A 56,810-nucleotide genomic window follows, 5' to 3' on the forward strand; every position below is an offset into this window, starting at 1 on the left:
TCAAATCCCTTACAGCATCGGTTTGGGACTGGGGATGATTGTGTTTTTTAACCACATTTTTAAAAAGCGCCTTAATGAAGAGCCTAGCCCGCTGGAGGTTGAAATGTTTAACTATCAGCTTGATCTCGATCAATATGTGGCCATGCATGAAAATGAAGAAACAATAAAGGACCTGCATGATCGTTAGTGTATTGTTCATCATTTTTGTCGGGCTCGGCGGGGGCATCACGGTCGGGGCTGGTTTCGTGGCTTTTTTAACCGTGATGGGAATCATTCCGCGTCTGATGCAGCTCACCAAAACGATGAGATTTGTTCAAGCTTATGAAGCGGCTGTTATTCTCGGTGCGGTTTGCGGGGGATGGGAAACACTGCATATGCACCATCTCTTTTTATCAAAATGGCTTGCCGTACCGGTCGGGCTGTTGGCCGGAGTATTTGTCGGGATGCTTGCAGCCGCGCTGACAGAAGTGTTAAATGTCCTGCCGATCTTGGCTAAACGAATCGGCCTCAGAAGTAAAATCATTATTTTATTAATGGCCATTGTCATTGGAAAAATCGCGGGATCTTTATTTCATTGGCTGTATTTTATTCATCATTCATAAGGAGGTTTTAATATGACAAACATAAAAGAAAACTACAAATCAAAAGTAAAAACATATCAGCCAAAGCCGCCTTACGTATGGAACTGTGTAAAAGCCTTTCTTGTAGGCGGTTTGATCTGCATGATCGGACAAGGTCTGCAGAATTTTTATATCCATTTTTTTGATTTTAACGAAAAAACAGCAGGAAACCCTACGGCGGCAACGCTGATCCTATTGTCAGCGTTGCTCACCGGATTCGGCATTTATGACAGAATCGGTCAGTTTGCAGGCGCAGGATCAGCTGTACCTGTCACCGGCTTTGCCAACAGTATGGCAAGCGCGGCTCTTGAGTATAAAAGCGAAGGTTTAGTATTGGGAGTAGCGACAAACATGTTTAAACTGGCGGGAAACGTCATCGTATTCGGTGTTGTGGCTGCTTACATCGTCGGAATGATTCGGTTTGCTTTTGAGAAACTGATGTCATAGGAGGAGAAAGAAATGAAATTAACAGGAAAGCAAACCTGGGTGTTTGAGCATCCCTTATTTGTCAATGCAGCGGGAACAGCAGTAGGGCCTAAGGAAAAAGACGGTCCGCTCGGGTCTTTATATGATAAAACCTATGACGACATGCACTGTAATCAAAAAAGCTGGGAAATGGCTGAAAGGCAGCTAATGGAGGATGCCATCAATACCGTGCTGCAAAAAAACAATTTGAAAAAAGATGATATTGATCTTTTGCTTGCAGGCGATCTGTTGAATCAAAATGTCACAGCCAACTATGTGGCAAGGCATCTGAAAATCCCGTTTCTTTGCATGTTTGGCGCATGCTCAACATCAATGGAAACAGTTGCTGTTGCATCTGCCTTAGTCGACGGCGGATTTGCAAATCGGGCGATTGCTGCTACAAGCAGTCACAATGCCACGGCCGAAAGACAGTTCCGCTATCCGACGGAATACGGCGGGCAAAAACCGGATACTGCGACATCTACTGTAACTGGGAGCGGTGCGGTTGTTATCAGTCAGACACCGAGTGATATTCAAATTACAAGTGCAACTATAGGGAAGGTGGCTGACTTAGGAATTACCGACCCGTTTGATATGGGATCAGCCATGGCTCCTGCTGCTGCTGATACCATTAAACAGCACTTTCAAGACATGAACCGCACAGCAGACGACTACGATCTGATCCTGACGGGAGACCTTTCCGGCGTCGGATCTCCTATTGTCAAAGATATCTTGAAAGAAGAGGGATATCCGGTCGGCACAAAACATGATGATTGCGGGCTTCTGATTTACACACCAGATCAGCAAGTGTTTGCCGGAGGAAGCGGCTGCGCTTGTTCCGCGGTTGTAACCTACTCACATATTTTCAAGCAGCTGAAAGAAGGAAAATTAAACCGTGTGTTTGTAGTAGCAACCGGGGCGCTGTTAAGCCCGACTATGATCCAGCAAAAACAAACCATTCCGACCATCGCACACGGGGTTGTATTTGAACGTGCAGGAGGTGCATCTTAAGTGGACTATCTTTTGGCTTTTGTTTGCGGAGGCGCCATTTGTATTGTCGGGCAGCTGCTGCTGGACATATTTAAATTGACGCCTGCCCACGTCATGACATCCTTTGTCGTCATCGGTGCGATTTTAGATGGTTTTGGCATTTACGATAAATTTATTGAGTTTGCTGGCGGAGGCGCCACGGTTCCGATTGTCAGCTTTGGCCACAGCCTTCTGCACGGTGCCATGCATCAAGCGCATATACACGGATTTATCGGAATCGGTATGGGGATATTCGAGCTGACATCTGCCGGTATCTCAGCCGCCATTCTATTCGCCTTTATCGTCGCTGTTATTTTTAAACCGAAAGGATAATGCCGAGATGACGACAAAACGCAAGGTCATACTGGTAACAGACGGAGATGTGTATGCTGCTAAAACAATTGAATACGCTGCAAGAAGAGTTGGAGGGAGATGTATTTCTCAATCAAAAGGAAATCCCTCCACCCGCAGCGGCGCCGAGCTTGTCAGGCTGATTACATCAGCACCATATGACCCTGTATTTGTCATGTTTGACGACTCCGGCCTTCAAGGAGAGGGACCGGGAGAAACCGCTCTGACCTATGTGGCCACTCATCCGGCAATTGAAGTGCTCGGTGTGATTGCGGTCGCGTCGAAAACCCATCAGGCTGAATGGACCAGGGTTGACGTAAGCATTGACCGCAATGGAGAGATAACAGAATACGGCGTGGATAAAATCGGAGAGAGGGAATTCGATGAACACAGAATGAACGGGGATACGGTCTATTGCCTTGATAAACTTGATCTGCCGCTTATCGTTGGTATCGGGGATATCGGCAAAATGGGCAGGAAAGACGATATATCGAAAGGGTCGCCAATTACCATGAAAGCGGTCGAGTTTATTTTAGAAAGGAGCGGGTATCATGCCGGACAAACAGGAAGAGAAAATCTGGGTTTATCGGAATCCAGACAAAAATGAAGCTTATTTTAAAAATCGCGTCGGAATGGGAATCAGCTACGATGTAGGTGTTCGCAAGCTTACCATTTTAGACAGAGAAGTTCAGCTATACTATTTGAATGGATTATGTGACACTGCCTTTATCATTCACTTAATGAGAGAGCTTGTTGCGATTAACAACCGGACAGGAAAAGAGAACCCTGAAGAGCTGGTCGATATCGTTGAAAACAGACTGCTCAACGCTCAGGTCGAAAAAGTAAAAACGCTGGATGAAACCACCGACCAGGTGCTGTCCGGGTTAGTTGCAGTTATTGTCGAAGATGCAGGATTTGCTTTTATCATTGATGTCAGAAGCTATCCGGGAAGAAATCCGGAAGAACCGGATACGGAAAAGGTGGTCAGAGGGGCCAGAGACGGATTTGTTGAAAATATCGTCGTCAATACCGCGCTTCTCAGAAGACGGATCAGGGACGAACGCCTTCGCGTCAAGATGACAAAGGTCGGCGAGCGTTCAAAAACGGATCTGAGCATTTGTTATATAGAAGACATTGCTGATCCGGATCTGGTTGACATCGTGGAAAAAGAAATTGCCGCCATTGATGTCGACGGATTAACAATGGCAGACAAAACAGTCGAAGAGTTTATTATCAAGCAAAGCTACAACCCGTTTCCGCTCGTCCGTTATACAGAAAGGCCCGATGTGGCGGCCAATCACGTACTTGAAGGCCATGTCGTGATTATGGTTGATACATCGCCGAGTGTGATCATCACGCCGACAACCTTATTCCATCATGTTCAGCATGCTGAAGAATACAGACAGGCTCCTTCTGTGGGAACTTTTTTAAGATGGGTACGATTTTTCGGCATTCTTGCTTCTACTTTATTTCTCCCCATCTGGTTTCTCTTTGTTCTTCAACCGGAACTGCTGCCAGAGAATCTAAAATTTATCGGGTTGAATAAAGATATGCACATCCCGATCATTCTGCAGATTTTCTTAGCTGATTTAGGAATTGAGTTTCTCAGAATGGCGGCTATTCACACACCGACCGCTTTATCTACTGCAATGGGATTAATTGCCGCGGTTCTAATCGGGCAAATTGCCATTGATGTGGGGCTGTTCTCTCCTGAAGTCATACTGTATGTCTCGCTTGCCGCTATTGGAACCTTTACGACGCCAAGCTATGAATTAAGCCTGGCAAATAAAATGGCCCGTCTTACACTTATGATATTAGTAGCACTCTTTCATGTAAAAGGGCTCGTTATAGGATTTACTGTTCTGATTATTGCCATGGCCAGCATAAAATCCCTTCAAACCCCATACCTATGGCCGCTCATTCCGTTTAACGGAAAGGCGCTGTGGCAGGTGCTGATTCGCACGGCGAAACCTGGTGCGAAAGTAAGACCAAGCATTGTTCACCCAAGAAATCGCTTAAGACAGCCTACCAATTCATAATCGCATTGAAACTGACTGAAGAGTATGATAATGTATGTCTTAATTATGAAAGGACAGTCCATAAAACTGTCCTTTTCACCCATAAGCGGAGAAAGAGGGAATGACATTGTTCTTACACGGCACTAGCAGACAAAATCAACATGGGCATTTGGAAATCGGAGGTGTGGACGCTCTCTATTTAGCTGAAACATACGGCACGCCTCTTTACGTATATGATGTGGCTTTAATACGTGAGCGTGCTAAAAGCTTTAAGCAGGCATTTATAACTGCAGGGCTGACAGCGCAGGTCGCTTATGCGAGCAAGGCATTCTCTTCTGTTGCGATGATTCAGCTTGCCGAGGAAGAAGGGCTTTCCTTAGATGTCGTGTCTGGAGGAGAACTTTACACAGCTGTTGCAGCAGGATTTCCGGCGGAGCGCATTCACTTTCACGGAAATAACAAAAGCAGGGAAGAGCTGCGAATGGCGCTTGAACACCGTATCGGCTGCATTGTGGTTGATAATTTCTATGAAATCTCGATACTTGAAGACCTGTGCAAAGAAACTGGGCACTCAATTGATGTTCTCCTGCGGATTACCCCCGGAGTAGAGGCGCATACACATGACTACATTACAACGGGACAGGAAGATTCAAAGTTTGGTTTTGACCTTCATAACGGACAAACTGAACAGGCGATTGAACAGGTTTTACAATCAGAACACATTCAGCTGCTGGGTGTTCATTGCCATATCGGTTCGCAAATTTTTGATACAGCCGGTTTTGTGCTAGCGGCAGAAAAAATCTTCAAAAAACTTGACGAATGGAGAGAAGCTTACTCATTTGTTTCAAAGGTGCTGAACCTTGGAGGCGGTTTTGGCATTCGTTATACGGAAGAAGATGAACCGCTTCATGCCACTGAATATGTAGAAAAAATTATCGAAGCAGTAAAAACAAATGCAGCCCGCTATGGATTTGACATACCGGAAATTTGGATCGAACCGGGCCGCTCGCTTGTAGGAGACGCAGGCACAACACTTTATACAGTCGGCTCCCAAAAAGAAGTGCCGGGTGTCCGGCAGTATGTAGCTGTTGACGGAGGAATGAACGACAATATCCGTCCGGCTCTCTATCAGGCAAAATATGAAGCCGTTACAGCTAACCGTATCGGTGAAGCGCACGATAAAACGGTATCGATTGCCGGCAAGTGCTGTGAAAGCGGAGATATGCTCATTTGGGATATTGACCTGCCGGAAGTAAAAGAAGGAGATCTGCTTGCTGTTTTCTGTACAGGCGCTTATGGCTACAGCATGGCCAATAATTATAATAGAATTCCAAGACCTGCTGTTGTATTTGTAGAAAACGGAGAGGCTCATTTAGTCGTAAAAAGAGAAACGTACGAGGATATTGTAAAACTGGATCTGCCATTTAAAACGAGTGTGAAGCAATGAAAAAAGCGCCGGGAATTCGGCGCTTTTTTTATTTGAATATAGAAACAATCGCGTTCCAGATGGAAACGAAGAAATCAATGACTTTCTGGATAAAGTTCTTGCCTTCATCTGAGTCTAAAAATTTACTAATCTTATCTTTCGCTTTATCAAGCTGGTCACCGACCTGTCCCCAGTCGATATCAACATTTTTCATCTTATTGAACAAGGATACAAGCTGATCCTTTTGGCTGCCTGTCAGTGTGACGTTTAAATCGGAAGCCGCATCATCCACTTTTTTCTCAATATCGGCTTTATTGTCAGGCACACCGTTTTTAGCAAACTCTTCTTTTATTTTTGCAATCAGCGCAGCCGCATTTTCGTCACCGATTTTGTCACCAAGCTCTGAGGTCGTCACAAGCTCTTGGTTGGCGACTTGCTTAACGTCTTCAGAAATCGCTTCGTCAGAAGAAACTTCATATGCTTTAATCAAGCCTGTCAAAGCCGCAGTACCGGACACTTCAAACGGAGCGGTAACATAAACCTTCGCGTCCTTAACGCCGGCTGTCATCAAGGCATTGAGGTACATTTCATCCGTAATGCCGCTGATATTATGTGTCTCAACATTTAATCCGGAGCCTTTTTTGGCAATGGTAATAGACGATGATGAAATCGCTCTTGAGCCAATTTGCGCGCTTGGTATATATTTTCCTAAATATTCGTGTTCTTCCTTATTGGTAACGGTCACGGTTGTGGCATTATCAGGGACATTCATTTCATCAAGCACTTTTTGCTTATCTGATTCTGACAAATTTGCACCAAGTGTCACGATGACATCTCCGACTGCGGCATCCGCGAGACTGACTTTCGGAATCGTCAGCAGCAAAACGGCCGCTGCCAGCATTCCAATCCATATTTTTTTCAAAGCAGTTGACCTCCTTCATTTCACAAGCAGCAGTTAAAGCTGCTTTGCGAGGACCTGAATCATGATGAAAAATACAGTTCCGATAGGTTAGACGGTGATAGAGAGGTTCAGGTTTCATTTTTATTTTGGAGAAAAGCCGGGAGAGTCGTTTTCCCAAAAAAGGTGTGGTATAATAGCCGCGACAAGGAGAGACAAGCCATAATGATGATACATAAATTTCTCCTTTGAAAATTAAAATAAAGAAAGTGGGCATACAATTGAAAACAGGTTACTTTTTATTAGAAGACGGCAACAAAATTGAATTTGAACTTTATCCGGAAGCAGCACCGGGTACAGTTGCAAACTTTGAAAAGCTTGCAAACGAAGGATTTTACGACGGACTTACATTCCACCGAGTAATTCCAGGCTTCGTCAGCCAAGGCGGATGCCCGCACGGTACTGGCACAGGCGGTCCCGGATACACAATCAAATGTGAAACAGAAGGAAACCCGCACACACATGAAGCGGGCGCGCTCTCTATGGCACACGCAGGAAAAGATACTGGCGGCAGCCAATTTTTCATCGTCCATGAGCCGCAGCCTCATTTAAACGGTGTTCACACTGTATTCGGCAAAGTAACAAGCGGTTTAGAATTCGCGAAAAACATGTCTAACGGTGACGTGATGAAAGAAGTTCGCGTAGAAGGCTAATAGGCAGGCAGAAAGCTCCCCGATATGAGGGAGCTTTTCCTTTTCGCTCACAGCCTGATCTGGCTGTGGCAGTTAACAAACAGACGTTTTTAAGGTAGAACGAGGAGGCATAGAGAGATATGAGTTGAATCCTATAGCTATGTTTCAAGTCATAAGTGTTCAACCACAATTGTATTCAATCCGACGGAACCAAAACACTGATTTTGATACGTTCAGCGGGCTTATAGAAAATGCACTGCCTACGCTGTTCCCTTCAATATGATTCATCGTAATGGGAAAATCATCCCTATCTCTTCTCATCTTCATACATATTAGAGACCGTATGAAATAGCTTAAAGTCAAAATACACCCATCGGGGAAAATTTAAACAAATTTTAAAGTTGACATGTTTCATCCCAAACGGCATTTGTAGTAAAATGAAATCATATCAATGTCATTTTTTTGAAAAGGAGCTGCGTTTGATGAACAACAAGGGCTGTATAAAATGCGGAAGCACTGAAGCTGGGCAAAAAGAAATTGCCACAACCGGAACCGGATTGTCAAAGTTGTTTGATGTGCAGCATAACCGTTCTCGTCGTCTACTGTAAGAAATGCGGATATTCGGAGTTTTATAATAAAGAAACTTCAACTGCCGGCAATATATTGGATTTGTTCTTTGGAGGCTGATTGATTCTTCTCCCGATTTCATTAGGAAATGGGAACAAATTGATTCTGGCAGAAGAATAAATAGATTTGAAAATTCGCTTCAATGGTCCTAATGGGATTTCTTATCGATTCGTGATAACATAAATTGAAGACCGTTGTTTATTGGAGGAACTCAGTTGAAATCGGAAACCGTTTCTAAGAAAAAATCAATATTTGAATGGGCCAAAGCGATTATTATCGCAGTTGTTCTGGCATTACTCATCCGCAATTTTATTTTTGCGCCGTATGTCGTTGACGGTGAGTCCATGGAGCCTACCCTTCTTGACCATGAAAGGGTATTTGTCAATATGACAGTTAAGTACATAGGCGAGTTTAAGAGAGGGGATATCATCGTGCTAAACGGGGATGATGTCCACTATGTCAAGCGGCTGATCGGCTTGCCGGGAGACACAGTCGAAATGAAAAACGACCAGCTTTATATCAATGGAAAAAAAGTGGCTGAGCCTTATTTGAAGGCAAATAAAAAGCAAGCAAAAAATAAAGGTATTGACCATCTAACTGATGATTTCGGCCCGATCAAAGTGCCTGATAATAAATATTTTGTTATGGGTGATAACCGCCGAAACTCAATGGACAGCCGAAACGGTCTTGGACTCTTTACGAAAAAACAAATTGCGGGTACGTCAAAGTTTGTTTTCTTCCCATTTAACGACATTCGTAAAACCAACTAGGTATAAGCAGTTTCCTGAAAAGGAGCTGCTTTTTTATTCTTTTTCTCATGCATCCCCTAAAACCAGAACATAAATTCGTATATCTATAGAAAAGAAATTTTTGCAGAAATGCGAAACATATTCCCGTTATGCATCGTTATATTAATAATTTACGAGAATTTACGGTTTTTTATTCATGAAAAAAAGGAATAACTCATATGAATGAATAGATTCATATTGGCTGGAGGTTTTTTAAAATGGGAAGAATAAAAACCAAGATTACCATTCTGTTAGTGCTACTGGTTTTACTTGCAGGGGGGTATATGTACATAAATGATGTTGAACTGAAAGACGTTCCGACAGCGATTGGACAAACCTTGTCCTCCGAAGAAGAAGAGTATACAATCGAGGAATATCAAGTGACAAAAATTGACGGCACCGAATATCATGGAGAAGCAGAAAACGGCACGAAGATCATCTTCAACGGAAAAAAGTTAAATCAAGATTTGTCTGATATAAAAGAAGGCGATAAGATTAAGGCGTACTTCAGCAAATCAAAGCGGATCGACGGTTTAATCAAGGTTGCAAAAGTAAATGATTAAGTGAAAAAACACCTTTCGGAACGATGGGTGTTTTTTTTGATTTCTCAAATTGTAAGTTTATTTCATTGCGTACTTAAGAAAGGATCGCTATAATAGCCATTAAGGACAAATGAATAAAGATTGTATCCTTCGGGGCAGGGTGGAAATCCCGACCGGCGGTAGTAAAGCGACATGCGCTTTAGAGCCCGTGACCCGTGTGCATATGTACGCGGTGGATTCAGTTTAAGCTGAAGCCGACAGTGAAAGTCTGGATGGGAGAAGGATGAAGAACCGCTATGCAAAATGTATCAACATGCATAGTGTTATTTCCTATTGCGTAAAATACCTAAAGCCCCGAATTTTTCTTAAATTCGGGGCTTTTTTGACGGTAAATGAATAAAGAAGGGAGGGGAAAACAGATGGAAGAGTATTATATGAAACTGGCGTTGGATCTTGCGAAGCAGGGTGAAGGACAGACCGAATCGAATCCGCTCGTAGGCGCTGTTGTGGTGAAGGACGGACAGATTGTCGGGATGGGCGCCCATTTAAAATACGGTGAAGCTCACGCGGAAGTCCATGCTATTCATATGGCAGGCGCACATGTGAAAGACGCTGATATTTATGTCACCCTTGAACCATGCAGCCATTACGGAAAAACACCGCCTTGTGCCGAACTGATTATCAAGTCCGGGATAAAGAGAGTATTTGTCGCAATGAGAGATCCTAACCCGCTTGTGGCCGGACGGGGAATCAGCATGTTAGAAGAAGCCGGCATCGAAGTAAAGGAAGGCATTCTGGCAGATCAGGCGGAACAGCTGAATGAAAAATTTCTGCATTTCATGAGGACAGGCCTCCCTTACGTCACATTAAAAGCTGCCGCAAGCCTAGACGGAAAAACAGCGACCAGTACAGGTGACAGCAAATGGATCACATCAGAAGCTGCAAGACAGGATGCTCAGCAATACAGGAAATCACATCAAAGCATTTTGGTCGGAGCAGGCACTGTGAAGGCTGACAATCCAAGCTTAACCTGCAGGCTCCCGAATGTTTCAAAACAGCCGGTCAGGGTGATACTTGATACCGAACTTTCGATTCCCGATGACGCCAATGTGATTTGCGATCAGGCAGCGCCGACTTGGATTTTTACAACAACACGTGCTGATGAGGAGAAGAAAAAACGGTTTTCCGCTTTTGGCGTGAAATTATTTACTCTGGAAACAGATCGTATACCAATTTCCGATGTACTGAAAATCCTTGCGGAAGAAGGCATCATGTCGGTGTATGTGGAAGGCGGATCAGCTGTTCACGGAAGCTTCGTCAAAGCAGGCTGTTTTCAAGAGATCATCTACTATTTTGCCCCTAAATTAATCGGAGGAACGCTTGCTCCCAGCTTAATCTCCGGTGAAGGTTTTCAATCAATGAAAGATGTCCCCTTATTACAATTCACAGATATAACCCAAATTGGCCGTGATATCAGACTGACGGCAAAACCGAAAAACGAGTAGGATGGTGACCATGTTTACAGGAATTATAGAAGAAACAGGCACAATCGAATCCATGAAAAAAGCTGGCCCCTCTATGGCCTTAACAATTAAATGCTCAAAAATATTAGAGGATATTCATTTGGGCGACAGCATTGCAGTAAATGGCATTTGTCTGACTGTTACTGATTTCACGAAAAGTCACTTCACAGTTGATGTCATGCCTGAAACAGTCAAAGCAACGTCGCTGAACGATTTATCAAAAGGCAGCAAAGTGAATCTGGAAAGAGCCATGGCGGCAAACGGGCGTTTTGGAGGCCATTTCGTTTCAGGCCATGTCGACGGAACCGCAGAAATCACGCGTATTGAAGAAAAAAGCAACGCAGTTTACTATGATTTGAAAATGGATTCGTCATTAACAAAAACGTTGGTTTTAAAGGGATCTATTACCGTGGACGGCGTCAGTTTAACCATCTTCGGGCTGACAGATGATACCGTGACGATTTCTTTAATCCCTCACACCATCAGCGAAACGATTTTTTCAGAAAAAACAATCGGCTCTAAAGTGAATATCGAATGCGATATGATCGGAAAATATATGTATCGATTTTTGCATAAAGCCAATGAAAATAAGAACCAACAAACCATAACAAAAGCCTTCTTAAGCGAAAACGGCTTTTAGAGAGGAAGATTTGCATGTTTCATCCGATAGAAGAGGCATTAGACGCTTTAAAAAAAGGCGAAGTCATCATTGTTGTGGATGATGAAGACAGAGAAAACGAAGGAGACTTTGTGGCTCTTGCGGAGCATGCGACTCCTGAAGTGATTAACTTTATGGCGACACACGGAAGAGGGCTGATTTGCACGCCTCTCAGTGAGGAAATCGCTGACAGGCTCGATCTTCATCCTATGGTTGAGCACAATACAGATTCCCACCACACTGCTTTTACAGTAAGCATTGACCACCGTAAGACAAAAACGGGAATCAGCGCACAGGAAAGATCATTTACTGTCAAAGCTTTGCTGGACAGCGGTTCAGTGCCGGCAGATTTTCAGCGTCCAGGGCACATTTTTCCGCTGATTGCGAAAAAGGGAGGTGTCCTGAAAAGAGCGGGCCATACAGAAGCGGCAGTTGATCTTGCTGAAGCCTGCGGTTCTCAGGGAGCTGGCGTCATTTGTGAAATAATGAATGAAGACGGAACGATGGCAAGGGTACCTGAGCTCATTGAAATTGCGAAAAAGCATCAATTAAAACTGATCACCATTAAGGATTTAATTGAGTACCGCTACAACTTGACAACACTTGTAGAGCGGGAAGTCGATATTACCTTGCCTACTGATTTTGGCACATTTAAGGTGTACGGATACACAAATGAGATCGATGGAAAAGAGCATGTCGCATTTGTGATGGGAGATGTGCCGTTTAATGAAGAACCAGTATTGGTTCGGGTTCATTCAGAGTGTCTCACAGGTGATGTGTTTGGGTCTCATCGCTGTGACTGCGGCCCGCAGCTTCACGCCGCGCTAACGCAAATTGCCGCAGAAGGCCGGGGAGTGCTTTTGTATCTCCGCCAAGAAGGCCGGGGCATCGGTCTGATCAATAAGTTAAAAGCTTATAAGCTTCAGGAAGAAGGGTATGACACCGTAGAAGCTAATGAAGCGCTCGGCTTTTTGCCTGATTTGCGCAATTACGGCATTGGTGCTCAAATTTTACGCGATCTCGGCGTGCGGAATATGAAGCTCTTGACCAATAATCCGCGAAAAATTGCCGGACTTGAAGGGTATGGTCTCAGCATTACAGAAAGAGTGCCGCTTCAAATGGAGGCCAAAGAGCACAACAAAAAATATTTGCAAACAAAGATGAACAAACTAGGTCATTTACTTCATTTCTAATAACAAAAATCACAAAAAAGGATGGGAATCATATGAATATCATACAAGGAAATTTAGTTGGTACAGGTCTTAAAATCGGAATCGTAGTAGGAAGATTTAATGATTTTATTACAAGCAAGCTGCTGAGCGGGGCAGAAGATGCTTTGCTCAGACACGGCGTGGATACAAACGATATTGATGTGGCTTGGGTTCCGGGCGCATTTGAAATTCCTTTCGCTGCTAAAAAAATGGCGGAAACAAAAAAATATGACGCCGTTATTACACTCGGCACTGTCATCAGAGGCGCGACGACTCATTACGATTACGTCTGCAACGAAGCTGCAAAAGGCATCGCGCAAGCAGCGAACACAACAGGCGTACCTGTGATCTTTGGAATTGTCACTACGGAAAACATTGAGCAGGCCATTGAACGGGCTGGAACAAAAGCAGGCAATAAGGGCGTAGATTGTGCTGTTTCTGCCATAGAAATGGCAAATTTAAACCGTTCATTTGAATAATTTGCTGAAAACAGTTTAAAAATATGGCGAAAATGATATAATGTGAGAAAACGGATCACCTATACTTATCCGTTTGATAGAACTGGACATTTAGGATATAGAGGGGTTTTTATGTTAATTCGTTATAAAAAATCGTTTGAAAAGATTGCGATGGGACTTCTTTCATTTATGCCAAATGAAAAAGATCTTAAGCAGCTTCAGCAGACAATTAAGGACTACGAAACGGATACAGACCGCCAGCTCTTTCTTTGGAAAGAGGACGAGGATATCGTCGGAGCAATCGGAGTTGAAAAAAAGGATTCCGAGGTTGAAATCCGGCATATCAGTGTGAATCCTTCTCATCGCCATCAAGGAATCGGAAAACAGATGATGGATGCTTTAAAGCATTTATTCAAAACGCAGGTACTGGTTCCGAATGAATTAACGCAGAGCTTTTTCGAACGCTGTCAAGGTCAGCAGGATCAAGACATTTCATACAATAATTAAGCAGAGGCTGTTATCAGCCTCTGCTTTTTTTTCTTCGTTCAATTTCTTTCTCGCGTTCGCGGATGACATCAGTCCGATCCCGCAAACGATGTTTATGAATTAGAAATCTATCAGTGAGTGTGCTGGGCTGTCCCCACGTGTAAGCTTTTCGCTTGCATTCAATGCGGCATGCTTCCTTCAGCCTCTCATCTTTAATTGGCAGCATGATGCTTTTATAGGAAGATCCCAGTTCAATTTGTTCGTAAACCGACTGCATAAGCTCCAGTAAACGGGTATGATCAAGCCCCAAATCTTCCACCGCTTGTCTTTCCGCTTGAAGAATCCGTATGCTGTTTGCCAGCAATCTTTTGGCCCCGGCTGTATTCTGTCTTCTGTGATGATACAAAGCAACAGCAAGCTGGATAAAGCCGACCCAAAGTATGTTTCGTTTGTTCGGAGGATCTTCCTTCCAATATTCTTCTAGTATTTCATGGCATTCAAAATAATCCCGTGTTGCGTGAAATTCAACGAGATAATCGATATAAGCTTTCGGGTACAAGATGCTTCCTCCTTTTAATCCGCCTTTAGTGTAACACAGGACAGATAAAAGGAAAAAACAGCGCATTGGACCTGCTCATTTTTAGTTCTAGCAAATCCAAGCGGCACCTACGATAATCAGCAGAATAAACAAAACGACAATTAAAGCGAAACCGCCGCTGAAGCACTTTTCTCCCATGAACATTCAGCCTCCTTTGTTGTGGTCTACGCGAGCATCCTATGTACACCTGCCCTTTTTTGTGTAGGCGGATATCTTGTTATTTGAATATTCAGCACAAATCTCCTGAAATGCAGGAAATGAAATAGTATTGGACGAGAGCTTTTTGGTGGCTTATACTAAAGGGTAGCCAGTTTATCCGGCAATGAGAGTGATACTTGAAAATGGTGAGATGATGGAAGAATATCAAGTAAAAATTGATACGTTTGAAGGCCCATTGGACCTGCTGCTTCATTTAATCAATCGTCTTGAAATTGACATATATGATATACCTGTGGCGAAGATTACTGAACAATATTTATTATATGTACATACGATGCGTGTGCTTGAGCTTGATATCGCCAGCGAGTATTTGGTGATGGCTGCCACACTGCTCAGTATTAAAAGCAGAATGCTGCTCCCGAAGCAAGAGGAAGAGCTGTTTGAGGATGAATTGCTTGAGGAAGAAGACCCGCGGGAGGAACTGATTGAAAAGCTGATTGAGTATAGAAAATATAAAGACGCGGCGAAGGAATTAAAGGAACGGGAAGAAGAAAGACAAAAATCATTCACGAAACCGCCGAGTGACTTGAGCGAATATGCAAAAGAAGTGAAACAGTCGGAGCAAAAGCTGTCAGTCACAGTCTACGATATGATTGGCGCTTTTCAAAAAGTGCTGAAGCGAAAAAAAATAACAAGGCCGATGGAAACAACAATTACAAGACAGGAAATACCAATCGAAGACAGAATGAATGAAATCGTGCACAGCCTGAAATCAAAAGGGAAAAGAATCAATTTTATGGATCTTTTTTCATATGAGCAAAAAGAACATTTGGTTGTCACCTTCCTGGCGGTTTTAGAACTGATGAAAAATCAGCTGATTTTGATTGAGCAGGAGCAAAATTTTTCAGATATTTACATTATGGGGAGTGAATCCATTCATGGGGTTTGATATCGTGAATTGGAAAGCTATAGTGGAAGCCCTTCTATATGCGGCAGGCGATGAAGGACTGACCAAAAAACAGCTGTTAACAGTGCTTGAAATAGAAGAGCCTGAACTGAACACCATTATGGCGGATGTCGCAGACGATTACCGTCATGATACAAGAGGCATTGAACTAATTGAATATGCAGATACGTACATGCTTTCCACCAAAAAAGACTTTGCGCCGTACTTGAAAAAACTGATCGAAGTACCGTCGAAAGGCCTTTCCCAGGCATCTTTGGAGGTGCTGGCGATTGTTTCATATAAACAGCCGATTACGAGAGCGGAAATTGAAGATATCAGAGGCGTGAAATCAGAAAGAATTTTACACAGCCTTGTCGCCAAGGCGCTGCTGTGTGAAGTCGGACGCGCTGACGGTCCGGGACGGGCCATTTTATACGGCACGACGCCGACTTTTCTTGAGCAATTCGGCTTAAAAACGCTGGACGAGCTTCCGCCGCTGCCTGAAAATGCGGAAGATGACGTTCTTCAAGAAGAAGCGGATTTATTCTTTGAAAACTTTAACCAAACCTTTGAAGACATAAAATAGAGATTTAATGAATCGCGCTTTTTCATCAACATAAGATATAAGGAAGAAGTAGCTATCATGAAAGAAGCAAAATGTGAGAGACAAAGACATGAGGGGAAGATACCAAACGAAATGGGACATTCGATTGTGCGAGTGCAGACTCAAAAAACAGACGAATTCTTATCAATGGTTGTCAATACCGTTAATGATTATTTAAATCAAACCACACTGGCGTCTATGCAGGCTGAATTGCCTGTTGAAGAGGCATACTGCTGTGATGTGCTGAGCACGCTGAGAAGAATGACAGTATTTTGTGAAGGAGGCGCTGAAGCATGCCGCCGTCTCCTTATGCAAGAGCCATTTCAGGAAACCAGAGCGGAAAAAACACTTTACAATGTGTATCATCAATGCATTGAAGAGTTCTTTATGCCAAAGAAAGACACCTGGTGTGAAAACAGCCGGGCGTCATATACCGGAGTCAGCGCAATTGAGTTCTACCATGCTGTTCCGCAGTCTCTGGAGCAATTATTATTGCCGCTGAGCGCAGCGTTTCTGAAGATGAGGGAAGAACTGGCTCATTACGAAGCGTCCGGATCTAGCATGGCATCAATCAGATAACACTTACTCTCCCTTTATGGGAGAGTTTTTTTATGTTTGCAGGCCAAGACACAATTGTTATTCATAACTGATGGACATGCGCATAAACTTGTACAAACCACCACAAGGACGTGAACAAACATGCGCATTTTTAAAAAAGCTGTATTAATAGTCATCATTTCTTTTCTATTTGCAAATGTAAATGTGAACACAGCACATGCAGCTATAAATGTCAGTGCGAAGAGCGCCATTGTCATTGACGGCACATCAGGAAGAGTGTTATTTGCCAAGGACGAGCATGAAAAAAGGCGGATTGCCAGTATTACAAAGATCATGACCGCTGTTCTCGCCATTGAATCCGGAAAAATGGAAGAAACCGTGACTGTTTCTGCAAATGCGGTCAGAACAGAGGGCTCGGCCATTTATTTAACCGAAGGGCAAAAAGTAAAATTGAAGGATCTTGTGTATGGCCTGATGCTGAGATCCGGGAACGATGCTGCTGTTGCGATTGCTGAGTATGTCGGGGGAAGCCTCGATGGATTTGTCTATATGATGAACCAAAAAGCAGAACAAATCGGTATGGAGAATACCCGTTTTCAAAACCCGCACGGATTGGACGACCATGAAAATCACTACTCAACAGCTTATGACATGGCTGTTTTAACGAAATACGCCATGAAGCTCAAAGACTATCAAACCATCTCCGGCACAAAGATATACAAAGCAGAAACAATGGAAAGCGTATGGAAAAACAAAAATAAATTGCTGACGATGCTGTATCCATACAGCACAGGGGGGAAAACAGGCTATACCAAGCTTGCAAAACGCACACTCGTTTCAACCGCTTCAAAGGACGGCGTTAATCTGATAGCCGTTACCATTAATGACCCCGACGATTGGGATGATCATATGAATATGTTTAACTATGTATTTGATCATTATCAAACATATTTAATCGCAAAAAAAGGAGATATTCCGAAGCTCAAAGGTACATTTTATGAGTCTAAAGCTTTCATCAAACGGGACATCACCTATTTGCTTACCGAAGAAGAAAAAGAAGATGTCAAAATCAACACTACCCTGCTCAAACCAAAAAAAGCCTGGGAAAAGGATGTCTCAAAAATTCCGGATATTGTAGGACATATGAAAGTCATGTTCAACGATGAAATCATCGCAAAAGTGCCGATCTATTACGAAAACGAACGAAATCAAAAACCGAAAAAAAAGTTTTTTGAAACGTTTCAATCCATTTTTCTGAATGCGGCTGGCGGGGCAAAATGGTCAATATAATTTGGGTCAGCTTAACTGTGATCGGGCTAGTATTTGCGATGTGCAACGGAACGCTGCAGGATGTAAATGAGGCGGTGTTTAAAGGAGCCAAAGAAGCTGTCACAATCTCATTTGGACTTATGAGCGTGCTTGTTTTTTGGCTGGGTTTAATGAAAATAGCTGAACAGTCTGGACTGCTGGATATTTTCAGCCGTATGTGCAGGCCTTTTATTTCTAAGCTGTTCCCTGACATACCGCCGGATCATCCCGCAATGGGCTACATTTTATCAAATCTCATGGCGAACTTCTTCGGCCTCGGGAACGCGGCCACACCTCTTGGCATTAAAGCAATGGAGCAAATGAAAAAGCTGAATGGAAACCGTTCGGAAGCGAGCCGTTCCATGATCACTTTTTTAGCTGTTAATACTTCGTGCATTACTCTCATCCCGACAACGGTTATCGCCGTGCGAATGGCCTATTCCTCCAAAACGCCGACAGATATCGTCGGACCGAGCATTTTGGCGACACTTATTTCTGGAATCGGCGCCATTATTATTGACCGTTATTTTTATTACCGCCGTAAAAAGAAGGGGAGGTAATCCGATGGAAATTATCAACTGGCTGTCTTTAGCCATGATCCCTATCATTATTGCCGGCATTCTACTTTATGGAACAATCAAAAAGGTGCCGACATATGAATCCTTTGTTGAAGGCGGAAAAGAAGGAATTGAGATCGCATTTTCGATTATCCCCTATTTAGTCGGGATGCTTGTTGCAATTACCGTTTTCAGATCATCAGGCGCGCTTGACTTTTTTATGGATCTTTTAAAGCCGGCCTTTTCCGCCATCGGCATACCGGCTGAGGTGGTTCCGCTTGCGCTGATCCGTCCGATCTCCGGTACGGCTGCTCTGGGAATGACGACCGATTTAATTGCAGTTTATGGACCGGACTCCTTTATTGGCAGGCTGGCATCTGTGATGCAGGGATCAACGGATACAACACTTTATGTGCTGACGGTGTATTTCGGAGCTGTTGGCATTAAAAAAATGGGTGATGCGTTAAAGGTGGGACTTCTTGCTGATTTAATCGGTGTAGTTGCATCTATCATCATCGTTACGTTATTATTTGGGAGCGCCTGAAAATGGCGTTTTTTTAGATAAAGCATGCGAAATCTGAAAAAGCTTGTTTGTTCAGGTTGAAAAAAGTAAGATAATACTTGAGGTGAAAGACATGGAAAGACTGCAAAAAGTAATTGCTCACGCCGGAGTTGCATCGCGCAGAAAGGCAGAAGAGCTGATTAAAGAAGGAAAAGTAAAGGTGAACGGCAAAGTAATAACAGAGCTTGGTGTTAAAGTCACCGGTTCTGATCAGATTGAAGTAAACGGCTTGAAGGTGGAACGTGAAGAACCTGTTTATTTTCTGCTATATAAACCAAGAGGCGTGATCTCCGCAGCGGATGATGACAAAGGGCGCAAAGTCGTGACGGACTTTTTTAGAGAAGTGCCGCAGCGCATCTATCCGGTCGGACGTCTGGATTACGATACAAGCGGTCTTTTGCTTTTAACCAATGACGGCGAGTTTGCCAACAAGCTGATGCACCCTAAATATGAAATAAACAAAACATATGTAGCAAAGGTAAAAGGCATACCGTCTAAAGAGCTGATCAGAAAGCTGGAGCGCGGCATTATGCTAGAGGAAGGCAAAACAGCGCCTGCCAAAGCGAAGCTGCTTTCATTGGATAAGAAAAAACAAACAAGCATTATACAGCTGACCATCCATGAAGGACGGAACAGGCAAGTGCGCCGCATGTTTGAAGCAATCGGACATGAAGTAATTAAGCTGAAGCGGGAAGAATACGCATTTTTAAATCTGAGAGGCTTAAATACGGGAGACGCAAGAGAGCTTACGCCGCATGAAGTCAAAAGACTCAGAGCGCTAGCGGAACACGGTAAAAACGCTTTCTAAGTTTCACATAACCTTCAAAAAGTTAGAAATGTGAAATGATTGTGAAATGATATAATTGAATGGATCTGCAATAGGGGAAGGGGGCAGTGGACAATGAAGAAAAAAAGGCGTTTATTCATTCGGACCGGCATCCTTCTCGTTTTAATCTGCGCGCTGGCCTATACAATATACAATGCTGTATTTGCCGACAAAGAGAGCATATCCGAAGGGTCCGAGGCACCGAATTTTGTCCTTGAAGATACGAATGGGGAACGTATTGAGCTGAGTGACTTAAAAGGAAAAGGTGTTTTTTTGAATTTCTGGGGCACCTGGTGTGAGCCGTGCAAAAAAGAATTTCCTTATATGGCGAACCAATACAAATATTTTAAAGACCAAGGCGTTGAAATTGTCGCGGTAAATGTTGGGGAGTCAAAGATAGCAGTACATAATTTTATGAAATCCTACGGAGTGAATTTTCCGGTTGTCCTGGATACAGATCGTCAGGTGCTTGATGCCTATGGCGTATCTCCGCTTCCGACAACCTTTTTAATCAACCCGGAAGGAAAAGTTGTCAAGGTGGTGACCGGCACTATGACAGAAAGCATGATCCATGACTATATGAATCTGATAAAACCCGGAGCGACTTCGGGATGAAGCAGGTAAAATGTGAATGCGGACATATCAACCCGGTCGGAACCGTTTTATGTGAATCGTGCGGCAGGGCGCTTCAGGAAACGCAGCCCCCGCTTGCTGATATGAGATACGATGGAAGTGCGAGACGTTCACAAACCTATAACAAAACGTTCATTGATAAAATATGGAACTTCTTTTCTTCGGTTAAGGTCGGAATATGGCTTATCGTCATAACCCTTGCAGCATCAGCATTCGGGACTATATTTCCTCAAGAAGCCTATTTGCCCCCCGGCGCTCAGGCTGATACATATTATAAAGAACAATACGGCACGTTTGGCCAGCTTTATTATTTACTCGGGTTCCATCATTTATATGGATCTTGGTGGTACTTGCTGCTGATTGCCTCTATCGGCATTTCTCTTGTCATCTGCAGCCTTGACCGCGTGATTCCCCTGTACAGGGCATTGAAAAATCAGGGGGTCAGGAGAAGCCCTGTTTTCTTAAAAAGACAGCGGCTGTTCAGTGAAACGGAGACCGAGCTCAACCTTGAAGAAAAAGAAAAGATTGTGACTCTCTTAAAGAAAAAGCGTTATAGAATACGAGAACAAGAGGGCAGCCTTCTGGCGGAAAAAGGGCGTTTTTCCCGCTGGGGTCCGTATGTCAATCACATAGGATTAATCATTTTCCTGATTGGCGCAATGCTGAGATTTGTGCCGGGCATGTACGTCGATGAAACGCTCTGGGTCAGAGAAGGCGAAACTGCGGCAATTCCAGGCACAGACGGAAGATATTATTTGAAAAACAATCAATTCAGCGTAGAGACTTATAACAGCGATACAGAAAAAAAGGTGTTCGCTGATGCAATTGACAGAGTCGGAAGCGGAAAGGTCGCGAAAAATTTTCAAACAGACGCGGTTCTCTATAAACGGGAAGGCAAAATTGTCTACGGAGAGAAGCCGAAGCTGAAAAAAGTAAAAGAAGAAGATATTCGTGTCAATCAGCCGCTGCGCTTTGATTCGTTTTCTGTTTATCAGGTGGATTATAAAGAGAATCAGCTCGATCAGATGGTGTTTCAGCTGATTGACAAAAAATCAAAAAAATCCTTTGGGAGCTTACAGATCAACCTATTGGATCCAGATTCGGTTTATGATCTTGGCAACGGTTACAAAGTTGAGGTCGCCAGCTACCTTCCTGACTTCTATTTTAATCAGGACGGAGAGCCGAGCACAAAAACAAAAATCCCTAACAATCCGGCGTTTGTTTTTAATATCATAACGCCAGATAAGCCAAAAGGCGAAAAAAGCTTTGTTGCCATTCAAGAAACAATTGAAGGGTCGGGCAGCAATAAGTACAAGTTGAAATTTGACCATGTCGAAACGAAAAACATAACCGGTCTGACAGTCAGAAAAGATCTGACGCTTTGGGTGCTTGCCATCGGCGGAGCCATTTTTATGATTGGCGTCATTCAAGGAATGTACTGGCAGCACCGCAGAATCTGGCTGCATACACAGGAAGGTGCAGTCATGGTTGCCGGCCATACCAATAAAAACTGGTACGGACTAAAGCAGGATTTAAAATTTGTTTTAGCCGATACGGGGCTGACTGAACCAGCAGACCAAAAAGAATTAATGAAAACACAGAAATAGGCGAAAAGGGAGTGGTGTCATGGCGGAGCTGAGCGGAAATTTTCTTTATGCGGCCTTTCTTGTGTATTTAATTGCGGTCCCGATTTTCGGCGGGGCCATACGCGGAAGGAAAAATAAAAAAGACAGGGCAAACCGGTGGGCGACGATCGGGATTACCCTTTCGATTATCGGTTTTCTCTGCCACCTGGGCTATTTTATTACAAGGTGGGCTGCCAGCGGCCATGCGCCTGTCAGCAACATGTTTGAATTTACAACGGCCTTTGGCATGATGCTTGTGCTTGCGTTTATTATCCTTTATTTTATCTATCAATTGCCTTCATTAGGTCTGTTTACATTATCGATCGCTTTATTGCTGATCGCATACGCCAGCATGTTTCCGACGGACATTTCGCCTTTAATTCCGTCATTGCAGAGCAATTGGCTGTATATCCACGTAACCACGGCCGCGCTGGGGCAAGCTATACTCGCCATCAGTTTTGTCGCAGGTGTCATTTTTCTTTTGAAGCATGTTGACCAGACAAAACCAAGTAAAAAAACCTTTTGGCTTGAAGCTATCATGTTTATTATGGTGACGGCAGTTGCCTTTATTGTGATAACATCTGTGTTTCGTTTTGCCGGCTATGAAGCTGAGTTTAACTGGGTGGATAAGAATAAGGAAAAAAGCGTGATGGTCTATGAAATGCCCGCACTTGTAGGTCCGCATGAGGGTGAGCTTATCACCGAGGGGAAAATGCAGCCCATTGCAGAGCTTCCGGCCCTTTTCTCAGGCAGAAAGGTAAACACAGTGATTTGGTCGTTTGGAGCTGGACTCCTATTGTACGGAGCGCTTCGCCTGATCGTCAGAAAAAGAATCAGTGCCTGTTTACATCCTCTGGTGAAAAACGTGAATCTTGATCTGGTGGATGAGGTTGGCTACAGAGCCGTTTCCATCGGTTTTCCGATTTTTACACTCGGCGCGCTGATCTTTGCAATGATTTGGGCTCAGCTCGCTTGGACGAGATTTTGGGGCTGGGACCCGAAGGAAGTATGGGCGCTGATCACGTTTTTGTTTTACGCCGCTTATTTGCATTTAAGGCTGTCAAGAGGGTGGCACGGTGAGAAATCAGCATGGCTGGCCGTAATCGGTTTTGCCATCATTATGTTCAATTTAATATTCGTAAATCTTGTGCTTGCCGGACTTCATTCTTATGCATAGTCCAGAACAAAGCGATACAGTTATCAAACTTTCTCACGATTTGATAAAATGAAAGTAACAGAAGGAAAGCAGGGGGAAAACGATGGACCAATCCAATGAAACCAAAATATTAGTAGTTGATGACGAAGCCAGAATTCGCCGCCTTTTAAAAATGTATCTTGAACGTGAAAATTATGTGATTGAAGAAGCGGAAAATGGTGATGAAGCCATTGCCAAAGGCCTCGAAACCAATTATGACTTAATTTTGCTTGACCTAATGATGCCTGGCACAGACGGAATTGAGGTCTGCCGCCAAATTCGCGAAAAAAAAGCTACACCAATTATCATGCTGACCGCAAAAGGAGAAGAAGCAAACCGGGTGCAGGGGTTTGAATCGGGAACAGATGATTACATTGTCAAACCGTTTAGTCCGAGAGAAGTTGTGCTGCGGGTAAAAGCGCTTCTGAGAAGGGCATCTCAAAACTCTTATTTCAATGCGAATACGCCGACGAAAAACGTATTGGTGTTTTCTCATCTGTCAATCGATCATGATGCCCATCGGGTAACTGCTGACGGAACTGAAGTGAGCTTAACACCGAAAGAGTATGAGCTCCTTTACTTCTTAGCGAAAACACCTGACAAAGTGTATGATCGGGAAAAGCTTCTCAAGGAAGTGTGGCAGTATGAATTTTTTGGCGATCTGCGTACAGTAGACACACACGTCAAACGTCTCCGGGAAAAGCTCAATAAAGTATCACCGGGAGCTGCCAAAAAAATCGTCACCGTATGGGGCGTCGGTTATAAATTCGAGGTAGGCGCTGAATGAAATTTTGGAAAAGCGTAGTAGGCAAGCTGTGGGCTACGATCCTTTCTCTTGTCCTGATCGTATTATTTATTTTAACGGTGCTTTTACTCGAGTTTATCGAAAATTATCATGTGGAAGAAGCCGAAAATGATTTAACCCAGCTTGCAAATAAAGTCGCAGTCATCTTAGAAAAACACGAGGATCAGGCGCTGGCAAGGTCGATCACCTGGGAGCTCGCTGATAACTTAACAAGCATTGCGATCATACAGGATGAGAAAAAATACTGGTATTCGCCGAACGATAAAAATCGGCTCTCATCTATCACGCTTGAGCAAATACAGCGGGACAAGGATTTACATCAGGCTCTGGACAACCATAAAAAAGTCAGTAAACGCACGGGCCTGAGTGGCAGAGACACGGATAATGAACGCCTGATTGTGGGTGTTCCGTATGAAAAAGACGGAAAAAAAGGCATGGTCTTTTTATCTCAATCTCTGCTTGCCGTCAAAGACACAACAAAACACACGACCCGTTATATATTCCTTGCCGCAGGCATTGCGATTGTGCTGACCACATTTTTTGCTTTCTTTTTATCAAGCAGGGTCACGTATCCGCTTCGAAAAATGAGAGAGGGCGCACAGGATTTGGCGAAGGGCAAGTTTGACACGAAAATCCCGATTTTAACCCAGGATGAAATCGGTGAGCTGGCAACCGCCTTTAATCAAATGGGGCGGCAGCTTAACTTTCATATCAATGCGCTCAACCAAGAAAAAGAACAGCTTTCAAACATATTAAGCAGTATGGCTGACGGAGTGATTACCATCAATATCGACGGCACGATTCTCGTGACAAACCCGCCGGCCGAACGTTTTCTGCAGGCTTGGTATTATGAGCAGAATATGAATATTAAAGAAGGCGACAATCTTCCGCCAGAAGCAAAAGAACTGTTCCAAAATGCTGTCAGCACAGAAAAAGAACAAATGATTGAAATGACGCTGCAGGGCAGATCATGGGTGCTGCTGATGTCGCCGCTGTATGCGGAATCGCATGTCAGAGGCGCGGTTGCCGTTCTTCGAGATATGACCGAAGAACGCCGCCTTGATAAATTGCGCGAAGACTTTATCGCAAATGTCAGCCATGAATTAAGAACGCCGATCTCCATGCTTCAAGGGTATAGTGAAGCCATTGTCGATGACATTGCGAGCTCCGAAGAAGACCGAAAAGAGATTGCTCAAATTATTTATGACGAGTCGCTGCGAATGGGCCGCCTTGTCAACGATTTGCTTGATTTAGCGCGAATGGAATCAGGGCATACTGGATTGCATTATGAACAAATCAATCTTAATGAATTTATAGAAAAGATCATGCGCAAATTTTCCGGCGTTGCCAAAGAAAAAAATATTTCTTTGCATCAGGACATTTCTCTCACTGAAGAGGAATTTATGTTTGATGAAGATAAGATGGAGCAGGTGTTTACCAATTTAATTGATAACGCGTTGCGTCATACTCAATCAGGCGGCAATGTCTCCATCTCCGTTCATACGGTTAAGGATGGAATAAAAATAGACGTCAAAGATTCCGGCTCCGGCATACCGGAAGAGGATCTGCCATTTATTTTTGAGCGGTTCTATAAAGCGGATAAAGCACGGACAAGGGGCAGAGCAGGAACCGGACTGGGACTCGCTATTGTTAAAAATATTGTGGAATCTCACAACGGTACCATTACGGTGCACAGCCGGATGGACAAAGGAACGACGTTTACGTTTTATATTCCGACAAAATGATCAAGTCGAGTCTGAATTTGCCGAAGAATCTTGTTCCATAAGAAACACCCGCTGATCCGAGCGGGTGTTTTTTAAAAGGTTTTTCTTAATAAAATTTAAGGATATGTTAATATAAATTCCCTTCCAAATTCCAGTTTCTCGTAATATAGTTGTAATGTAACTTTTAAGCTATTATTACGACTAAAGGAACGGAGGGGTTTCCTATGGAAGAAACCTTTCAAGCGTTATATAAAACTTACCATCAAGATTTATATCAATTTTTATTTTATATGGTAAAGGATAAAAGCCAGGCTGAAGACCTTCTTCAGGAGGTTTATATTCGTGTATTAAATTCATATCATACGTTTGAAGGAAGAAGCAGTGAAAAAACATGGCTTTTGTCGATTGCACGCCATGTGGCGATAGACTGGTTCCGTAAGCAGCAGACGATCAGACAGCGTGTACTCGGGACATTTGATTGGGATACACAGGATGTCAGAGATCAGCAATTGCTTCCGGACGAACTCGCGGTTCAACATGAAAATGTCCGGGAAATTTATGCTGCGCTAGATCAATGTACGATCGATCAAAGAGCTGTGATTATCTTACGGTTTATTCAGGGATATTCAATACAGGAAACAGCCAATGCTCTGCGCTTCTCGGAAAGCAAAGTGAAAACGACCCAACACAGAGGGCTCAAAGTACTTCGGAAACATATGGAGCTTTTGAGGGAGGAGCTAATGGATGATGAAGTCAGATTGGAACGAAGAACAGATAAAGGAGTTGTTAAGTCAACTGCCGGCAGTTAAAGACCATCGTTCTCCGCAAGACATATATAAGCGGCTTTCGATGGCAAAAAGCAAAAAAAAGTCCGCTGTTAGGTGGATTGGCCCCGCATGTGCCACTGCAGTTGCGGTTTATATCGCCTTCATTATTTCTCCTCATTTCTTTGATCAGGCACAGCCTCAACAAAAAGAAGCGTCCCAAGAAAACGCTATAACGAAAACTGAGACAGCAGACAGCAAAAAAGCAGCATTATCCCTGGATCAGTCATCGTTAGTTGTTCCTAAAAAGGAGCAGAACAATTATACGACTGTAGCAATTGCCGATGCCGAAACATCCACAATTATACCCGTCAGCATTAAAAAAACGATTTCAAACCAAACCATACAGGAGGTGCTGTTTGAAAGTGATCAATTGGATATCCTTGATCACGCCATCACGATTCCCTCCTTCATGGATGAAGTGGAAGTAAAGGAAAACCAAAATCATAAGGAATTAAATATACAAGTCGATCAGCCCATTGAGGCTTTTTCTGTAAAAGACGACGCAATACTAAAAAAATTGCTGAAAGAATCTTTAAAATGGAGTCCTTATGAAAAAATCAAAATTTACTCATCGGAGCAGAAAAAGGACGGCGCCAGTATTGGCTCAAATGGTACTTTTACTGAAATTCCTATTCCTAAACAGTCGAACAGAGCCTACTCCTTGTACCAAAATGAACAAGGACAAGACTTTCTCGTTCCAACAGAAAGAACATTTAATACTGTAAAAGAAGCTATTAAAGAAATGGAATCGAGCACTCAAACAAATACTGCACCTCTTATTCAAGCGGGTGCCGTCAAATCTGTAACGGAGAAACAGAATCACTTATATATCCATTTCTCAAAACACTCAGGAGTTGAGGATTCTATTGCCGGCATCTTAATGCTGGAGGGACTTCTTTTAACAGCAAAGGAGTTTGGCTTTACAGAAGTGACCTTTGCGGAAACGGGAACAAAAAAAATCGGCAGATACGATGTAACAGAAGCTATTCCGGTTCCTGCTGCTCCAAATCCGATTTCCTTAAATTAAAAGAGCCTTTTTTCAGGCTCTTTTTTCGTTGCTTTTCATATAATAGAAATTTTCAAAAAAAACTTGTCCGTGTATAATAAAACAAGGTAAAGATTGAAAGGATTTGAGACGAGTGAACGTGTTAACAATCAAAGGAGTTTCCATCGGTGAAGGGATGCCGAAAATCATCGTTCCGCTGATGGGGAAAACAGAAAAGCAAATTTTAAAAGAAGCAGAAGCTGTGAAATTACTGGATCCGGATATTGTCGAGTGGCGAGTCGATGTATTTGAAAAAGCAGACGACAATGAAGCAGTCATAAAGATGATCTCAAAGCTGCGAGAGTCTTTGAGAGACAAGCTGTTTCTATTTACATTCAGATCGCATAAAGAAGGCGGGAGCAAAGAAATGGATGTAAGTTCCTACATCGCTTTGCTGGAAACGGCTATCCGCACAAAAGATATAGACTTTATCGATATTGAATTATTTTCAGGAGAGGCAAACGTTGAAGCCTTAGTATCTTTAGCAGGAGAAAATGGTGTCTACGTGATTATGTCTAATCATGACTTTCAGAAAACACCTGCAAAGGACGAGATCATTTCTCGGCTTCGTAAAATGCAGGAGTTAGGAGCGCATATTCCGAAAATATCCGTAATGCCGAAGGATGCAGGAGATCTTTTAACCTTGCTTGATGCGACGTATACGATGAAGACAAATTATGCGGACCGACCGATGATCACAATGTCAATGGCGGGAACGGGATTAGTCAGCAGGCTGAGCGGTGAGGTATTTGGATCAGCTTGCACATTCGGCGCAGGAGAAGAGGCTTCAGCACCTGGGCAAATACCTGTATCCGAACTGAGAAACGTGTTAGAAGTACTGCACAAACATACATAAACAGGAAACCGTTAAAAAGCAGAAAAAAACTCAAGCTGCAGAGCTTGAGTTTTTTTCATTATGGAAGATCGATAAGTTTCACAGACACGATATCAGGAACATCTGTTAGTTCTTTCACAATTTTATCTTCTAAATGTCTGTCAAAAGAAAGCATCATGATGGCTTCTCCGCCTTTTTCTTTACGGCCAACCTGCATGGTTGCAATGTTAATATCGTTATCTCCGATAATACGTCCCACTCGGCCGATGACCCCCGTCGTATCCTGATGCTGGATGTAAACCAGGTGGCCTGTTGGATAAAAGTCGATATTAAACCCGTTGATTTCGACAATGCGTTCTCCGAAATGAGGGATATAGGTAGCTGTAACGGTAAAGGTGCTGCGGTCTCCTGTCACTTTTACGCTAATGCAATTATCGTATCCAGATTCAGAAGTGGAAATCTTTTCACTAAAGCTAATGCCGCGTTCTTTTGCGACACCGCCCGCATTTACTTCGTTAACTGTTGAGTCAACGCGTGGTTTTAAGAAGCCTGACAGAAGGCTTTTTGTAATAAACGATGTTTCAAGTTTAGCAATTGTGCCTTCATATTGAATCGCGACATCCTGTACCGGCTCTTTCATGCATTGTGATACGAGGCTGCCGATTTTTCCTGCGATTTGGTGGTACGGCTTAATCTTAGCGAATTCATCTTTTGTCATGGCAGGCAGGTTAATGGCTGACATAACAGGAAGACCTTTTGCGAACTGCAGAACTTCTTCTGATACTTGCGCTGCAACATTCAGCTGCGCTTCTTTTGTCGATGCCCCTAGGTGAGGAGTGGCAATCACTAACGGGTGGTCAACGAGTTTATTATCAACTGGCGGTTCAACTTCAAAAACGTCAAGAGCCGCACCGGCAACATGGCCGCTTTCTAAAGCTTCAAGAAGAGCTGCCTCATCGATAATGCCGCCTCGTGCACAGTTAATTAAGCGAACACCTTTTTTCGTTTTTGCAATCGTTTCTTTGTTTAATAAGCCTTTTGTTTCTTTTGTTAACGGTGTATGCACAGTGATGATATCTGCGCTTTCCAAGACTTCTTCGAACGTACGGCTGTTAACACCGATTTTTTTCGCTCTTTCTTCTGTTAAGAAAGGATCAAAAACGTGCACGGTCATACCGAAGGCTCTCGCACGCTGTGCAATTTCGCTTCCGATTCTGCCTAATCCTACAATTCCAAGTGTTTTGCCGTAAAGTTCCGAACCGACATATGCTGTGCGGTTCCATTCTCTGGATTTTACAGAGATATTGGCCTGAGGGATGTGTCTCATTAAAGATGAGATCATCGCGAATGTGTGCTCAGCTGTGGAAATTGTGTTTCCGTTTGGCGCATTAATAACAATTACCCCATGTTTCGTCGCTTCGTCAATGTCGATATTATCAACACCGACACCGGCTCTTCCGACGATTTTTAAAGAAGTCATTTTTTGAAAAAGGTCTTCTGTTACTTTTGTCGCGCTTCGCACCAATAGAGCATCAAAGGTATGTAATTCATCCTCTGCATCTGCTACGTTTTTTTGGACGATTTCAATAAAGTCTGATTCAATAAGTGGTTGTAAGCCGTCGTTGCTCATTTTGTCTGAGACCAATACTCGAAACATCGTAAGATTTCCTCCTAAATTGACAAACTAAATATCTGATAATTTAACATATTCTCAATAGAGTGTCAATGTGTATTGACGCAGTAAAGGATAAAAGGAAAGTGAGGAATTGACCAGTTTTAGAGACTTTTGGCGTTATATTTAATTTGAAGCAATTATCTATACAACCAACCGTTTATCGTTTATAATGGAACCAAATTCATACGATCAATCTTCGGGGCAGGGTGAAATTCCCTACCGGCGGTGATGAGCAATGGCTCTAAGCCCGCGAGCTGTTTTTGACAGCAGGATTCGGTGCGATTCCGAAGCCGACAGTATAGTCTGGATGGGAGAAGATGGAGGTTCAGCAGCGTTTTGAAAGAAAGGTTTTCAAACGTTTCTTTACCAAGCCAAATTTTTGAAACCCCGCTTTTATATCATAGAGCGGTTTTTTTATTGGCTGGAAAAAGAACCTTTCCGCTTTTCGAGTAAGATGTGATCGAAAAGGAGAGAGCAAATTGAAAGTAAAAAAATTAGTCGTGATCAGCATGCTGAGCAGCATCGCATTTGTTTTGATGCTGTTAAATTTTCCGTTTCCGGGGCTTCCTGATTATTTAAAAATTGATTTCAGTGATGTCCCTGCCATTATTGCGATTCTTATATACGGACCTTTAGCGGGTATTGCCGTTGAAGCGATAAAAAACGTTCTTCAATATATCATTCAGGGGAGCATGGCTGGAGTGCCTGTAGGACAAATTGCAAATTTCATTGCCGGAACACTCTTTATTTTGCCGACTGCTTTCTTATTTAAAAAGCTGAACTCAGCAAAAGGCCTGGCAGTAAGTCTTTTGCTTGGAACTGCAGCTATGACGGTGCTGATGAGCATTCTGAATTATGTTCTGATTCTTCCGGCCTACACATGGTTTTTACACTCCCCGGCATTATCCGACAGTGCGCTGAAAACAGCGGTAGTCGCTGGTATCCTGCCATTTAACGTCATAAAAGGCATTGTCATTACGATCGTGTTCACACTTATCTTTATCAAGCTTAAACCGTGGATTGAACAGCAAAGAAGCGCGCATATTCATTAAATAAAAAAAGCTCCCATAGGGGAGCTTTTTCGATTACTTCTATTCAAATTTAAGCGGGTCGCCCTCAAACGGCTCATCCGCCACTTTGATGGAATCAGTAGGGCATCCTTCAAATGCGTCAATCATATCTTCTTCCAGTACTTCAGGAACTTCGACAACGCCTTTGTTTTCGTCAAGCGTTACGAACGCGATGCCTTCATCATCGTAATCGTAAATGTCTGGTGCAGCCGCTCCGCAAGCGCCGCATGCAATGCATGTATCTTTGTCTACGATTGTGTACTTTGCCATGAATAAAACCTCCCAGATTGTTCTTGGTGGAACAAATGGATCAATCTTTATATTTAATCAATTTAACACCTATTCCTCTTACTTATTGTAATGATGTTGATGCCACATTTCAACAGAAAAATGATTGAGAATGCTTATCACATAAGGGGTTATCTACATAACATCCCCCCTAATGATGACTTTAAACGTCGATTTCTGTTTAAAATCTGTTAAAATAAAAAGAACAAACCAGCGATTTTTGTCAGGAAGAATGTGGGTGGATAGGTTGTCATTAAATTACTTTGATATCATGGTTCTCGATTGCCTTTCTAAAATAAACGGGGAACGGACAGGAAGTGCCGTTTTTCACTTATTCAAAGGAAAAAGATCGTCACAAACCATTCAAGATGCTGGCTTATTTCAGACTGCAAGATATTTTGGAATGGCTCCGCAATGTTCAAGAAGCGACATTTCAGCCTCACTTCGCAAGCTTGAACAGCAGTCATTTCTGGAACCGATGTCAGAAACAGATACATACAGAGTGACTATTAGAGGCGAAAGCATGTTGAGGCAGGCGCTGAGTGAACGGCCTTGGCCAGCCCATTGCCACGGCGCTTATTTTCAGCAGGCCGCAAGCGTGCTTTGGAAAAGACTTTCCCTTCTCGTACAGGTATTGTCAAATAAGCAGCACAGCAGCAGACAGTATATTCCCGTCACAAAAGATTATAAGACGCTTCACTGGGTCAAGCGATACATGCACAAGCAAAAGGATCATGAAAAACTGGCAAGAGGCTTGCAGGATATGCTGGAGAATCATTTGCAAAAGCTTGACGAGAAAGCAGCTCTTATCTTTGTCTACTCATTAACTTCATATAATAGGATCGGTTATACGAGCAGGCAGCTTGCTGACAATCTGAAAGAAGACGAGTGGTACGTTTATGTCTTGTTTTGGGCTGGGGTACATTATTTTATTCATTCCTTGCCGCAATGTGAAGATTCTATATTAAAGGATCTTCTTTCTGATGTGCATTTGGAGAACGCACTGACTGAGTCTACGAGAAAAACATGGCAGATGGTCAGACAAGGGATTCCGATTCAGCGAATTGCTGAAATCAGAAAGCTGAAAACCGCCACAATTGAAGACCATATCGTCGAAATTTCTCTTCATGAGCCGGCTTTTGTGATTGATGGATATATTTCGGCTGAAGATCAGCTCCAAATTGCTGAGTTCGCCAAACGCATGCGGACAAACAAGATCAAACAAATTCGAGAAGGCCTAGAGCAGCGGTTCAGCTACTTTCAAATCAGGCTGGCATTGGCAAAGCAGGTGAAACAGTATGACTAAATTACAGCAAGCGTTATATCAGTTTTTTGGTTTTCATTCCTTTAAAAAAGGGCAGGAGGACATCATCAGAAGCGTACTCAGCGGAAAGGATACCATTGCAATGCTTCCGACAGGGGGAGGAAAGTCTCTTTGCTACCAGTTGCCCGGTTATATGCTTGACGGTATGATATTAATCGTTTCTCCTTTGCTTTCTTTAATGGAGGACCAGGTGCAGCAGCTGAAAGCGCGGGGAGAAAAACGAGCTGCCGCATTGAATAGCATGCTCGGCAGGCAGGAAAGACATTTCGTTTTGGAGCATATCCACCGCTACAAATTTTTGTATCTGTCGCCCGAAGCATTGCAGTCGTCATATGTCCTGGAAAAATTAAAGAGCGTTCCGATCAGTCTTTTTGTTATTGATGAAGCGCATTGTATATCGGAATGGGGACATGATTTTAGACCTGATTATTCAAAGCTTGGACAGCTGAGAAAAAAACTAGGGCATCCGCCGGTGCTTGCTCTGACGGCTACGGCGACGAAGGATACGCTGCATGATGTCATGAATTTGCTTGATCTGCAGCATGCCGAACAGCATCTTAACTCAGTTAACCGGCCGAATATTGCGCTCAAAGTTGAAAATACCGCGGATACTGCCGAAAAAATAGATAGGGTCATTCAGCTGGTTGAAAACCTGCAAGGACCGGGAATTGTCTATTGTCCGACAAGGAAATGGGCAGAGGAATTAGCGGAGGAAATTAAATATAAAACAAGCAGCAGGGTTGATTATTACCATGGCGGCATGGATTCTGGTGACAGAATGTTAATTCAGCAGCAATTTATCAATAATCAGCTTGATGTCATTTGCTGTACAAATGCGTTCGGCATGGGTGTTGATAAATCTGATATCAAATATGTCATCCATTTTTATCTCCCGCAGACGGCTGAAGCTTTTATGCAGGAAATCGGCAGAGCAGGGCGTGACGGAAAACCGAGTGTCAGCATTTTGCTCAGAGCGCCTGGAGATTTCGAATTGCAGGAGCAGATTATCCAAATGGAGAGCCTTGCGGATGGAGAAATCGCCAATGTTATTCGCGTGCTGGAAGAAACGGAAGAACAGGACGAAAGAAAACTGCGCGAATTATTCATGCAATATGGTATCACAGAGACGCAGTCGCGCATGATCATCCATCTCTTTATGCAGGGGAAAACATCAATTGATCTGATCAAGCGGGAAATCACGTATCGCATGGAGCTGAAACTTGAAAAAATGCGTCACGTGGCAGCTTTACTTCATCGCGATGGCTGTTTAAGACAATCGCTGTTAGCCTATTTTGATGAAACATACGAGCCCGATAAAGGAAGCATGCCATGCTGTTCACATTGCGGTTTTGATCTTTCGCTGTATGAACAAAAAGAGGAGCGCGTCCAAAAAGCGCCATTAGACGGCTGGAGATCGGAATTGCACCGTATATTCAGTCTAGAGACTGTAGGTGAGCCGAACTGAAACAGCAAAAGGATTTGATCCAGCATCTGTCTGACCGTGATATACTGAAGCAGCTATACATGACACAGCTTCTGATCATCATGGTGTCCGCTGCTGCCGTTTTGTTCTTTTTTCAGGATATAAGTGATTTTTTCAGCCTCTGGCATATTAGAGATACAAGAATCATTTGGTATGGTGTTTCTTTGGCGGTTATTGTCATTTTAGCCGACATGGCAATCATGAAATGGTGTCCGCCTCATTTATATGATGACGGCGGAATCAATAAAAAGTTATTCAGTAAAAGGCCAATCCCTCATATTATATTTTTAACGCTTCTGATTTCTTTTGCTGAAGAAATGTTATTCAGGGGAGTGCTGCAGACCCATATTGGTTTATGGGCGGCCAGTCTTGTATTTGCTGTTCTTCATTTTCGGTATTTGACAAAATGGCTGCTATTTATCATGGTGACGGCAATCAGCTTTTTGCTTGGACTGATTTATGAATGGACCGGCAATCTATTTGTTCCGGTAACGGCGCATTTTATTATTGATGCCGTGTTTGCCTGTCAGATTCGTTTTGAACATGTTAGGAGGGATACACATGACGAACATGTCTAGAGTAGAGAGAAGAAAAGCCCAGAATCTTTATGAAGACCATAAAACCGCATTGGCGGACGACCTTTTCGAAGATGATGAAGAAAGCCTTCCGACAAGACAATCTGTAAAAAATCAAAGAGAGAAGAAAAAAAAGCAAGGCAAAACAAGAACGCCGTTATTTACCACTCTCGCAGTACTGTTTGTATTTGTGCCGGTTATCGTCTTTGTCACCTTATTTTATCTAATGAAAAGCCATCCGGGAAATCCCGATGATTATGAAGATGTTTTTATAAACAGCAGCCAGAGTAAATACGAGGTGGTCCAAAAACCAGAGGCCAAAAAAGAAACGGCAGAGACAGTTCTGCGCGAAGAGTCAAAAAAAAAATCTGAAGGCAAAAAGACAGAGAAACAAACAGAAGCAACAACTGATAAGAAGCAGCCTGCTGTAGCGGAAAAAGAGAACACAGCAAACAAACAGGAAGCAAAAAGCGCGGCTGCTTCCCCTTCCCCGGAAAAAACAGTCCAAAAAGAGCAGGAACAGGTACAGCAGCAGTCTGAACCAGTTCAAGATACGGAGGCAAAACGTATCGTTCAGCACACCGTTCAAAAGAAAGAAACGCTGTACCGAATTTCCATGAAATATTATAAAAGCAGATCAGGAGAAGAAAAGATCCGTGCCTATAACCATTTGAACGGAAATGACGTTTATACCGGGCAAATTTTGGACATCCCTTTGACTTATTAGCGGGCATCTTTTTGATCGCAGGCTCATATATTGTAGCAATGAAAAGGGACAAGGTGTGAAGCGTATGGAATCCTTATGGAACCAGCTGGACCGATTTACGGACGCGCCGACCAAACAGATGCTACAGGCGTTGGTGAAACGAAAACAAAAATACGAAAACTATGCTGCGCAATGCCGAAGGTGGCGGTGGACCTCACTCATTTGCCTGGGCTTATTATGTCTTTTAATGATGATCAAAAGTCCGGCGCCTCAGCTCATTCTTCAAGAAATGCTCAGCCATACCTTTTATTTATTTTGGATGATGGCAACTGCTTTTGCATACTGCACTTCATATTATTTTAAGAAAAAAGAAGAAAAAGCCGAGGGTGATTTCCATAAACTGAGATGTGAAATTATTCAGAAAAGCACTGATCTTTGGCCGCAGCCTGATAAATGGAAGGCGAGAGAATCTGTTTTTCAATTGATGAAGCACCAATACGATATTAATCTATATTTTGAAAGTAAATAAAATGGGGCGTTTTCTCAAACGATAGAAACGTCTTTTTTTTATTGTCCGTCTTATTGATAAGTTCTAAAAGAATGGAGAGTTTTTAATGAAGCGATCAATGAAAATTGCCGGTGCATTGGCTATTGCAGCAGCGGCAATGACGGCAAAAATGTATTCAGTGGCAAAAGGCAATCACCTAAAAATCCATACATTTACGTTATCAAAAATGAAGGGGAAGCCGCCTCTTACGATCTTTTTTATATCTGACATTCATAAACGTATTGTTGATCACGGTCTTTTAGAGGAAGCGCAGGGCCATCAGCCGGATCTGGTTATAATCGGGGGTGATTTAGCTGAGGGCGGGGTGTCCTGCTCGAGAATTGAGGAAAACGTCAGAAGGCTTGCGGGTTTGGGAGTCCCTGTCATGTTTGTCTGGGGAAACAATGATTATGAAATCAGTCAGCGGAAACTGTATGCTATATTTAAAACGCACCGTATTATTACGCTGCGAAATGAATCGGTTCCTTTTGCGTATAACGGACATACCATCACCATAGCCGGAGTGGATGACATCAGGATGGAGATGGATGATTATGAAGAAGCGATTAAAGAAATTGACGGGAACCAGGTGAACGTTCTGGTTTGCCATAATCCTGAGATCCATCAACAAATCAATGAAACTGACGGTATTGATGTGATATTCAGCGGGCATACCCATGGCGGGCAGATTCGATTTGGGAAATTTGGCCCTTATGAGCTTGGTACAACCGGTTTTGTTAAAAATGCTGCGTACCTCATCAGCAATGGGTACGGCACAACAAAAGTGCCCCTTCGTTTAGGGGCGGAGCCTGAGGCACACATCGTGACACTTGCAGCACCTGAATGACTTCCCTAAAGAGTGTGTCAATAAAAAACTGCATTGTGCTTGTCTTACTAGTGAACTCAGTGTAAACTGATAACAATTAAGAACCTATGACTCATCATCTCATATAATGTGTTATATGATTTGTGTGCAAGTAGAGGCAGGAGGGAACGTTATGCGGCTTGAGCGTCTGAATTATAATAAGATCAAAATCTTCTTGACCCTCGATGATTTAACTGATCGTGGATTAACAAAAGAAGACCTCTGGAAGGACTCATTTAAAGTCCACCAGTTATTTAAAGATATGATGAATGAAGCAAATACAGAGCTCGGCTTTGAAGCGAATGGACCGATTGCAGTGGAAGTGTATTCTCTCCAAGCACAAGGGATGGTTGTGATCGTAACAAAGAACCAAGAAGCGGATTCAGAAGAAGATGAGTATGATGATGATTACATCGAAATGCAAGTCAAGCTTGACGAAAGCGCGGACATCATATATCAATTCCATTCCTTTGAAGATATCATTCAGCTTTCTGAAAGCTTACAGCGGATCGGTATCACAGGAGGAACTGTCTACCACTATGAAGGACAGTACTTTCTGAGCCTTGAAGACTTGGGATCACAGACTGCCGAGGGTGTTGTGGCGGTCCTGGCTGAATACGGCAATCCGACAACATTAACGATTTATCGCTTACAAGAGTATGGTAAGCTCATTATGGACGGAAATGCTGTAGAGACAATCCAAACTCATTTTTCATAAGAATGGAAGAAAAACTGCTGTTTTTTACAGCGGTTTTTTTTGTTAAAAAACATGGAAAAACATAACGTTTATCCTATGCATAGATCATATGAAGGTGTATACTATTCTCTGAAAGGGAGCATGTGAGAAACAGAAGATTCTAGGAGGTTAACTCAAATGGCAGCCGATCGAAACACCGGTCATACAGAAGAGGACAAACTTGATGTATTAAAATCAACCCAAACCGTAATACATAAGGCTCTGGAAAAATTGGGATATCCTGAAGAAGTATACGAACTGTTAAAAGAGCCGATGAGATTATTAACGGTAAAAATACCAGTTCGTATGGACGACGGTTCAGTCAAGATTTTTACGGGTTATCGTGCCCAGCACAATGACTCTGTCGGTCCGACAAAAGGCGGGATACGTTTTCACCCGAACGTAACTGAAAAAGAGGTGAAGGCACTTTCCATTTGGATGAGTTTAAAATGCGGTATCATTGATCTTCCATATGGCGGTGGTAAAGGCGGAATTGTTTGTGATCCAAGGGATATGTCGTTTAGAGAGCTGGAGCGTCTAAGCAGGGGTTATGTCAGAGCTATCAGCCAAATTGTCGGTCCGACGAAAGACGTGCCGGCACCGGATGTATTTACAAACTCACAAATCATGGCTTGGATGATGGATGAGTATTCAAGAATTGATGAATTTAATTCGCCTGGGTTCATTACAGGCAAACCGCTTGTGCTTGGCGGATCTCACGGGAGAGAATCAGCGACAGCAAAAGGTGTAACCATCTGCATAAAAGAAGCGGCGAAGAAAAAAGGCATCGATATTAAAGGTGCGCGAGTTGTCGTTCAAGGCTTCGGAAACGCCGGAAGCTATTTGGCAAAATTTATGCATGATGCAGGGGCAAAGGTTGTCGGCATATCCGATGCATACGGCGGACTGTATGACCCTGAAGGTCTGGATATTGATTATTTACTCGACCGCCGCGACAGTTTTGGCACAGTGACAAAGCTTTTCAACGATACCATTACGAACCAAGAGCTGCTGGAACTGGATTGTGATATTTTAGTTCCTGCCGCGATTGAAAACCAAATTACAGAAGAAAATGCCCATAACATTCAGGCGAAAATCGTTGTTGAAGCAGCAAACGGCCCAACTACGCTTGAAGGAACAAAAATTCTTTCAGACCGTGACATTCTGCTTGTTCCGGATGTACTGGCAAGCGCGGGAGGCGTAACGGTTTCTTATTTTGAATGGGTTCAGAATAACCAAGGCTTCTACTGGGGCGAGGAAGAAGTAGAAGAGAAATTAGAAAAAATGATGGTAAAATCATTCAACAATATTTATGAAATGGCCAACAACCGAAGAATCGACATGAGACTTGCCGCTTATATGGTAGGCGTGCGTAAAATGGCGGAGGCTTCGCGCTTTAGAGGCTGGATATAAGTTGATGATTTGCATAAAAAATAAAAATCTCCTATGATAAAATAGGAGATTTTTTTATTTGGAAATAGAAAAATGTGAATCGAATGCCAATCGCAGGAGTTGACGGAAATGATTGAAGAAAAAGCAATAATTATTGGCGGAGGTCCTTGCGGGTTATCTGCGGCCATTCACCTAAAACAAATTGGCATTGATGCCCTCGTCATTGAAAAAGGCAATGTCGTTAACAGTATTTACAATTATCCGACGCATCAAACCTTTTTCAGCTCAAGTGAAAAGCTTGAAATCGGTGACGTGGCATTTATTACCGAAAACAGAAAGCCTGTCAGAATTCAGGCTTTGTCGTACTACAGGGAAGTCGTGAAGCGGAAAAAGATCCGTGTGAATGCATTTGAAATGGTTCAAAAAGTGACAAAAGCAGAAAACAATTCATTTGTTATCGAAACGTCAAAAGAGACGTATTCAACACCATACTGCATTATTGCCACAGGCTATTATGATCATCCAAACTATATGAACGTACCCGGTGAGGATTTGCCAAAAGTATTCCATTATTTTAAGGAAGGACATCCGTATTTCGATAAAGACGTCGTCGTTATCGGCGGGAAAAATTCAAGTGTAGATGCTGCGCTTGAACTCGTAAAATCAGGAGCGCGTGTCACCGTTTTATACAGGGGCAATGAATATTCTTCTAGCATTAAGCCATGGATTCTGCCAGAATTCGAATCTTTAGTAAGAAACGGTACAATCCGAATGGAATTTGGCGCTTGTGTAGAAAAAATCACTGAAGATGAAGTCGTTTTCCGCTCCGGCCAGCAGGAACTGATTACCATTAAAAACGACTTTGTATTTGCCATGACGGGTTATCATCCTGATCATCAATTTTTGAAAAAAATCGGTGTGAAAATCGATGAGGAATCAGGGCGTCCGTTTTTTAATGAAGAAACGATGGAAACCAATGTGGAAGGCGTTTTTATTGCCGGGGTCATCGCTGCCGGAAACAATGCAAATGAAATATTTATTGAAAACGGAAGATTTCACGGCGGCCACATCGCAAATGAAATCGCAAAAAGAGAAGATAAGTGAAAAGAGGAGAGCATATGAAGGATTCGTATGCTCTTTTTGTTTTTTTAAGGGCAGACAGATGTAAATTCATACACAACATGGTAGGATAGACATAGGAATATAAAGGAAAGAGGTTGCCTGATGTTTGCAATCATCTCTGCAGGAATTGCTCCCGGCATCGCGCTGTTAAGTTATTTTTATTTAAAAGATCAGTATGATAATGAACCTGTACATATGGTGCTTCGGTCATTTTTTCTTGGGGTTGTTCTTGTATTTCCCACCATGTTTATCCAGTATGTGCTTGAAAAAGAGAATGTGGGAGGCGGAAGCTTTTTTGTTTCTTTTTTGTCTTCTGGCTTTTTGGAGGAATCATTAAAATGGTTTATTTTAATGATCAGTGTTTACCCGCACGCCCACTTTGATGAACATTATGACGGAATTGTATACGGCGCAAGTGTATCGCTCGGTTTTGCGACATTCGAAAATATTCTTTATTTAATCGGTCATGGCGTGGAGCATGCGTTTGTCAGAGCGCTGCTGCCCGTTTCATGCCATGCCTTAATTGGAGTGATTATGGGGTTTTACCTAGGGAAAGCGCGTTTTTCCGCTGAAAAAGCACGTGTAAAATGGCTTTTCCTTTCGTTGGCCGTACCTTCACTTTTACATGGGTCGTATGACTTTATCCTGACAGCCCTCAGTAATTGGATCTATTACATGCTTCCATTTATGTTATTTTTATGGTGGTTTGGTTTGCGAAAAGCAAAAAAAGCCCGTTCCGTCAATATGATGCAGATATAGAAGAGCCGCACAGCGATAGTGCGGCTTTTTGATTTGCTGAAATTTTTAAGCTGTGAGGGATAAGAAGGAAAGAGTGTATAAAAATAACCTCATTACAGAAAATACGATTACACTCAAAAATTTGCTGTAGGAGGCTTGAAAAGATGAAGTCCAAAGGATCGATTATGGCATGTCTCATCTTATTTTCCTTTATAATTACGACGTTTATCAATACTGAAACAATTTCAGCCTTTTCTAATCAAGTCATTCAAAGAGGGGCAACAGGGGACGATGTGATCGAGCTGCAGGCGCGTCTTCAATATAACGGATATTATAATGGGAAAATTGACGGGGTTTATGGATGGGGGACATACTGGGCAGTACGGAACTTTCAGGATCAATTCGGCTTAAAAGAGGTAGACGGTCTGGTCGGAGCCCAAACCAAACAGACCTTGATATCTAAGTCTAAATATTACCGTGAATATGTCATGGAGCAGCTCCAAAAAGGAAATAAATTCACGCATTACGGAAAAATACCGCTGAAATACCAAACGAAACCGTCAAAAACAGCGACTCAAAAAGCAAGGCAGCAAGCAGAGACGCGGCAGAAACAGCCTGCTGAAAAAATAACACAGCAGCCGCAAGCGAATAAACAGCAAAACAACAACACGCCTGCAAAAACCAAAAAACAGGATGCGGTTGCAGCTAACATGCCGGGCGGTTTTTCCAATAATGATATTCGGCTGCTTTCTCAAGCAGTTTACGGGGAAGCGCGTGGCGAGCCGTACGAGGGACAGGTTGCTATTGCAGCAGTTATCTTGAATCGTTTAAACAGTCCGTTATTTCCAAATTCAATAGCAGGTGTTATTTTTGAACCGCTTGCCTTTACAGCGGTGGCTGACGGACAAATTTATATGCAGCCGAACGAAACAGCAAGAGAAGCAGTATTAGACGCCATTAATGGCTGGGACCCTTCCGAGGAAGCGCTGTATTACTTTAATCCGGATACAGCTACCAGCGCGTGGATTTGGGGGCGCCCGCAGATTAAGAGAATCGGTAAACACATTTTCTGTGAGTAGCAGGACATAAGAAAGCATAAAAATGAGGTGTGATAAATGATCAGAGCTATTTTAATCGCAGTGCTAGGTATTGCAATTGTCGGTACTAGTTACTGGGGATACAAAGAGCACCAGGAAAAAGACGCTGTCCTTCTTCATGCTGAAAATAACTATCAGCGGGCGTTTCATGAGCTCACCTATCAGGTAGACCAGCTGCATGATAAAATTGGTGCAACGCTTGCCATGAACAGCAAAAAATCACTGTCCCCCGCATTGATAGATGTTTGGAGAATTACATCAGAAGCCCATAACAGTGTCAGTCAGCTGCCGCTTACATTAATGCCGTTTAACAAAACGGAAGAGCTGTTATCCAAGATCGGCGATTTCAGCTATAAAACGTCAATCAGAGATTTGGATCAAAAACCGCTCGACGAAAAAGAGTATACTTCGTTAAATAAGCTTTATCAGCAATCAGAAGATATACAAAATGAACTGCGCCACGTTCAGCACCTTGTCATGAGCAAGAACTTGCGCTGGATGGATGTAGAGATGGCGCTGGCCTCTGATGAAAAACAGAGTGATAACACGATCATCAACAGCTTTAAAACGGTTGAAAAAAATGTTGGATCCTTTGCCTCAGGAACAGATCTTGGGCCAAGTTTCACCAGCACCAAAAAAGAAGAGAAGGGTTTTGCCCATCTGAAGGGAAAAGAAATTTCTGCACAGGAAGCCAAACAAATTGCCCAACGCTTTGCACCTGATGACAATTATGCAATCAAAGTGATAAAGAGCGGAAAAAAAACAAACCGTGACGTCTACAGTATCAGTATGAAAGATCCTGATCATAAAGCAGCGATATATATGGATATTACAAAAAAAGGCGGACACCCGGTTTATTTAATCCAAAACAGAGAAGTGAAAGATCAGAAAATCAGCTTGAATGACGGATCGAATCGAGCCCTTGCTTTTCTAAAGAAAAACGGATATGAAACAAAAGATCTGGAAATCGATGAAAGTGCGCAATACGATAAAATCGGTGTATTCTCATATGTTCCAATAGAAAATAATGTCCGGATGTATCCAGAAGCCATCCGTATGAAAGTTGCCTTGGATGACGGCGAGGTTGTCGGCTTTTCAGCACGAGATTTCTTAACATCCCACAGAAAAAGAGACATACCAAAGCCGGCTATCTCTGAACAAGATGCGAAAGCAAAATTAAACAAAAGTGTAGAAGTGAGAGAAACAAGGCTTGCTGTGATCACAAATGAATTAGGACAGGAAGTATTATGCTATGAAATGCTTGGTACGATTGAAAATGATACATTCAGAATGTATATAAATGCTAATGACGGAACGGAAGAGAAAGTTGAAAAACTAAAAAATGCTGAACCTATATATAAAGACCTATAAAAACTAGGAGGAAAGGACTAAAAGTCTTTTCCTTTTTTTCATTACATGCTTTAATAAAAAAGTGAGTATATTGAATGCGAAAGAGTGAAGTCAATGATAGAGATTGGGGAAACTGTACACTTAGAATACATAGAAGAAAATGATTTAAAAATAGCAAAGAGCAAAGCCGTGAGTATAGAAAACGGAGAGCTCCTGATCGCATATCCGGTTGATGTATACACAGGAAGAACCGTGATTTTACATCATGATACTGAAGTAACGGTAGAGTTTGTCGGTAAAGACGAAGTGCCTTACCGCTTCTCAAGCCGAATTAAGGGAAAAGTGACGGACAAGCTTCAAATGATCTGCCTTGAAGTGCCTCCCCGTGAAAAAATGAAGCGAATTCAGCGCCGGCAATATGTAAGAACTGACGCGGTATTGGATGTGCTTGTCGAGCCGGCAGATGAAAAAGACGGGTTTCATACACTCTCGTACAATATCAGCGCCGGCGGTATTGCTTTGATTGTGACAGATGGCTATTCTTTTCAGCACGGGGATACGCTGCGCCTGTTCATCAGCCTTCAGGATGAGGAGAAAACGCATCAAATAGAGGCTGACGCGGTTGTCAGGCGTGTGTTTAATGATTCAAAATCAGGCAAACGTAAAATGACCTTGGAGTATTCGGAGATTTCATCCGGTAATCAGCAGCTCCTTCTTCAGTATTGCATTCGCCGCCAGTTAAACAAGAGAAGAAAGGGACGATTGGAATAAACATCGGCTAACACTTCCATACTATTTGTAATGGAGGTGGGCTGATGAAGACCTTTGAACGGCTGCTGCTCAAATTATTGTTCATTCAGGCAGTGATTTTACTTGGTATCCAGTTTCTTTTTCACTATCAGCATATTGAACCTTATGTCTCAAAAGTGATTCAATATGAAGGGGTGGACAAAATGGAAGTTAATGATTGGGTAGAAACCTTCAAACATTAATTATTCATGAATTTTTCACCCTTTTTCATAAAGTTCATGATACAATCCATAGAGGAGAAAAGAGCAAGGAGAGGAATTATGGAAAAGAAATTATCGATTGCGATCGACGGCCCGGCTGCTGCGGGGAAAAGCACCGTTGCCAAAATTGTGGCTGAGAAAAAATCGTACATATATATTGATACAGGAGCGATGTATCGGGCCATTACATATGTGGCTTTACAAGAAAAAGTTGATTTGACAGATGAAGCAAAATTGGCTGAGCTGTTAAAGCAAACCGATATTGAGCTGATTACAACAAAAGAAGGACAAAAGGTGCTTGTCAACGGCACAGATGTGACTGAGGACATCAGAAAAGACGAGGTCAGCAATCAAGTCTCAATTGCTGCCAAGCACAGAAGCGTCAGGGAAGAAATGGTGAAACGCCAGCAGCAGCTCGGAGAAAAAGGCGGCGTTGTCATGGACGGACGTGATATCGGAACTCATGTGCTTCCAAATGCCGAAGTGAAGATCTTTCTTTTGGCATCTGTTGAAGAGAGAGCGAAACGCCGTTATGAAGAAAATGTAAAAAAAGGCTACGATGCCAACTACGAAACATTAATTGAGGAAATTGCAAGAAGAGATAAACTCGATTCAGAGCGCGAAGTTTCTCCGCTTCGAAAAGCAGATGACGCGCTTGAAATCGACACGACTTCTCTCTCCATTCAGGAAGTTGCTGAAAAAATCCTTGATGTAGTGGAGCAAAAGTCCCGCTGATACCGGCGGAGGCCACTTTTTTTGAATTTTTCAACAAAGAAAGAATGTTATTGCTTGACAAACCTGTCCTTTTATTAGAAGTTAATACTAATAAAACTTTTTATTGATCATTCAAAATCTTTTTTGGATGATTCTTTAATACATATTCGGCTAAAAGCGGACATGCATGATACGTGTTCAGCTTTCAAACCGTTTTTAATTAAGCTGTGTAGGTTTGGACCAAGGAGGTTATTCAAATGACAGAGGAAATGAATCAAATTGATGTTCAAGTACCAGAGGTTGGAGATGTAGTAAAAGGGATTGTGACAAAGGTAGAGGACAAGCATGTGGATGTTGAAATTATCAATGTCAAACAGTCCGGTATTATTCCAATCAGTGAATTATCAAGTCTTCATGTAGAGAAAGCATCGGATGTCGTAAAAGTAGACGACGAGCTTGACCTGAAAGTAACAAAAGTGGAAGACGATGCTTTGATTTTATCTAAACGTGCTGTTGATGCAGACCGCGCTTGGGAAGACCTTGAGAAAAAATTTGAAACAAAAGAAGTGTTTGAAGCTGAAGTGAAAGATGTCGTAAAAGGCGGTCTAGTCGTTGATATCGGCGTTCGAGGCTTTATTCCGGCATCACTTGTAGAAGCGCATTTTGTAGAAGATTTTACCGACTATAAAGGAAAAACACTGTCTCTGCTCGTAGTAGAGCTTGACCGTGATAAAAACCGCGTCATCCTTTCACACCGTGCGGTTGTTGAAAGTGAGCAGGCGAATAAAAAACAAGACCTTCTTCAGTCTCTAAAAGTTGGAAGTGTGCTCGATGGTAAAGTGCAGCGCCTGACTGACTTTGGCGCGTTTGTTGATATCGGCGGTATCGACGGGCTTGTGCACATTTCACAGCTTTCCCACTCCCACGTTGAAAAGCCGTCTGATGTTGTGGAAGAGGGACAGGAAGTGAAAGTGAAAGTATTATCGGTTGACCGGGATAATGAGCGTATTTCTTTATCTATTAAAGAAACTCTGCCTGGGCCTTGGAGCCAAATTGGGGAGAAGGTCAAGCCGGGTGATGTGCTTGAAGGAAAGGTTCAGCGCCTCGTGAGCTTCGGTGCGTTTGTTGAAATTCTTCCTGGCGTAGAAGGTCTCGTTCATATTTCTCAAATTTCTAATAAACACATCGGCACGCCGCATGAAGTCCTTGAAGAAGGACAGACTGTAAAAGTGAAGGTTCTTGATGTGAATGAAAATGAAGAGCGCATTTCATTAAGCATGCGTGAGCTTGAAGAAGCTCCTAAAGCCGATCAAGAGGATTACCGCCAATATCAGGCGAAGGAAGAAACAAGCACTGGCTTCCAGCTTGGAGATCTGATCGGAGATAAGCTTAATAAACTAAAATAATTGGTGATAAACGTGACTCGAGCAGAACGGAAAAGAGAACACATCAATCATGCCCTGTCTACCGGCCAAAAGCGGGAGACGGGTCTTGATGATATTACGTTTGTTCATGTCAGTCTGCCCGATCTTGCATTAGAACAAGTAGATATTTCCACAAAAATCGGCGAACTTTCAAGCAGTTCGCCGATTTTTATCAATGCAATGACTGGCGGCGGCGGACAACTTACATATGAAATTAATAAGGCGCTTGCTAGAGCAGCTCGTATAGCTGATATTCCTCTCGCTGTCGGCTCACAAATGTCGGCGTTAAAAGACCCGTCTGAACGCTATTCGTATGAAATTGTCCGAAAGGAAAATCCAAATGGGCTGATTTTTGCCAATCTGGGCAGTGAGGCGACAGCTCGTCAGGCGAAGGAAGCTGTCGAAATGATTGAGGCGGATGCGCTTCAGATTCATCTGAATGTGATTCAGGAAATTGTCATGCCTGAAGGCGACAGAAGCTTTAGCGGCGCTCTTTCCCGTATTGAACAGATCTGCAGCGAAATCAAAGTGCCTGTCATAATAAAAGAAGTAGGCTTCGGAATGAGCAAAGAATCAGCAAGAAAGCTGTATGAAGCTGGTGCGGCAGCTGTTGATATCGGCGGTTACGGAGGGACAAATTTCTCGAAAATAGAAAATCTCCGAAGACAGCGGAAGATCACTTTTTTCAACTCATGGGGGATTTCAACAGCAGCGAGCCTGGCGGAAATCCGCTCTGAGTTTCCCGGTAAAACAACGATTGCGTCCGGCGGCCTTCAAAATGCGCTTGATGTCGCGAAGGCGATAGCTCTTGGGGCTTCCTGTACCGGAATGGCAGGGCACTTCTTAAAAGCGCTGACTGAAAAAGGCGAAGAAGGGCTGCTTGAAGAGATTCAGCTGATCCTAGAGGAATTAAAAATGATTATGACTGTGCTTGGCACCAGTACGATTTCTGATTTGCAAAGGGCTCCTCTTGTCATAAAAGGTGAGACTCATCACTGGCTGACTGAGAGAGGCATTCATACTTCCAATTACAATGTGCGTTGACAGCTGTATAAGAAAAGCCCAAAACGGTGTGAGTTTTGGGCTTTTTGTATTATGATTTACGCTTTTTAAATTTGCCGTTTTGTTCAAGGCTGGTGGCTCCGTCATAGTGAATCGATTGGTCCCGGTCTGATTCCACTCTGCCCGAAGCCTTGAGTTTTTTCTCCTGTCTGTCTTTTCCCATGATCATTCTCCTTTACGTAAAGCGGTTTGTTTAAAAAAAGTATTTAGACTCCATACTGGGAGTATGGAGGAAGCGATATGGAACAATTTTATTATTATTGGTCAATGTGGTTTTTGTGGGTGCTGACAACCTTTATTCTTGGAAAGACGAAAAGGCGCTTTGCCGTCTCAGTATTTATTTTGACTAATATCATCTTAAGCATACATCACTTTACTTTATATTTTTCTCTGAATGCGGCGTACGTGATGTTTTTCGTTTGCGGGTGCGTCTATGCCGGATATTTAGGGATGTATAAACGATTTCGCTATATCATGGTGCACCTGACGCTTGTTTCCGGGTATGCGTTTGTTTATCTTTTTGCATTATATGATCCGGTTTGGTTCATCATAAAACCTGAGTGGACCGCTGTTGTATTATGTGTGCTTTTGACAGCTTCTGTTGAAAGGGATTTTCAGATGCAGCTTGCCTTATATGTTCTAGGAATGTGCCAAGGCGAACTGGTGTATTCTTTTGTCATTCAACAATTGGCAGGGCATACGGCTGTCGGAGGTTTTCAATGGCTTAACGCATGCTCTGTGGGAACGATATTGCTGTTTGGCATATCAAAATATGAACAGCTCGCCAGTCAAATTGGCCAGAGAGGCAAAAGATCAAACAAAGGAGCTACTAAAATGTCATGAGTGATTACATCTATCCGATTATTGTGGGGGTCGTAGCAGGAGTCGCCACAAGGCTGTATATGCTGAAAACAGATTACCGTCAGTATCCGACCTATATTCACGGAAAAGTCATTCATATTGCACTTGGGCTTATTGCGGCAGGGTTAGGGGCCATTATTATGCCTGCGCTATTACAGGAGGAGTTTACGGCCATCACTTTTTTGACACTTGCAGCCACTCAATTCAGAGATGTCAGAAATATGGAGCGGAATACGCTGACACAAATGGATTCGTACGAACTTGTCTCAAGAGGAAGCACTTACATTGAAGGAATCGCCATTGCGTTTGAAAGCAGAAATTATATCGTAATTTTTACTGCTCTTTTGACAACATCGGCGTACGTGTTTTTCTCAATCTGGGCTGCTGTCATCACCGCTGTTGTTTGTTTTTTGTTAGCAATGAAATTTATGTCCGGCAGTGTATTGAAAGATATTGTCGATATTGAGTACATAGAGCCTCACTTCGAAGGGCCGGGTCTGTTTGTAGATAATATTTATATGATGAACATCGGACTTCCGGAGAAACAGGAGCTGATTTTAAAGCATGGCATGGGGTTTATTTTAACTCCTAAAAATTTTAATTCAGCTGCAACCATTGCCAACCTGGGTCAGCGCCAGGCCATTTTATTTGATGTCTCCAATGTGCTGGGGGTGTATCGGGACTCAGGAGAGCCGTCCCTGACGCCAATTGCGAAAAGGGATCTTAATGACGGAAGAGTGGGCGTTTTTGTCCTGCCGCAAATTCATCACCCGGAAACAGCTGTTCAGATTATCAGTAATGTTCCGACCTTGGAAAACGCAATCAGAATGCCTACGGAATTTATCAAAAAACAGGATAAGGTGATAGGATGAGTGAATCGCTGACGAAAGTGATTTTGTCTGTTATCACGACAAACCGGAACCGTGCTTCAGGAGGGACACCCATCTTTTTTTGTAATGACCAAAAAGAGATGGAGCTTTTCGCTAAAAACCTTGAGGCAATCCTTGACGGAATTGCCCATAGAATTGGGGAAGATGTTTATTTGATCGTGAAACATTTTTAAGAATAGTTGTGATCCCAGTAAAAACTGATATAATAAATGAGTTAAGCCCTTCCTCTGAAGGGTTTCTTTTCATAAAAGTGAATGAGATGATTTAAATAACCGGTTGAGAATTTATGTAAAAATGAAAGCGGCTGGATCGAAAGGAAGGGTACTATGGGTAAACCTGTCGTAGCCATTGTCGGGAGACCGAATGTAGGAAAATCCACAATCTTTAACCGGATTGCGGGTGAAAGAATTTCAATAGTAGAAGATACCCCTGGTGTGACAAGGGATCGGATATACAGCTCGGCTGAATGGCTGAATTATGATTTTAATTTGATTGATACGGGCGGTATTGATATCGGTGATGAGCCGTTTCTAACACAGATACGCGAGCAGGCCGAAATCGCCATGGATGAAGCGGATGTCATTATTTTTATGGTGAATGGCCGTGAAGGTGTGACTGCTGCTGATGAAGAAGTAGCGAAAATTTTGTACCGCACGAAAAAGCCTGTTGTTTTAGCGGTAAATAAACTGGATAACACAGAAATGAGAGCGAATATTTATGATTTTTATTCGCTGGGCTTTGGTGAACCGTATCCGGTTTCAGGAACACACGGGCTGGGACTCGGTGATTTATTGGATGCCGCAGCGGAGCATTTTAAAAATATCCCTGAGACAAAATACGATGATGAAGTCGTTCAATTTTGCCTGATCGGACGTCCGAATGTAGGGAAGTCTTCTCTGGTAAACGCGATTCTTGGCGAAGATCGTGTCATTGTGAGTAACGTGGCAGGAACAACAAGAGATGCCGTTGATACAACATTTACTTATAACCAGCAGGATTTTGTCATTGTAGACACTGCCGGCATGAGAAAAAAAGGTAAAGTGTATGAAACGACTGAAAAGTACAGCGTGCTGCGGGCGCTGAAAGCCATTGACCGCTCTGAAGTTGTTGCGGTGGTGCTTGACGGTGAGGAAGGCATTATCGAACAGGACAAGCGAATCGCGGGTTATGCACATGAAGCAGGCAAGGCTGTCGTGATCGTAGTGAATAAATGGGATGCTGTAGACAAAGATGAAAGCACGATGAAAGAATTTGAACAAAATATCCGCGACCATTTTCAATTTCTTGACTATGCACCGATTCTGTTCATGTCAGCATTAACGACAAAACGGATTCATACGCTCATGCCTGCAATCATTAAAGCAAGTGAAAATCACTCACTTCGTGTCCAGACGAATGTCTTAAATGACATCATTATGGATGCTGTAGCAATGAATCCGACACCAACTCATAACGGGTCACGCTTGAAAATTTATTATGCGACTCAAGTTGCGGTGAAGCCGCCGAGTTTTGTTGTGTTTGTAAACGATCCGGAACTGATGCATTTTTCATACGAACGATTTTTAGAAAACCGAATCAGAGACGCGTTCGGTTTTGAGGGGACACCAATCAAAATATTTGCAAGAGCTAGAAAATAAAAAGGTGTGAAGCAAATATGAAAAGAGTCACAATGCTTGGAGCCGGAAGCTGGGGAACGGCACTGGCTTTAGTATTAGCCGATAACGACCATGATGTGAGAATGTGGGGGCATCGTGCGGAGCTGATCCAACAAATAAATGATCTGCACGAAAATAAGGATTATTTGCCTGATGTCAAGCTCCCTGAATCGATTCAAGCAACAACGGAAATCGGGGAGGCTGTGTCAGACGCAGATTTCATCATAGTTGCTGTTCCGACCAAAGCGATTCGGGAAGTGTTGAGACAGGCAGTGCCTTTTATGACGAAAAAAGCAGTTTTTGTTCATGTGAGTAAGGGGATAGAGCCGGATTCGCTCCTGCGTATTTCTGAAATTATGGAATTTGAGCTCCCGAGTGATGTCAGAAAGGACATTGTCGTGCTCTCCGGGCCGAGCCATGCTGAAGAAGTAGGACTCCGGCATCCGACAACCGTCACTTCCTCTTCAAAGAGCATGCAGGCTGCAGAAGAGGTGCAGGATCTGTTTATAAACCACAATTTTCGGGTGTACACAAATCCTGACATTATCGGTGTAGAAATCGGAGGCGCTCTGAAAAATATTATCGCCCTTGCTGCTGGAATCACAGACGGCTTAGGATACGGCGATAATGCCAAAGCTGCTTTGATTACGCGAGGTCTTGCTGAAATTGCGAGACTCGGCACAAAAATGGGCGGGAATCCGCTAACGTTTTCCGGATTGACAGGTGTCGGAGACCTGATTGTTACGTGCACAAGTGTTCACTCCAGAAACTGGCGTGCCGGCAATTTACTCGGAAAAGGGTACAAGCTTGAGGACGTTCTCGAAGAAATGGGAATGGTCGTTGAGGGAGTGCGCACGACAAAAGCGGCTTACCAGCTTTCAGAAAAATATCAGGTGCAAATGCCGATTACAGAAGCCCTTCATCAAGTTCTGTTTAATGGACAAAAGGTAGAAACCGCTGTTGAATCCTTAATGGCGAGAGGGAAAACCCACGAGATGGAGGACTTGGTGAATACATTTGATAACCAAGTTAAATAAAAGTGTCAACGGAATAGAATTCCGCATATTCTAATTGCACGAAAGCCCGAAACACAGAAGAATACCCATGCCTTGGGATCTCCTGAAACATTTTGCCGATTTAGGCAAGAGAGGATGCATCTGTATGCAAAGTCGCATACTATAGCATCGAAGTCCAAGAGAGTGTTTCTTAAACGTAGGTGAATATAGTCAATTTGACTGAAGCAAAGTCCCCCTCTTTGCTTCAGTTTTTTTATTCTATCAAAGGATGGAAAATCTGGTTGATCTTTTCAAGCGCTGTATATTAAAATAAAATATAACGCTTACAAAACAAATGTCGGAGGGGGCGCGGGTCATTTGAGTCTGGCATTGATCAAAATGTGGTTTGCCCTTGGTTCCATGGGGCTGATGTTTCTGGCCGTAGCATGCATCTATTTAAGCCGTTTTAAATGCCGAAACCGTTTTCTGAAGATTGCAGTTTCATCGTTTGCTTACATGTGTGTATTGATTTCAGGAATTATTGTATTTGTGGTGGTATTCAGCGGCCCTGTTAATGAATAAAGCTGTAAAAGGAAGTGCTGTATGGGTAAACTGAAGTGCGCTATGATTTTTGTAGCAGTGATTTTCTTATCTGGATGTTTATATCCACATGAGCGGAAAAGCAGTGTACAAGCCACTCCATATCAGGACCAATTAAAGCTGGTTCAATCAGCCGTTGATGAATTTCAAAAGGCAAACGGAGGACTGCTTCCGATTCAAACAAAAGATATGTCAACACCGCTTTATCAAAAATATCCGATAGATTTTAACCGTTTAGCGCCGAGATATATGGCTGAACCTCCAAGCACGGCATATGAAAGCGGCGGAGACTATCAATACGTGCTTGTCGATGTAGAGAATAATCCGACTGTTAAACTGATTGATGTAAAGATGGCGGAAAAAATACGTGATATCAAATTACGCGTTCAAATGTACCGCCAAGAACATAAATATCCGCCATATCAGGATGTATTAGCGCGTGACTTGTTTACGCTTGATGGGAAAAAACTAGGGGAGGCTGACTCTCTTTCTGTCACAAGCCCAATCTCAGGAAACTCCCTGCCGCTTATGATTGACGGAGACGGAGAAATTTATGCCGACTATCGGACAGAGCTCGTTTCCTGTCTCAAAAAAAGCAAAAAAACTTTTAAACCCGGCACGGAAATACAGGACATAATATGGGAAGAGACGCCTTTCGTCCCCGCATTTTCAGTGAAATATACCGTTAATGACAAACAAGAACCTGTTTTTTTAGAAAATGATATAAAAAAGGAATGAACCTTTCTCCCTTGCATACAAATAGGGAGAAAGGTTTTTTTGTACTTTAATAGATTAAGGATGGAAAATTTTCTAAAGATGTCATATTGAAATAGGACAACGTCATACACATATAGTGTCCTGTGTTTGATTGAAAAAGGTTAATAAAATTGATAAGGATAGGAAGTCCGGGAGGGGATCACTTGGAAAAGGTCGATATTTTCAAGGATATCGCTGAACGAACAGGAGGCGATATATACTTAGGAGTCGTTGGTGCTGTCCGTACAGGGAAATCTACGTTTATTAAGAAATTTATGGAGCTTGTGGTGCTCCCGAATATCAGTAATGAAGCAGACCGGGCACGTGCGCAGGATGAACTGCCTCAAAGCGCAGCCGGAAAAACGATTATGACTACAGAGCCTAAATTTGTTCCGAATCAGGCGATGTCTGTTCATGTATCAGACGGACTCGATGTCAATATAAGATTAGTAGATTGTGTAGGCTACACAGTGCCGGGTGCAAAAGGATACGAGGATGAAAACGGCCCGCGGATGATTAATACACCTTGGTACGAAGAACCGATCCCATTTCACGAGGCTGCTGAAATCGGAACGCGGAAGGTGATTCAAGAACATTCGACCATCGGAGTGGTTATTACGACAGACGGCACGATTGGTGATATCGCCAGAAGTGACTATATAGAGGCAGAAGAAAGAGTCATTGAAGAGCTGAAAGAAGTTGGAAAACCCTTTATTATGGTCATTAACTCAGTAAAACCGTATCACCCGGAGACAGAGGCGATGCGCCAGGATTTAAGCGAGAAATACGATATCCCTGTTTTGGCAATGAGCGTAGAAAGTATGCGGGAAAACGATGTACTGAATGTTCTCAGAGAGGCTCTTTATGAGTTTCCTGTGCTTGAAGTAAATGTAAATCTTCCAAGCTGGGTCATGGTGTTGAAAGAAAACCATTGGCTGCGCGAGAGCTATCAGGAATCAGTGAAGGAAACTGTTAAGGATATTAAACGGCTCCGTGATGTCGACAGGGTTGTCGGTCAATTCAGCGAGTTTGAGTTTATTGAAAGTGCCGGATTAGCCGGGATTGAGCTCGGCCAAGGGGTTGCAGAAATTGATTTGTATGCGCCCGACCATTTATATGATCAAATCCTAAAAGAAGTGGTAGGCGTTGAAATCAGGGGCAGAGACCACCTGCTTGAGCTGATGCAGGATTTTGCCCATGCGAAAACGGAATATGACCAGGTGTCCGACGCTTTAAAAATGGTCAAACAGACGGGATACGGCATTGCAGCGCCTGCTTTAACTGACATGAGTCTGGATGAGCCGGAAATTATACGGCAAGGCTCCAGATTCGGCGTAAGATTGAAAGCTGTCGCACCGTCAATCCATATGATCAAAGTGGATGTCGAAAGCGAATTTGCGCCGATTATCGGAACTGAAAAACAAAGCGAGGAACTGGTGCGTTACTTAATGCAGGACTTTGAGGATGATCCGCTTTCAATTTGGAACTCTGACATTTTTGGAAGATCGCTCAGCTCTATCGTGAGAGAAGGGATTCAGGCTAAGCTGTCACTGATGCCTGAAAACGCACGATATAAATTAAAAGAAACATTAGAAAGAATCATAAACGAAGGATCAGGCGGCTTAATCGCCATTATCCTGTAATGCGGGGAGACCTCTTTATAGAATAGGAGGTCTTTTTTCTTTGCTCTTAATATTGGAAAAGGATCAAGGAATAGGATGAAAAAAGGAAAAAAAGGAATATTTGTTCGATAAATCACGTTAAATCCTTGACGAGCAAGGGATTGACGCTTTAAAATGCTTGATATGGCTTTTTATATGTGTTACTCTACATACAGAAATTCTTCACTCTGATGGACAAACATTCCTTGGAGTGCAGTTTTTCTTAAAAGCCGTTTAATTGTCTTTCTCTTGCTTGTCTGATTTTTTTCTCAGGCAGGTTTAGAATCAGACTGAACTGTGAAGAAATGATAATAAACGAACTGAGCTTATTCCTTTTGGGAGGAGGTGAAAGGCATGAACAAAACAGAACTTATTAATGCGGTTGCGGAAGCAAGCGAATTGTCTAAAAAAGACGCGACAAAAGCAGTTGACTCTGTTTTTGATACGATCTTAGATGCACTTAAAAACGGTGATAAAATCCAACTGATCGGTTTTGGTAACTTCGAGGTGCGTGAACGTTCTGCACGTAAAGGACGCAACCCTCAAACAGGTGAAGAAATCGAAATTCCAGCAAGCAAAGTACCTGCTTTCAAACCAGGTAAAGCGCTTAAAGACGCAGTTGCCGGAAAATAATTGTGAATATAGATCGTGTATGCATCTAGATTACATACACTTTATTTCTTCACAGAAAAGCCCCTTCTTAAGGGGCTTTTCATTTTTTTAGGAGCGTGTGCATTCACTTTGCTTTTAGCGGGGCATGTGTGCTAGAATCGAAATTAAATGTATTCATTGGTGGAGGACACAGAACATGAAAGAAGTTAATAAAGAACAAATCGAACAAGCTGTTCGTCAAATTTTAGAAGCGATCGGAGAGGACCCAAACAGAGAAGGGCTTCTTGATACTCCGAAACGAGTCGCAAAGATGTATGCCGAAGTATTCTCCGGCTTGAATGAAGATCCAAAAGAACATTTCCAGACTATCTTCGGTGAAGACCATGAGGAGCTTGTTCTAGTAAAAGATATCGCGTTTCATTCTATGTGTGAGCATCACCTTGTTCCTTTTTACGGAAAAGCACATGTTGCATATATACCGCGGGGCGGAAAAGTCACAGGGCTCAGCAAATTGGCGCGTGCTGTTGAGGCAGTTGCAAAGCGTCCGCAGCTTCAGGAGCGCATCACTTCTACAATTGCAGAAAGCATTGTAGAAACGCTTGATCCGCATGGCGTAATGGTTGTTGTTGAAGCAGAGCATATGTGCATGACAATGCGGGGCGTAAGAAAGCCGGGCGCCAAAACAGTCACTTCAGCTGTCAGAGGCATTTTCAAAGATGATGCTGCTGCACGTTCAGAAGTATTGGAACATATTAAACGCCAGGACTAATAAAGATAGAGGGTGCTATAAATGAACGAAAAGCATTCAAGCGATTTTGTCGTCATTAAAGCAATTGAGGATGGAGTGAATGTGATCGGCTTGACAAGGGGAACGGACACAAAGTTTCACCATTCCGAAAAACTCGACAAGGGAGAAGTGATCATTGCTCAGTTTACAGAGCATACTTCTGCCATTAAAGTCAGAGGAGAGGCGCTCATTCAAACCGCATACGGAGAAATGAAA

General features: G+C 42.9%; 66 protein-coding genes, 1 pseudogene and 2 riboswitches (2 of these 69 only partly in view). Of the genes and pseudogenes, 61 read left to right on the top strand and 6 right to left on the bottom strand.

What is annotated here, in order from left to right:
* From spoVAA to lysA, 8 genes are all read left to right on the top strand, one after another.
* Positions 1 to 187, top strand: partial view of a stage V sporulation protein SpoVAA gene (gene spoVAA, locus KXD37_RS03740; protein WP_106020337.1) — the 3' portion only. 434 nt of this gene lie to the left of the window's left edge; 187 of the gene's 621 nt are visible here — the last part of the coding sequence; its start codon lies off the left edge, out of view; it ends in the stop codon at positions 185 to 187.
* Positions 177 to 602, top strand: coding sequence for a stage V sporulation protein SpoVAB (spoVAB, locus tag KXD37_RS03745; protein ID WP_106020050.1), 426 nt, complete (start codon positions 177 to 179; stop codon positions 600 to 602). Before spoVAA ends, spoVAB begins: the two co-directional genes overlap by 11 nt.
* A 12-nt stretch (positions 603 to 614) precedes the next feature.
* Positions 615 to 1,067 carry a stage V sporulation protein AC gene (gene spoVAC / locus KXD37_RS03750; protein WP_024121922.1) on the top strand — a complete coding sequence of 151 codons (453 nt, stop codon included), beginning with the start codon at positions 615 to 617 and terminating at the stop codon, positions 1,065 to 1,067.
* Positions 1,068 to 1,079: 12 nt separating this feature from the next.
* On the top strand, positions 1,080 to 2,096 hold the full coding sequence (gene spoVAD, locus KXD37_RS03755; RefSeq protein ID WP_024121921.1) for a stage V sporulation protein AD: 1,017 nt from the start codon (positions 1,080 to 1,082) through the stop codon (positions 2,094 to 2,096).
* The gene (spoVAE, locus tag KXD37_RS03760; RefSeq protein ID WP_003230467.1) at positions 2,097 to 2,447 is read left to right on the top strand and encodes a stage V sporulation protein AE; all 351 of its coding nucleotides are present in this window, start codon (positions 2,097 to 2,099) and stop codon (positions 2,445 to 2,447) included.
* Positions 2,448 to 2,454: 7 nt separating this feature from the next.
* Complete coding sequence (gene spoVAEA, locus KXD37_RS03765) at positions 2,455 to 3,072, top strand: stage V sporulation protein SpoVABEA (RefSeq protein ID WP_255003348.1); 618 nt, start codon at positions 2,455 to 2,457, stop codon at positions 3,070 to 3,072.
* Entirely contained in the window at positions 3,017 to 4,504 is a 1,488-nt protein-coding gene (locus tag KXD37_RS03770) for a spore germination protein (RefSeq protein ID WP_255003346.1), read from the top strand. Before spoVAEA ends, KXD37_RS03770 begins: the two co-directional genes overlap by 56 nt.
* 106 nt (positions 4,505 to 4,610) lie before the next feature.
* Positions 4,611 to 5,930: a diaminopimelate decarboxylase gene (lysA, locus tag KXD37_RS03775; protein ID WP_024121918.1), complete on the top strand. Its 1,320-nt coding sequence runs from the start codon at positions 4,611 to 4,613 to the stop codon at positions 5,928 to 5,930.
* A 28-nt stretch (positions 5,931 to 5,958) separates the two neighbouring features.
* Here the strand turns inward: lysA and KXD37_RS03780 are convergent, their stop codons facing one another.
* Complete coding sequence (locus KXD37_RS03780) at positions 5,959 to 6,831, bottom strand: DUF1002 domain-containing protein (RefSeq protein ID WP_255003344.1); 873 nt, start codon at positions 6,829 to 6,831, stop codon at positions 5,959 to 5,961.
* Positions 6,832 to 7,088: 257 nt separating this feature from the next.
* Here KXD37_RS03780 and KXD37_RS03785 point away from each other — a divergent pair, with 257 nt between their 5' ends.
* From KXD37_RS03785 to ribT, 9 genes and pseudogenes are all read left to right on the top strand, one after another.
* Entirely contained in the window at positions 7,089 to 7,520 is a 432-nt protein-coding gene (locus tag KXD37_RS03785) for a peptidylprolyl isomerase (RefSeq protein ID WP_003223931.1), read from the top strand.
* Positions 7,521 to 7,981: 461 nt separating this feature from the next.
* A pseudogene (locus KXD37_RS03795) lies at positions 7,982 to 8,186 on the top strand (zinc ribbon domain-containing protein).
* 155 nt (positions 8,187 to 8,341) lie between these two features.
* On the top strand, positions 8,342 to 8,896 hold the full coding sequence (gene sipS, locus KXD37_RS03800) for a signal peptidase I sipS (RefSeq protein WP_024121916.1): 555 nt from the start codon (positions 8,342 to 8,344) through the stop codon (positions 8,894 to 8,896).
* A 236-nt stretch (positions 8,897 to 9,132) separates the two neighbouring features.
* Positions 9,133 to 9,477: a hypothetical protein gene (locus tag KXD37_RS03805; protein ID WP_024121915.1), complete on the top strand. Its 345-nt coding sequence runs from the start codon at positions 9,133 to 9,135 to the stop codon at positions 9,475 to 9,477.
* Between the two features lie 121 nt (positions 9,478 to 9,598).
* Positions 9,599 to 9,744, top strand: a riboswitch (FMN riboswitch).
* Between the two features lie 131 nt (positions 9,745 to 9,875).
* Positions 9,876 to 10,961, top strand: coding sequence for a bifunctional diaminohydroxyphosphoribosylaminopyrimidine deaminase/5-amino-6-(5-phosphoribosylamino)uracil reductase RibD (gene ribD / locus KXD37_RS03810; RefSeq protein WP_255003333.1), 1,086 nt, complete (start codon positions 9,876 to 9,878; stop codon positions 10,959 to 10,961).
* 10 nt (positions 10,962 to 10,971) lie between these two features.
* A complete protein-coding gene (gene ribE / locus KXD37_RS03815) occupies positions 10,972 to 11,619 on the top strand; it encodes a riboflavin synthase subunit alpha (protein ID WP_255003332.1) in 648 nt (215 codons plus the stop codon).
* A 14-nt stretch (positions 11,620 to 11,633) separates the two neighbouring features.
* A complete protein-coding gene (locus tag KXD37_RS03820) occupies positions 11,634 to 12,830 on the top strand; it encodes a bifunctional 3,4-dihydroxy-2-butanone-4-phosphate synthase/GTP cyclohydrolase II (RefSeq protein ID WP_024121912.1) in 1,197 nt (398 codons plus the stop codon).
* Positions 12,831 to 12,862: 32 nt separating this feature from the next.
* A complete protein-coding gene (gene ribH / locus KXD37_RS03825; protein WP_024121911.1) occupies positions 12,863 to 13,327 on the top strand; it encodes a 6,7-dimethyl-8-ribityllumazine synthase in 465 nt (154 codons plus the stop codon).
* Positions 13,328 to 13,438: 111 nt separating this feature from the next.
* Positions 13,439 to 13,813, top strand: coding sequence for a GNAT family N-acetyltransferase RibT (ribT, locus tag KXD37_RS03830; protein ID WP_003223910.1), 375 nt, complete (start codon positions 13,439 to 13,441; stop codon positions 13,811 to 13,813).
* A gap of 13 nt (positions 13,814 to 13,826) precedes the next feature.
* Here ribT and KXD37_RS03835 read toward each other — a convergent pair whose 3' ends face one another.
* A complete protein-coding gene (locus KXD37_RS03835) occupies positions 13,827 to 14,351 on the bottom strand; it encodes a DUF309 domain-containing protein (RefSeq protein WP_024121910.1) in 525 nt (174 codons plus the stop codon).
* Between the two features lie 87 nt (positions 14,352 to 14,438).
* Entirely contained in the window at positions 14,439 to 14,528 is a 90-nt protein-coding gene (locus KXD37_RS03840) for a YjcZ family sporulation protein (RefSeq protein WP_024121909.1), read from the bottom strand.
* Positions 14,529 to 14,742: 214 nt separating this feature from the next.
* Here KXD37_RS03840 and scpA point away from each other — a divergent pair, with 214 nt between their 5' ends.
* The 15 genes from scpA (at position 14,743) to aroD (ending at position 28,620) form a co-directional block, all read left to right on the top strand.
* Positions 14,743 to 15,498, top strand: coding sequence for a segregation/condensation protein A (gene scpA / locus KXD37_RS03845; RefSeq protein ID WP_255003319.1), 756 nt, complete (start codon positions 14,743 to 14,745; stop codon positions 15,496 to 15,498).
* On the top strand, positions 15,488 to 16,081 hold the full coding sequence (gene scpB, locus KXD37_RS03850) for an SMC-Scp complex subunit ScpB (RefSeq protein ID WP_255003317.1): 594 nt from the start codon (positions 15,488 to 15,490) through the stop codon (positions 16,079 to 16,081). The genes scpA and scpB overlap by 11 nt, the downstream gene beginning before the upstream one ends.
* A gap of 57 nt (positions 16,082 to 16,138) precedes the next feature.
* Complete coding sequence (locus KXD37_RS03855) at positions 16,139 to 16,678, top strand: YpuI family protein (RefSeq protein WP_263463240.1); 540 nt, start codon at positions 16,139 to 16,141, stop codon at positions 16,676 to 16,678.
* Positions 16,679 to 16,798: 120 nt separating this feature from the next.
* Positions 16,799 to 17,947 (top strand): D-alanyl-D-alanine carboxypeptidase family protein, encoded by a 1,149-nt coding sequence (locus KXD37_RS03860; protein WP_255003314.1) that lies wholly within the window; start codon positions 16,799 to 16,801, stop codon positions 17,945 to 17,947.
* Complete coding sequence (spmA, locus tag KXD37_RS03865) at positions 17,935 to 18,525, top strand: spore maturation protein SpmA (protein WP_024121904.1); 591 nt, start codon at positions 17,935 to 17,937, stop codon at positions 18,523 to 18,525. Before KXD37_RS03860 ends, spmA begins: the two co-directional genes overlap by 13 nt.
* Positions 18,526 to 18,529: 4 nt before the next feature.
* On the top strand, positions 18,530 to 19,066 hold the full coding sequence (gene spmB, locus KXD37_RS03870; protein WP_010334782.1) for a spore maturation protein SpmB: 537 nt from the start codon (positions 18,530 to 18,532) through the stop codon (positions 19,064 to 19,066).
* Between the two features lie 91 nt (positions 19,067 to 19,157).
* Complete coding sequence (gene rluB, locus KXD37_RS03875; RefSeq protein WP_024121903.1) at positions 19,158 to 19,892, top strand: 23S rRNA pseudouridine(2605) synthase RluB; 735 nt, start codon at positions 19,158 to 19,160, stop codon at positions 19,890 to 19,892.
* 93 nt (positions 19,893 to 19,985) lie between these two features.
* A complete protein-coding gene (gene resA, locus KXD37_RS03880) occupies positions 19,986 to 20,525 on the top strand; it encodes a thiol-disulfide oxidoreductase ResA (RefSeq protein ID WP_044154915.1) in 540 nt (179 codons plus the stop codon).
* Positions 20,522 to 22,150, top strand: a complete 1,629-nt coding sequence (gene resB, locus KXD37_RS03885; protein ID WP_106020040.1) for a cytochrome c biogenesis protein ResB — start codon at positions 20,522 to 20,524, stop codon at positions 22,148 to 22,150. Before resA ends, resB begins: the two co-directional genes overlap by 4 nt.
* 19 nt (positions 22,151 to 22,169) lie before the next feature.
* The gene (gene ccsB, locus KXD37_RS03890) at positions 22,170 to 23,345 is read left to right on the top strand and encodes a c-type cytochrome biogenesis protein CcsB (protein ID WP_101860350.1); all 1,176 of its coding nucleotides are present in this window, start codon (positions 22,170 to 22,172) and stop codon (positions 23,343 to 23,345) included.
* 82 nt (positions 23,346 to 23,427) lie between these two features.
* Positions 23,428 to 24,150, top strand: a complete 723-nt coding sequence (gene resD / locus KXD37_RS03895; RefSeq protein ID WP_095713202.1) for a DNA-binding response regulator ResD — start codon at positions 23,428 to 23,430, stop codon at positions 24,148 to 24,150.
* Positions 24,147 to 25,913: a sensor histidine kinase ResE gene (resE, locus tag KXD37_RS03900; protein WP_263463241.1), complete on the top strand. Its 1,767-nt coding sequence runs from the start codon at positions 24,147 to 24,149 to the stop codon at positions 25,911 to 25,913. The genes resD and resE overlap by 4 nt, the downstream gene beginning before the upstream one ends.
* Positions 25,914 to 26,116: 203 nt before the next feature.
* On the top strand, positions 26,117 to 26,701 hold the full coding sequence (gene sigX / locus KXD37_RS03905; RefSeq protein WP_024121898.1) for an RNA polymerase sigma factor SigX: 585 nt from the start codon (positions 26,117 to 26,119) through the stop codon (positions 26,699 to 26,701).
* Positions 26,637 to 27,746 carry a sigma-X negative effector gene (locus KXD37_RS03910; RefSeq protein WP_151175114.1) on the top strand — a complete coding sequence of 370 codons (1,110 nt, stop codon included), beginning with the start codon at positions 26,637 to 26,639 and terminating at the stop codon, positions 27,744 to 27,746. Before sigX ends, KXD37_RS03910 begins: the two co-directional genes overlap by 65 nt.
* Before the next feature lie 112 nt (positions 27,747 to 27,858).
* Complete coding sequence (gene aroD / locus KXD37_RS03915) at positions 27,859 to 28,620, top strand: type I 3-dehydroquinate dehydratase (protein ID WP_106020038.1); 762 nt, start codon at positions 27,859 to 27,861, stop codon at positions 28,618 to 28,620.
* A gap of 58 nt (positions 28,621 to 28,678) precedes the next feature.
* Here the strand turns inward: aroD and serA are convergent, their stop codons facing one another.
* Complete coding sequence (serA, locus tag KXD37_RS03920) at positions 28,679 to 30,256, bottom strand: phosphoglycerate dehydrogenase (protein ID WP_101860353.1); 1,578 nt, start codon at positions 30,254 to 30,256, stop codon at positions 28,679 to 28,681.
* 206 nt (positions 30,257 to 30,462) lie between these two features.
* Positions 30,463 to 30,597: riboswitch (FMN riboswitch) on the top strand.
* A gap of 156 nt (positions 30,598 to 30,753) precedes the next feature.
* Here serA and fmnP point away from each other — a divergent pair.
* Positions 30,754 to 31,326, top strand: coding sequence for a riboflavin transporter FmnP (gene fmnP, locus KXD37_RS03925; RefSeq protein WP_024121894.1), 573 nt, complete (start codon positions 30,754 to 30,756; stop codon positions 31,324 to 31,326).
* 39 nt (positions 31,327 to 31,365) lie between these two features.
* On the opposite strand, the gene KXD37_RS03930 is transcribed toward fmnP, so the two are convergent.
* Positions 31,366 to 31,614: a ferredoxin gene (locus tag KXD37_RS03930; protein WP_003225461.1), complete on the bottom strand. Its 249-nt coding sequence runs from the start codon at positions 31,612 to 31,614 to the stop codon at positions 31,366 to 31,368.
* A 265-nt stretch (positions 31,615 to 31,879) separates the two neighbouring features.
* Here KXD37_RS03930 and KXD37_RS03935 point away from each other — a divergent pair, with 265 nt between their 5' ends.
* The 17 genes from KXD37_RS03935 (at position 31,880) to fni (ending at position 47,759) form a co-directional block, all read left to right on the top strand.
* Positions 31,880 to 32,938 carry a helix-turn-helix domain-containing protein gene (locus KXD37_RS03935; RefSeq protein ID WP_188323813.1) on the top strand — a complete coding sequence of 353 codons (1,059 nt, stop codon included), beginning with the start codon at positions 31,880 to 31,882 and terminating at the stop codon, positions 32,936 to 32,938.
* The gene (locus tag KXD37_RS03940) at positions 32,931 to 34,421 is read left to right on the top strand and encodes a RecQ family ATP-dependent DNA helicase (RefSeq protein ID WP_106020037.1); all 1,491 of its coding nucleotides are present in this window, start codon (positions 32,931 to 32,933) and stop codon (positions 34,419 to 34,421) included. Before KXD37_RS03935 ends, KXD37_RS03940 begins: the two co-directional genes overlap by 8 nt.
* 14 nt (positions 34,422 to 34,435) lie before the next feature.
* The gene (locus KXD37_RS03945; protein ID WP_283912421.1) at positions 34,436 to 35,017 is read left to right on the top strand and encodes a CPBP family intramembrane glutamic endopeptidase; all 582 of its coding nucleotides are present in this window, start codon (positions 34,436 to 34,438) and stop codon (positions 35,015 to 35,017) included.
* Positions 35,001 to 35,741, top strand: coding sequence for a LysM peptidoglycan-binding domain-containing protein (locus tag KXD37_RS03950; protein WP_106020036.1), 741 nt, complete (start codon positions 35,001 to 35,003; stop codon positions 35,739 to 35,741). Before KXD37_RS03945 ends, KXD37_RS03950 begins: the two co-directional genes overlap by 17 nt.
* 64 nt (positions 35,742 to 35,805) lie before the next feature.
* Positions 35,806 to 36,249, top strand: coding sequence for a YpbF family protein (locus KXD37_RS03955; protein WP_024121889.1), 444 nt, complete (start codon positions 35,806 to 35,808; stop codon positions 36,247 to 36,249).
* Positions 36,250 to 36,334: 85 nt separating this feature from the next.
* Positions 36,335 to 37,114 (top strand): metallophosphoesterase, encoded by a 780-nt coding sequence (locus KXD37_RS03960; protein WP_151175112.1) that lies wholly within the window; start codon positions 36,335 to 36,337, stop codon positions 37,112 to 37,114.
* Between the two features lie 151 nt (positions 37,115 to 37,265).
* Entirely contained in the window at positions 37,266 to 37,850 is a 585-nt protein-coding gene (locus KXD37_RS03965; RefSeq protein WP_010334765.1) for a genetic competence negative regulator, read from the top strand.
* A gap of 156 nt (positions 37,851 to 38,006) precedes the next feature.
* Positions 38,007 to 39,281, top strand: a complete 1,275-nt coding sequence (gudB, locus tag KXD37_RS03970; protein WP_044154979.1) for an NAD-specific glutamate dehydrogenase — start codon at positions 38,007 to 38,009, stop codon at positions 39,279 to 39,281.
* A 108-nt stretch (positions 39,282 to 39,389) separates the two neighbouring features.
* Positions 39,390 to 40,364: a YpdA family putative bacillithiol disulfide reductase gene (locus KXD37_RS03975; RefSeq protein WP_151175111.1), complete on the top strand. Its 975-nt coding sequence runs from the start codon at positions 39,390 to 39,392 to the stop codon at positions 40,362 to 40,364.
* Between the two features lie 120 nt (positions 40,365 to 40,484).
* On the top strand, positions 40,485 to 41,141 hold the full coding sequence (gene prsW / locus KXD37_RS03980) for a glutamic-type intramembrane protease PrsW (RefSeq protein ID WP_151175110.1): 657 nt from the start codon (positions 40,485 to 40,487) through the stop codon (positions 41,139 to 41,141).
* Between the two features lie 143 nt (positions 41,142 to 41,284).
* Complete coding sequence (gene sleB, locus KXD37_RS03985) at positions 41,285 to 42,199, top strand: spore cortex-lytic enzyme (protein WP_151175109.1); 915 nt, start codon at positions 41,285 to 41,287, stop codon at positions 42,197 to 42,199.
* 36 nt (positions 42,200 to 42,235) lie between these two features.
* A complete protein-coding gene (gene ypeB, locus KXD37_RS03990; RefSeq protein ID WP_024121883.1) occupies positions 42,236 to 43,588 on the top strand; it encodes a germination protein YpeB in 1,353 nt (450 codons plus the stop codon).
* Between the two features lie 93 nt (positions 43,589 to 43,681).
* Positions 43,682 to 44,338 (top strand): flagellar brake protein, encoded by a 657-nt coding sequence (locus KXD37_RS03995; protein ID WP_151175108.1) that lies wholly within the window; start codon positions 43,682 to 43,684, stop codon positions 44,336 to 44,338.
* A gap of 44 nt (positions 44,339 to 44,382) precedes the next feature.
* Positions 44,383 to 44,559 (top strand): YpfB family protein, encoded by a 177-nt coding sequence (locus KXD37_RS04000; protein WP_063623048.1) that lies wholly within the window; start codon positions 44,383 to 44,385, stop codon positions 44,557 to 44,559.
* 78 nt (positions 44,560 to 44,637) lie between these two features.
* Positions 44,638 to 45,312, top strand: a complete 675-nt coding sequence (gene cmk / locus KXD37_RS04005) for a (d)CMP kinase (RefSeq protein WP_044155003.1) — start codon at positions 44,638 to 44,640, stop codon at positions 45,310 to 45,312.
* A gap of 236 nt (positions 45,313 to 45,548) precedes the next feature.
* Positions 45,549 to 46,697 carry a 30S ribosomal protein S1 gene (gene rpsA / locus KXD37_RS04010; protein ID WP_263463243.1) on the top strand — a complete coding sequence of 383 codons (1,149 nt, stop codon included), beginning with the start codon at positions 45,549 to 45,551 and terminating at the stop codon, positions 46,695 to 46,697.
* Positions 46,698 to 46,709: 12 nt separating this feature from the next.
* Positions 46,710 to 47,759 (top strand): type 2 isopentenyl-diphosphate Delta-isomerase, encoded by a 1,050-nt coding sequence (gene fni, locus KXD37_RS04015; RefSeq protein WP_101860572.1) that lies wholly within the window; start codon positions 46,710 to 46,712, stop codon positions 47,757 to 47,759.
* Positions 47,760 to 47,808: 49 nt separating this feature from the next.
* Here fni and KXD37_RS04020 read toward each other — a convergent pair whose 3' ends face one another.
* Entirely contained in the window at positions 47,809 to 47,940 is a 132-nt protein-coding gene (locus KXD37_RS04020) for a YpzI family protein (protein WP_010334754.1), read from the bottom strand.
* A gap of 77 nt (positions 47,941 to 48,017) precedes the next feature.
* Here KXD37_RS04020 and KXD37_RS04025 point away from each other — a divergent pair, with 77 nt between their 5' ends.
* The 11 genes from KXD37_RS04025 to mtrB all read left to right on the top strand — a co-directional run.
* Positions 48,018 to 48,620, top strand: a complete 603-nt coding sequence (locus KXD37_RS04025) for a hypothetical protein (protein WP_263463244.1) — start codon at positions 48,018 to 48,020, stop codon at positions 48,618 to 48,620.
* Positions 48,617 to 49,510, top strand: coding sequence for a YIEGIA family protein (locus tag KXD37_RS04030; protein ID WP_263463245.1), 894 nt, complete (start codon positions 48,617 to 48,619; stop codon positions 49,508 to 49,510). The genes KXD37_RS04025 and KXD37_RS04030 overlap by 4 nt, the downstream gene beginning before the upstream one ends.
* Entirely contained in the window at positions 49,507 to 49,701 is a 195-nt protein-coding gene (locus KXD37_RS04035) for a capping complex subunit for YIEGIA (RefSeq protein ID WP_024121875.1), read from the top strand. The genes KXD37_RS04030 and KXD37_RS04035 overlap by 4 nt, the downstream gene beginning before the upstream one ends.
* A 153-nt stretch (positions 49,702 to 49,854) precedes the next feature.
* On the top strand, positions 49,855 to 51,165 hold the full coding sequence (der, locus tag KXD37_RS04040; RefSeq protein WP_010334750.1) for a ribosome biogenesis GTPase Der: 1,311 nt from the start codon (positions 49,855 to 49,857) through the stop codon (positions 51,163 to 51,165).
* Between the two features lie 17 nt (positions 51,166 to 51,182).
* The gene (locus KXD37_RS04045) at positions 51,183 to 52,220 is read left to right on the top strand and encodes an NAD(P)H-dependent glycerol-3-phosphate dehydrogenase (RefSeq protein WP_106020031.1); all 1,038 of its coding nucleotides are present in this window, start codon (positions 51,183 to 51,185) and stop codon (positions 52,218 to 52,220) included.
* 336 nt (positions 52,221 to 52,556) lie between these two features.
* Positions 52,557 to 52,760 (top strand): DUF2768 domain-containing protein, encoded by a 204-nt coding sequence (locus tag KXD37_RS04050; RefSeq protein ID WP_024121873.1) that lies wholly within the window; start codon positions 52,557 to 52,559, stop codon positions 52,758 to 52,760.
* Between the two features lie 21 nt (positions 52,761 to 52,781).
* Entirely contained in the window at positions 52,782 to 53,516 is a 735-nt protein-coding gene (locus KXD37_RS04055) for a hypothetical protein (protein WP_024121872.1), read from the top strand.
* A gap of 182 nt (positions 53,517 to 53,698) precedes the next feature.
* A complete protein-coding gene (gene spoIVA, locus KXD37_RS04060) occupies positions 53,699 to 55,177 on the top strand; it encodes a stage IV sporulation protein A (protein WP_010334746.1) in 1,479 nt (492 codons plus the stop codon).
* A 372-nt stretch (positions 55,178 to 55,549) separates the two neighbouring features.
* Entirely contained in the window at positions 55,550 to 55,828 is a 279-nt protein-coding gene (hbs, locus tag KXD37_RS04065; protein ID WP_003153447.1) for a non-specific DNA-binding protein Hbs, read from the top strand.
* Positions 55,829 to 56,003: 175 nt separating this feature from the next.
* Complete coding sequence (gene folE / locus KXD37_RS04070; RefSeq protein ID WP_010334745.1) at positions 56,004 to 56,576, top strand: GTP cyclohydrolase I FolE; 573 nt, start codon at positions 56,004 to 56,006, stop codon at positions 56,574 to 56,576.
* Between the two features lie 21 nt (positions 56,577 to 56,597).
* Positions 56,598 to 56,810: the 5' portion of a trp RNA-binding attenuation protein MtrB gene (gene mtrB / locus KXD37_RS04075; RefSeq protein ID WP_024121871.1), read on the top strand. 15 nt of this gene lie beyond the right edge of the window; 213 of the gene's 228 nt are visible here — the first part of the coding sequence; the start codon lies at positions 56,598 to 56,600; its stop codon lies beyond the right edge, outside the window.

Origin of the sequence: Bacillus sp. XT-2 (genome assembly GCF_025696525.1) — a bacterium.
Taxonomy (GTDB): Bacteria; Bacillota; Bacilli; order Bacillales; family Bacillaceae; genus Bacillus; species Bacillus halotolerans.

Coding starts and splice junctions, on each gene's coding strand:
- spoVAB (WP_106020050.1), top strand. CDS start 177: ATGATCGTTAGTGTATTGTTCATCATTTTTGTCGGGCTCGGCGGGGGC.
- spoVAC (WP_024121922.1), top strand. CDS start 615: ATGACAAACATAAAAGAAAACTACAAATCAAAAGTAAAAACATATCAG.
- spoVAD (WP_024121921.1), top strand. CDS start 1,080: ATGAAATTAACAGGAAAGCAAACCTGGGTGTTTGAGCATCCCTTATTT.
- spoVAEA (WP_255003348.1), top strand. CDS start 2,455: ATGACGACAAAACGCAAGGTCATACTGGTAACAGACGGAGATGTGTAT.
- KXD37_RS03770 (WP_255003346.1), top strand. CDS start 3,017: ATGCCGGACAAACAGGAAGAGAAAATCTGGGTTTATCGGAATCCAGAC.
- KXD37_RS03805 (WP_024121915.1), top strand. CDS start 9,133: ATGGGAAGAATAAAAACCAAGATTACCATTCTGTTAGTGCTACTGGTT.
- ribD (WP_255003333.1), top strand. CDS start 9,876: ATGGAAGAGTATTATATGAAACTGGCGTTGGATCTTGCGAAGCAGGGT.
- ribE (WP_255003332.1), top strand. CDS start 10,972: ATGTTTACAGGAATTATAGAAGAAACAGGCACAATCGAATCCATGAAA.
- KXD37_RS03820 (WP_024121912.1), top strand. CDS start 11,634: ATGTTTCATCCGATAGAAGAGGCATTAGACGCTTTAAAAAAAGGCGAA.
- ribH (WP_024121911.1), top strand. CDS start 12,863: ATGAATATCATACAAGGAAATTTAGTTGGTACAGGTCTTAAAATCGGA.
- ribT (WP_003223910.1), top strand. CDS start 13,439: ATGTTAATTCGTTATAAAAAATCGTTTGAAAAGATTGCGATGGGACTT.
- KXD37_RS03840 (WP_024121909.1), bottom strand. CDS start 14,528: ATGGGAGAAAAGTGCTTCAGCGGCGGTTTCGCTTTAATTGTCGTTTTG.
- scpA (WP_255003319.1), top strand. CDS start 14,743: ATGGAAGAATATCAAGTAAAAATTGATACGTTTGAAGGCCCATTGGAC.
- scpB (WP_255003317.1), top strand. CDS start 15,488: ATGGGGTTTGATATCGTGAATTGGAAAGCTATAGTGGAAGCCCTTCTA.
- KXD37_RS03855 (WP_263463240.1), top strand. CDS start 16,139: ATGAAAGAAGCAAAATGTGAGAGACAAAGACATGAGGGGAAGATACCA.
- KXD37_RS03860 (WP_255003314.1), top strand. CDS start 16,799: ATGCGCATTTTTAAAAAAGCTGTATTAATAGTCATCATTTCTTTTCTA.
- spmA (WP_024121904.1), top strand. CDS start 17,935: ATGGTCAATATAATTTGGGTCAGCTTAACTGTGATCGGGCTAGTATTT.
- spmB (WP_010334782.1), top strand. CDS start 18,530: ATGGAAATTATCAACTGGCTGTCTTTAGCCATGATCCCTATCATTATT.
- rluB (WP_024121903.1), top strand. CDS start 19,158: ATGGAAAGACTGCAAAAAGTAATTGCTCACGCCGGAGTTGCATCGCGC.
- resA (WP_044154915.1), top strand. CDS start 19,986: ATGAAGAAAAAAAGGCGTTTATTCATTCGGACCGGCATCCTTCTCGTT.
- resB (WP_106020040.1), top strand. CDS start 20,522: ATGAAGCAGGTAAAATGTGAATGCGGACATATCAACCCGGTCGGAACC.
- ccsB (WP_101860350.1), top strand. CDS start 22,170: ATGGCGGAGCTGAGCGGAAATTTTCTTTATGCGGCCTTTCTTGTGTAT.
- resD (WP_095713202.1), top strand. CDS start 23,428: ATGGACCAATCCAATGAAACCAAAATATTAGTAGTTGATGACGAAGCC.
- resE (WP_263463241.1), top strand. CDS start 24,147: ATGAAATTTTGGAAAAGCGTAGTAGGCAAGCTGTGGGCTACGATCCTT.
- sigX (WP_024121898.1), top strand. CDS start 26,117: ATGGAAGAAACCTTTCAAGCGTTATATAAAACTTACCATCAAGATTTA.
- KXD37_RS03910 (WP_151175114.1), top strand. CDS start 26,637: ATGATGAAGTCAGATTGGAACGAAGAACAGATAAAGGAGTTGTTAAGT.
- serA (WP_101860353.1), bottom strand. CDS start 30,256: ATGTTTCGAGTATTGGTCTCAGACAAAATGAGCAACGACGGCTTACAA.
- KXD37_RS03930 (WP_003225461.1), bottom strand. CDS start 31,614: ATGGCAAAGTACACAATCGTAGACAAAGATACATGCATTGCATGCGGC.
- KXD37_RS03940 (WP_106020037.1), top strand. CDS start 32,931: ATGACTAAATTACAGCAAGCGTTATATCAGTTTTTTGGTTTTCATTCC.
- KXD37_RS03950 (WP_106020036.1), top strand. CDS start 35,001: ATGACGAACATGTCTAGAGTAGAGAGAAGAAAAGCCCAGAATCTTTAT.
- KXD37_RS03955 (WP_024121889.1), top strand. CDS start 35,806: ATGGAATCCTTATGGAACCAGCTGGACCGATTTACGGACGCGCCGACC.
- KXD37_RS03960 (WP_151175112.1), top strand. CDS start 36,335: ATGAAGCGATCAATGAAAATTGCCGGTGCATTGGCTATTGCAGCAGCG.
- KXD37_RS03965 (WP_010334765.1), top strand. CDS start 37,266: ATGCGGCTTGAGCGTCTGAATTATAATAAGATCAAAATCTTCTTGACC.
- gudB (WP_044154979.1), top strand. CDS start 38,007: ATGGCAGCCGATCGAAACACCGGTCATACAGAAGAGGACAAACTTGAT.
- KXD37_RS03975 (WP_151175111.1), top strand. CDS start 39,390: ATGATTGAAGAAAAAGCAATAATTATTGGCGGAGGTCCTTGCGGGTTA.
- prsW (WP_151175110.1), top strand. CDS start 40,485: ATGTTTGCAATCATCTCTGCAGGAATTGCTCCCGGCATCGCGCTGTTA.
- sleB (WP_151175109.1), top strand. CDS start 41,285: ATGAAGTCCAAAGGATCGATTATGGCATGTCTCATCTTATTTTCCTTT.
- ypeB (WP_024121883.1), top strand. CDS start 42,236: ATGATCAGAGCTATTTTAATCGCAGTGCTAGGTATTGCAATTGTCGGT.
- KXD37_RS03995 (WP_151175108.1), top strand. CDS start 43,682: ATGATAGAGATTGGGGAAACTGTACACTTAGAATACATAGAAGAAAAT.
- KXD37_RS04000 (WP_063623048.1), top strand. CDS start 44,383: ATGAAGACCTTTGAACGGCTGCTGCTCAAATTATTGTTCATTCAGGCA.
- cmk (WP_044155003.1), top strand. CDS start 44,638: ATGGAAAAGAAATTATCGATTGCGATCGACGGCCCGGCTGCTGCGGGG.
- rpsA (WP_263463243.1), top strand. CDS start 45,549: ATGACAGAGGAAATGAATCAAATTGATGTTCAAGTACCAGAGGTTGGA.
- KXD37_RS04020 (WP_010334754.1), bottom strand. CDS start 47,940: ATGGGAAAAGACAGACAGGAGAAAAAACTCAAGGCTTCGGGCAGAGTG.
- KXD37_RS04025 (WP_263463244.1), top strand. CDS start 48,018: ATGGAACAATTTTATTATTATTGGTCAATGTGGTTTTTGTGGGTGCTG.
- KXD37_RS04030 (WP_263463245.1), top strand. CDS start 48,617: ATGAGTGATTACATCTATCCGATTATTGTGGGGGTCGTAGCAGGAGTC.
- KXD37_RS04035 (WP_024121875.1), top strand. CDS start 49,507: ATGAGTGAATCGCTGACGAAAGTGATTTTGTCTGTTATCACGACAAAC.
- der (WP_010334750.1), top strand. CDS start 49,855: ATGGGTAAACCTGTCGTAGCCATTGTCGGGAGACCGAATGTAGGAAAA.
- KXD37_RS04045 (WP_106020031.1), top strand. CDS start 51,183: ATGAAAAGAGTCACAATGCTTGGAGCCGGAAGCTGGGGAACGGCACTG.
- KXD37_RS04055 (WP_024121872.1), top strand. CDS start 52,782: ATGGGTAAACTGAAGTGCGCTATGATTTTTGTAGCAGTGATTTTCTTA.
- hbs (WP_003153447.1), top strand. CDS start 55,550: ATGAACAAAACAGAACTTATTAATGCGGTTGCGGAAGCAAGCGAATTG.
- folE (WP_010334745.1), top strand. CDS start 56,004: ATGAAAGAAGTTAATAAAGAACAAATCGAACAAGCTGTTCGTCAAATT.